The sequence below is a fragment of the Paenibacillus sp. SAFN-117 genome (assembly GCF_051966115.1).
Lineage (GTDB): Bacteria > Bacillota > Bacilli > Paenibacillales > NBRC-103111 > Paenibacillus_L > Paenibacillus_L residui.
Genome location: NZ_JBQCLK010000038.1, coordinates 1 through 57,476 on the forward strand (window position 1 = coordinate 1; position 57,476 = coordinate 57,476).

A 57,476-nucleotide genomic window follows, 5' to 3' on the forward strand; every position below is an offset into this window, starting at 1 on the left:
TTTCGTGGTTGAAAACATTGTACCATGAGGGATTCTAGTGACCTCTTTCTTTTTACACAATTATAAGGACATAACTTATCCCAATTTGCTAAAGCATCGTTGCCCCAAGGAATGGACAATGGATTTTTTTGATGCGATCCCCTCCCGTCCTTACGAAAATGTCATTGTCCGCGTTTAATGCCCAGTACTAGTGGTTCCAATGTTATGGAATAACACTTGTTTATTTGACGCCGACGATGGTCTTCGTCGTCCTGATGTCGATTATGAATACGTTCAAAATATTCCGTGAAACGTACCTGATCGCAGGAGATTATCCGCATGACAGCATCTATACGCTTCAGCATTTTATGAACAATATGTTCCTCGCGATGGATGTACAGAAGCTGTCTGCGGCTGCGACGCTTATGGCGATAGGTATCTATATCATCGTGACTATGCTTCTTCGGTTAGAGAAGCGGTATACACAATTTATGGAATGATACGGGAGGAAGAATGAAAAACAGGGGTTTCGTTCGGAACCTACCGGTCACGCTGGTGATGGCGTGTATCGGGCTCATGATGCTTTTTCCTATTGTGATTACTTTCACAAACTCGCTCATGACGGAGCATGAAATTCGCGGTAATTACGAACTGGTTGGTAAGATGCCGGTCACTACGCAAGGGGAGCCTGCACAATTCGTGAATCTGAAGCTCATCCCGGATTGGCTGTCCTTCGAGCAGTACGGGAACGTGCTGCTGGATACGCCGACGTATTTGTTCATGTTATGGAATTCCGTCGCGATGGTCGTGGCGATCATTGCGGGACAGACGGTTGTAAGAGCGCTGGCAGCGTACGCTTTTGCCAAGCTCCGGTTCAAGGGGAGAGAAGGCTGGTTTCGGGTTTACTTGGTGACGATGTTAATGCCTTTCCAGGTGACCTTGGTTCCGAATTATATTATTGCCGACAAGCTGGGATTGCTGAACATGGCTAGCGCGATTATTCTGCCGGGGATATTCGCGGCATTCGGTGTGTTCATGCTGAGACAATTTATGCTGTCGATTCCCTATGCGCTGGTTGAAGCGGCACAGCTCGATGGCGCCGGTCATTACCGCATTTTCTATCGGATTATGCTGCCTTTGATGAAGCCGGGGATTGCTGCGCTGATCGTCTTGCTCTTCGTTGATTATTGGAATATGGTCGAGCAGCCCTTAATTTTCTTGGAGGATGCGTTTAAGCAGCCATTATCGCTTATTTATCCAGAATTCATAAGGAAGCCCAAGGCATCGGCTTTGCCGCATCGCTAATCTATATGACGCCGATGGTTCTCCTGTTTTTATATGCGGAGTCTTATTTTATCGAAGGGATTCAGATGTCGGGGATCAAAGGGTAGCTCAGGAGAGGAGGGATAGGATGGCTGCAGGGTTTACAGAAGCGGTCGAAGCAAGAAAGAAACGAAAACTAGTGTGGCTCTCCGGTCTGTTCTTCAGCGTGCTCCTTTTCCTTACCCTCGCGAGCAATACATTGTTGACGTTAAATCTGCCGAAGGTGCGAACGGAACTAGCGAGGGAAGGAGCGTTAGTAACCACGTGGCGTGGCACGGCCAGGCTGATGCCTCGGCAGCATGTCGATTTATCGAACCGGGCGGAATGGTCCATTAAGGAGGTTCATGTGAAAGAGGGGGATCACGTGGCGAAGGGGCAGACGTTAATCACCTATGAGAATCCTGCTGCTGAGCGGGAAATCCTGGATATACAGGCAGGCCTTGCACAACAGCAGCTAACGTTAGTTGACTTGCAAGATGATTATATTGAAGCCGTACAAAATAACGACGAGATACAGGCACGCCGCTCGAAGCGGGAATTAGAAAGTGCGCGATTAGCCATTGGTGTTCAGGAGCGGAAATTGAGCGCGATGCAATCGGAGGCGCTTGATCGCAAACGCATCATCGCGCCTTTCGACGGTATCGTGACACAGATACGTGCGACGCCGGAGCTGCCGTCGGGGAGAGGCGGGCCGGATATCAGCGTAGCGAGTAGCCAGCAAGGCTATCAATTCGAGATTGTCATCCCGGATGCCATGGGTCGGAAATTGCGTACCGAAGAGAAGATGAACGTTCAGATCGAGCATGAGGGGGTAAGTGTCCCAGTTGAAGGAATCATTACCGATATTCGTCCGATGACAGGCATTGATGGAGGGACTCCCCCCAAGAGGGAGCGGGAGGGGCTGTATCTCAGACGGATTCGGGTCAACGGGTCGTTGTGAAGGTCCAACATCCGAATGTTCAAGCGAATGACCTCGTGAGCGTGGAATTGACACAATCGGAGAAGACCGATGGTGGCATGCTCGTATTGAACCAAGCGATTCATCGGGAAGGGAAGGACAGCTATGTGCTTGTTATCGATGAGCATTCAGGTCCGCTGGGCAATACCTTTATTGTTCGTAAGGCTCCCGTCCAATTAGGGGGGACGAATGGCCAAGAAACCCTGGTATTACAAGGGATATCCATGAAGGATCGCATCATTGTCGAGAGCAGTGAACCGCTAGCAGAAGGTCAACGCGTAAGGGTCTAATGCGCTTGGGCCGTATCGGTCGATCGCATAGAGAATGTAGAGGAGTGGTTAGGATGAAAAAAAGCGGTGTACTTAGCTTAATCGTTGTAATAACGATGACGTTGGCGGCATGTGCCGGCGGACAGGCCGGTGAGGCGAAGCGAGAAGGTCAGCAGGAACAAAACGGGAAGAAAATCGTTGTCTTTTCCGTATTGCAAGCGGATCCTATGTATTCTCTGGCAGAGAAAAAGTATGAAGAGCAGCATCCCGATGTGGATATTCAAATCAAGGAATACGGCGGAGGGGAGGGCTCCAATCAAGAAGGTGATCTCGAGAAATATGTGAAGACCACCAATACAGAGCTATTGTCCGGCAAAGGGGCCGATTTGATCGCCCTGGATGTGAGCGGTCTGCCGGTTGAGAAATACGTAGACAAGCAAGCGCTTGTGAACTTGAGCGAGTTGATGAAGCAGGACCCTGACTTTGATTCCAACTTGTATGAGATGAATATCCTGGACGGGGCCAAGATGAGAGGGGGGCTCTATTCGCTGCCACTGCGGTTCTTCCTGGACAGTCTTATGGGCGATGCTAAGGCAATTGAGCAATCCGGCGTGAAATTCGATGACAGCACGTGGACATGGGGGGAGTTCACAGAGGTGGGCAAACGTCTGGCGGCATCCGGCGGGCACACGTATTCGATGGGGAATACGCCGCCTGAGCGGATGTTGAACATTCTGTTCGTCGACAACTATACTCGCATTGTCCATGAAGAGAAGCGCCCTGCCAGCTTCGATACCAGTGCATTCGTTGGACTGATGGAGCAAGTGAAAACGATGTATGCGGAAAAGGTGGTTACGGATGCGGAAGTTAATGCAGGAGATTATTTTTTTGCACCCGCTTTGATCCTATCGCCTGAAGATTATTTCGAAGGGCCTGCGATGTTCTATGAGCAAGGGAAGATCTATCGCAAGCCGCTCGCGGCCGGGCAACAGGCAGGAGTCACCTTCTTGATGCATAAGAACTTAGGAATAAATAGGAATTCGAAAGTGCAGGCGGAAGCGTGGGATTTCTTGAAGTTCTTATTGTCCGAAGAAATGCAGACCATGCCTGGATTACAAGGGTTTTCTCTCAATAAAAAGGTAAACGAGAAGACGTTAAAGGATCTTGAAGACAAAGGCGCTATCGAGTCGCCCTTGGGATCCGTGATCCCGGTCCAGAAGGCAGACATCGACATGATCAAGCAGATGCTGGCCGATGCGACCACGCCGCAAAAGAATGAGTCGAAGATTCAACAAATCATTGAAGAGGAAGCGAAGGCTTATTTTAACGGTCAGAAATCGGCACAAGCGGTTGCGGAATTGGTCGCAAACCGTGTAACAACCTACTTAAATGAGTAGACGGCAATTCAAATTCCAAATTGAAATCCGAAAAGAAAGGAATAATTCAAAGTGAGAAAATGGATAGCTGTATGTTTGATAACCGCCGTTATAACAGCAAGTATTTCTGCTTGCAGTTTCCCAGGCAGCAAAGAGAAGGAGGCTGGGGAGAACAGGGCCGCATTGACTGCGGAGCATGAGCAACAGGAACAAGGTCAAGAGGAAAAGGATAATAACCATACGGAAAATGAGGCTGCTGAGCCAGGAATGACCAAAGTGTTCTCGAACAAGATGTCACTGAAGCTTCCACAGGGATTAGAGGTACAATCGAATGAGACATCGAACGCGAAGCTCGTCTATACGGATAGCCATAACAAAGTTAAGCTCGAGATGAAGCATGATCCGGAGCAAATGATGAGCGATGCTGGAATCGATGGGGCACGATTGAAGATGAGGGCAGTTATGGAACAAGACAGTGAAGGAGACAAGCTAGAGTGGTTGAAGGATGAGACGCAGCTCGTTCATGGGAAGCACATTGCGATCAATGAAGTCATTATTCCCTCCAAGAAGGGTGAAGGTACTTATCATTTCGTGGCTTGGGCAGAATTAGACGGCGCACTTCTTGAGATTGATTTTACTGCTCCAGCCAATGAGAAGGACGATTGGCAGAAGGCCGTTCAAGAGATGATTGAGTCGATTCAGATGTAGTATAAATGGACCGTTTAGCAGTTTGAGTAATTGACGCTTCAACAATCCTTACCCTCTTGAAGGTTTAAAAACATTGAAGGCAGCCGACCTTTTTTGATCAGCTGCCTTTTCTTAACTAACCCGTCCGATTCCCGTTTCATGGATTTTGCTTCTGCTCACCAATGGGCTTCGCCGCTTGTGACAGCAACCCGGCGGCGGTTACCGCGATAAGCACAATAAACAGGGCGCGAAGCAGGCCGACCGATTCGCCGATAAGCCCCAGAAAAGGCGGCCCGACCAGGGATGCGAGGTAACCGACCGTCGCTACTGCGCTTACTCTTGCCGCAACTCCGCGCGGATCGTCTCCGGCAGCGGATAACCCCACCGGAAAGCCAAATGCCGCGCCAAGTCCCCAAAGCACAATTCCGAGCGCAGCTACTGTGTAATTCTGCCCCAATATAACGATAAGCAGTCCCGCAATCGCTAGAAGCGCAGATGCCCGCAGAACGGCCACTCTGCCGAACCGGTCAAGCAGCATGTCGCCTGATGCCCGGCCAATCGTCATCGCGGCCACAAATAGGCCGAAAGCGAATGATCCCATGGCAGGCGTAGTCTTGTAGCCGTCCACCATAATAAGCGGCAGCCAGTCATTGGCGGAGCCCTCCGCAAAAGCCATTCCAAACACAATGATTCCGATCAGAACCGTACGCCGCTCTTTCCATACGGACATGCGTTCCCTGGCGCTCATTGGCGGAGCCATCGTATCGCCGGCAGTCTCCTTCCCGGTGCCCGCAGGTACGAGACGGTATAGAAATAGAATCGACAGAATGATAACTACCACGGCAATCGCCATGTGGACAGGGACCGATATACCGGCCTTAATGGCAGCCGATCCGGCCAATGCGCCAAGCAGCGTACCTACGCTGAAGGCGGCATGAAAACCGGTTAGGAGCGACTTATGAGCAGCTCTCTCCACGGCCGTTCCCTCAACGTTCATCGCCACATCGCATATTCCGTTCCCGAAGCCGAAGACGGCCAACCCGACAAACACGGTGATGCCGTTAGCCAGCCATGACCCGCCCAGACCTATGACTACAAGTCCAACGCAGCTGATCATCAAGCCCGCGACCATGACAAAGCGTCCGCCCTTATGAGCAATAAGATGACTGGCAACCAGTAGACCGATGATAGAGCCAACGGCCATTCCCAAAATAATCCAGCCCATCTGCGCCGTTGTTGCCCCTAGAGTATCCCGAATCGCCGGCGTACGCGAAACCCATGATGCTATGGTGAACCCGGGCAGTGCAAAAATGAAATAAATGGCGATACGCCATAAATGAATTTGACGACGGTCTAATGAATGGTTCATGTATTTCCTCCTAAACCGGCAGTCCTTAATCCGCTGCCAGCATACTTCCTACGGTTAATTGATGCAGTCCGTGAAAATAATCCTGCTTCCAGTCGCTAACAACAAGCTTCGGCAGATTCTCTTCCGGCACCAGCGAAGCGCCCCTGTTTCGGATTTGCACCAGATCAAGGTTAGTTAGCTCCGTGCTGCAGAAAATGATGATATGCGGATTGATAGTGGCTGTGAAGACGGCGACGAGACGACTTATAGCCTCCATAAGCTTCGAACGGCTCTGATTGCTGTCCTGTATGGCAGAAGCAGCATCAATCATCTGCATGAAGTTCTGCGTATCGGATAGCGGCACGTAGGAAACCTCACCTGAAAAAAAGGTTCCGCCTCTCACAACATGCCCATTTACAATAATACCGGCACCCGGTCCGTTCTTGCCCAAGTATAAGTACACAAGAGAGAGCGAGTCATCGCTGCCTATGGAGTCATAATAGCCGATAACCGTGGTATTCATGTCATTTTCAACCTGGACCCGAAGGGAAAACCGCTCTTCGTAAAAGGTCCTGAAGTTGAAATCTTTAAACCTCTCGTAATCTGGCATGTGGGACACGCGGCCGTTATTCACCGCGCCGGGGACGCCCAGCGTAAGAACACGCATGGAGGGGAACCGTGCCAGAAATATCTCGATTTGTTCGGTCAAGAGCTCCGGACCGGCTTGCAGCACACCGGGAAGCGTCTCCCGGCCGATGATGTCTCCCTCGTAGTTGAGTATTAAGTAGGAGGAGAAATCTTTCTCCAGGCATACGGCAAGACCCGTCATATAGTCGGGGTTCAACTTATAGGTTTTCGGCCGTCTGCCGCCGCTGGACAAGCCCAACCCCGTTAGCAGCACCTCTCCGGAATCATTCATTTCATCGAGAGTCTTACTAATAGTAGGAAAGCTGATGCCCGTGCTCTGAGCAAGCTCAACCTTGGTCGATTCCTTAACGCTGTAGAGTGTTGCACGAATCTGATGGCGAATCATTTCGCCCATCATTTTCGGATTAACAAAAGGCCGCTTGATGATCTTCACCACCATAACTTATTAAACTTCTTTAATAAGTACCCATTCTAGCACACATAGAGGAGCCGGACAATGCCTATTTCAACGGGGTTGGATAAGAGATCTAGATGCATCGAGATATCAAGGGGCGGCAGTGCCTTGGCGTTTATTTATGCAATCCCCTTTCTGAACTAACAGGCAGTTAAGCTTAATGATACAATAAGAGAATACTTACATGGTTTGGAAGTATTCGGTGAAATCCAAGCGGAAGCGGATAAGGATAGACCAATTAACTTACGAAACAACAATTGCCGGATGGCGGGTGGCCTATTAGTTGGGAAGCTCCAGGGCCTGTTTCCGAATTGGAGTGGCGTGGTCGAATTACCCTAGAGGCCATATGCAGATTATACGATTATGGAGTAATTTAAGCTGCTGAATACTCCATAATCGTCAACTAGCGGGAGACGATAATAATAATTACTGACAACTACCTTGAAAATCCGTCTATTTTACCGTCTGCAGGCATCGTTGCAAGCGGAGCGGCACGTCTAACTGTATTTTGTACAGGTAGATTCAAGCGAATGGGCGAAAATGATCAAACTAACTGGATAAACTACAGTTAAAATGGGCAACTTTGGGCGAAACGGCTGTTTTGGCGCAAACTAGCTGTAGGTTTTCCAGTTAGTTTCCATATTTCTTCTGAATATAGAAATCTAACTGTATGAAATCCATCTAGTTTTCAAATTTCACACTATTGAAGCAATTTAACTCTATTCTTCCTTGAAAATCCATCCATTTTCATCATAAAGGACCCAAGCCCAGTGGAGAATGCGGAAAGAGCTACGTCGATATTAAAACCGATTAGCTCTTTACTGAACTGCACTAGGTCAATAACTTGTCAATTAACCAAGGTTTAATCAAGGGCAGAACGGCTGCAGGCTGCATTGCTTTTGTATGGTCCATGTCCTCTCCCCTTAATATTTCTACGTCCCAGCCAAGCTGTTTTAATATCTTTTCATTTTTTTGCAATAAACCGATGATATCGACAGATACATTGCCAAAGTTCTCTCCATAAACAATCGTATCTTTTTCTCCGGCGAATGTAAGTCTGGGAATGCTCAGTTCATTTTGAATTTTCTTGTCGTCGAAATCCATTAAGCTTCTATACATTGTGAAAAATTGTTTGGTTTGATCTGGATCCATCTGCACCTGGATGTTATTCCAGTCGAATTCTCCAGGGGCATTTTCCTCCATTTGATATTCAGAGATGGGTTGATTGTCGGTTCGATTACCTAAGGCTTGCTCGTAAGTCTTTGTCGTTACGGCCATCATTTCTTTATACGGCCCTTCATACGGCGGGAATCCTCCCATAATTAAACTTTCCAATCGATTGGTTCGGATGGCCAGCTGTAATCCAACTAAAGCCAGCCAGGAGTAGCCATAATAGCTAAATTTCCCGACATTCATTTCATCGGCTATGTGCATTAAATCTTTTGAAATATTTTCCGGTGTCAGGTCATGTGGCTGTGGATGCTCTAAACGGTGACCTTCATAATCAAAATACAGAACTTGAAACTCATCAGAGAGCCCATCAACAAAGTTTTTGCCCAGCTCAGGATCTACGCCCCACCATTTTAAGTTTTCAGCTTCCTGACCATAAACGGACTTTTTCGCTATGGGCAGCATAATTACTTTACCGGAGGAATTTCCAGTTAAGCCAACCTCTAATTTGGAGCCATCATTTAAGGTTATCATTTTTTTCATCAGGATCCCTCCCAACTTGTTTATACTAATAACATACAACATTGATGCAATCTGTCGGTTTTTCATGTCGAGCCAACGATAGGATTAGGGATTTGAAGTTTGTATGTTAACGTAGCACTTGAAGGTTTCACTTTAATTTTTGAAGGGGGAGACTATGGAAAGTACATATACGCCTACTCAAGTGGCTAATGAATTGAACGTAAGCACTACCACATTAAGGAGATACGAGGAGCAGGGCTTAATTCCTGATGTACCGAGAACGGCAGGCAACCATAGATACTATACGCCCGTGCATTTTCAAGCTTTTGCTGCCATTCGATCTTTATTGGTTGGATATGATATACCGGTGGTCTATGATGCCATGAGGCAAATCAAGAATGGCGATATTACGAATGCACTTTGGATGGTAAATAATCAACTGCACCTTATTCAATTAGAGAAACAAAGAGTTGAAGAAATACTGGGTATGGTCAAGAAGGCTGATTTTAAGGAATATAGGAATGTTAAGTTGACGGATTCAATGACTATAGGAAAGGTAGCGGAAATGGCCGGAGTCAACACCTCCGCTATCAGGCATTGGGAAAGGAAGGATTGATTACCTCAACGCGGGACAAAGAAAATGGGTATAGAATGTTCACCCTATCAGAACTGCGTAAGATCTTGGTGATTAGCAGCTTAAGAAAAACCATTTATTATATTGAAAACTTGAAAGACCTTCTAAATGACCTGGAAACCAATCGTTTAACAAAAATAGATCAATCGTTCCAGTTTGCGCTCCAAAGATTAAACCATAAACTAAGGGCACAATTTAAGGGTGTAGCTGAACTAATGAAGTATATTGAATTGTACAGAGAGGACTTTTGATCCAGCACTGGAGACACGATTAAAGATGGGCCTCGGTTGTTTCCGTAAAGCCTAATGTTTGAATCAAGCGATATAGAAAGTAGAGAGCCCGCATCTGGAGTTTGATCGTTTTGTGCAGGTGAGCTTGGATACTTTCAGCAAGCTTCATCGCATGCTCGATGTTCTCTACATCTAAGAGTGCAATGGATTTTTTTAAGTTTACGGTTTCCTCGGAATAAACAGAGCTCTGCAGTACCTGAATCATCCTAATTTTAAAGAGATGCGCTTCATTGTAAAGACGGTATTCGTTATCAGGGTCTCGCTCAGTAGTGAACAGGCCGCTTTTCTCCCAGTAACGGATTGCCGATTTAGGTGCCCCTGTCCGTCTGGAAACCTCGTGGATGCTGAAATGTTGGTTAAAGTCGTAAGCTTGACTGACTTCAGAAAATGATTTCAACTCCCTTACCAGTTGATCTAATCTTGCTTTTTCCCGATGCAGCATGACCTCCCTATCCCTGACGATCCACAATGCATCGTCCAACTCATTTCGCCCAAGACAATGCATCACCTCGCTCGTTACTTCCATACCGAATGCGGCAGCCATGGCTTGAATACATGCCAGATAAGCTTCATGCCGTTCCGTATACATACGATATCCATTTGCGGATCGATCTGCAGGAGGTATTAACCCCTTCGCTTCGTAGTTCCGCAGGGTGCTGCCGCTTAACCCGTATTTTTCTGCCAGTTTTTTTGGTCGTAAGCCCATGTTATTCCACCTTCGTAACAAAATGCGCAAACATTAAAACCGTTGTAATGTTATTCTGGATTATTCATTGATTTCCTGCAAACTTATCCCCTAAACCTTCCAATTTGCTTTCATGTTGTATGATGGAGATAATCCAATTAAGGGGGAGTATGTATGACAGTAAAACCAGTATTCCGTTACGACATGACCATTGAGGAGATTGGCGGGGCAGGTAATCAGTATATCGAATCGGTATGGAAGACATTATACGATTCGATGCTTGATGAACTAACGATCGCTTTTCGTGAAATCGAGGATGCTGCCTATGGGCGCTATTTGGACCAGTTGATGCCTGCACTCTTCGATAGCCTTGAAGACGCCGGGTTCGAAGCAACGGAGCCCCTCAAGGAGAATGATTTCGTAATCGGGAAATGTCTGCTATTTCGCAACTCGCTTGAAAAATGGGGGACCGAGGAAAATAGGTCCAGAATTTTCTGGAACGTTATACGTAGTAAGAATAGTCAACAACCCATTGGAACTTTATTGACGGAAATCCCTCATTCTCATCTGAAGTTCGACATTCCTATGGCACCTGTACTATATTCACTGAAAGAGTGTGAGAGGGATCAAATCGTGCGAGGAATTCGACGGATCAAGGAATAAAAATAATCGTGAAGGAGATCATGCTTATGATAGGGCCAAATCCCAATGAAAAGTATCCGATACCGGGAAATCGCAACTTACAGTTTATTAAGAACACAATCACAAAGCCTAACATTATTGTAGGGGACTATTCCTATTACGATGCATTAGATGGAGAGCTGTTCGAAGATCAAGTATTGTACCATTATGAGGTCATCGGGACAAAATTGATCATCGGGAAGTTCTGTTCGATCGCTCCTGAAGTCAGATTTCTTATGGATGGCGGCAACCACAGGATGGATGGATCTACCTTTCCGTTTAATATTTTCGGACATGGGTGGGAGAAACACACCCCTTCTCTAAATCAATTGTCGATAAAAGGAGATACGGTTGTCGGTAATGACGTCTGGATCGGCAGACGCGCCACGATTATGCCGGGGGTGCGAATCGGTGACGGGTCTATCGTCAGTGCAGAAGCGGTGGTCGTGAAGGATGTTGAACCCTATACCGTTGTCGGTGGAAATCCGGCCAGGGAAATAAAACAACGTTTCTCGCAAGAAGTCATTCAAGAATTTTTGGAGATTAAATGGTGGGACTTCGATATCGAGCTCATCAATCAGTATATTGGCGCGATCGTAAGCGGAGATATAGAAACGCTAAAAAAAATTAAACAACGTCCTTAACAATGGCAAAGCAGAGAGTCGGTTGTTATAAGAATGTTTTTTGTCTTATTATGAGTTCGGCTATAAGCAGATTTAGAACCCAGCTTAACCAGACCGCTATCGTATAAGCAGTCCCATAGGAGAAATTCATTGCGTTATGAGCAATGGCTACAATGATATAAATCGTCATATTCGCAAAGCAGAGAAAGAAGCTTCGAGTGATCCACCGACTATGCAAGATGACTTGTCGTCTCTTGATATACCAATAACCAAGAATAGTAGTTCCAAGCCATAATGTATTTAAAATTAGAAACCCTATTGTACTGGGCCATCCCCCTGTGGCAAAGAACGAAACATAGACTCCGGGAATGAAATTTAAAAGGATGGACAAGACGTACAATCGGCCATTCCAGCGATGGAACCGGATAGATTTAACCCGTATTCTTCTAATCACTCCTAATGGTCCCGTAAGAAGAGAAAGAATAGCCAGCAATATATGAATACGAATCATGAATATCCATAGGGATGGATCTGCGAGAATCAGCTCTTTATTAGAAATAAATTTTTCGAAAGCAGGATCAATCATAAAGTTTTTTGAAAATGTATGAAGTACCCACATGATCGGGATGATTAGAATGGTTATTCCAATGGTTTTTTTCATTAGGCTTATTCCTCCGTTGAATGCTAGAGAAGCTTCATCTTAAGAAATACGATGTCCAATTAATTTGGATGAGGGAAGGACTCCGGCTTTGGCTGCACCGTGCATCTTATTTCCATCTATAGACACGGTAAATTTTAAAGTAAGACGCATGGGCTTGGTAACTTTCATGGACCACGTTAATTGATTCCCTACTAACACAGGTTTGTCCATAGGGACAATTTCTTCTCCTTGCTTTGCCGTTCCAGCTATTTGTCCATCTTCAGAAGTTATATCTAATTCAACGGAAAGCTTTCCAATAGGAGTGGAGATGGTAGTATCCCATTTCCCTTGAACATTAACATTCTTATCGGTTTGGAAAGAGGAAGGCTCCCTTGTCGCTTCAAGGGGAGTTTCTTGTTGACTTTCTTTCGGCTCATTACCTTCAGCTTTCCAAACCGTCCCCCTCCGTTCATATTCAAATAATTGTTCCACAGCGAGTGCTATACGGGGGCCTAATTCTCGTTCAACCAAGTAAAGGGCAACATCGAGCCCCGAAGTAACGCCGCCTCCCGTGACGAGATCGCCATCATCTACAATACGGGCGTTGACTGGAATAGCGTTAGCAGCACTCAAAACGCCCATTCCCATATGATGCGTAACGGCATGTCGGCCCTCTAATAAACCGTTCATTGCTAAAATGAGAGAGCCGCCACAAACTGTGGAAAGTAAGAGATCGGATCTCTTGATGGCTTCTTGTAGAAGATTACTTAGTTCAGTCTCAGAGGCTTTTTTTAATTTGACCGGGATGGAGTCGGGTCCATTATCATTAACAGGGCCGGAGGCTCCCGGAACAAGGATGATCCCTTTGCGGGATAAATCAAGTTTACTGCTTGCTCGAAGCTGTAACTGATTGACTCCGCTTGTTACCATTCGCGCCCCTTCAGCGGACACAAGGTCAACGGTTATTTCCTCGTTGGAGTACATGGCAGCAGCAGTAAATACTTCATAGGGTGCAAGAGCATCCAATAAATCAAATCCATCAAACAAAACAATTTGCACATTCATGATCTGTTCTCTCCTTTCATGCAGGCGAAACATTGCATTGCATTCGATTCGCAGCGGATATCCGACGATCGATTCATAATGAAACAATAACCTTTAATTGTCTCAAACGATGGTCCGAAACTATCACAAAACCATCACAATCCATTCATAAAACTATAACGTTGCTAATTCCCTATTGAAAAAATGATAAACTAAAAATGAACTTGGATGGATGGATAGTAAACGGTGAGTGTCATCGGAGGGAAAGGTGGGGGGAGTTCATGAAGGAATTACAGACGGTTCTAGTCGTCGATGATGACCAAAGCATTGCCGAACTATTGAGGGACTTCCTGGAGAATGACGGTTTTCGTGTGGAAACTTCTTATGATGCCGCTCAGGCATTAGCTGTACTTAAGCAGAGGACCATTCATTGCATCGTACTGGACATTATGATGCCTGGACAAAACGGTTTCGAGTTATGTAGGGAGATCCGCACGGAAAGCAACATACCTATTCTTTTCCTGAGTGCTCGCAGCGATGATGTAGACAAGATTCGCGGTCTGGCGATTGGAGGAGATGACTATATAGTTAAAACCGCTTCGCCGGGAGAGATTGTGGCCAGAGTGAAGGCTGTATTACGACGCTCCAGTTCTCCGATGGGATCCGATAGGAGGGTCTTGGACTATGGACGCCTTACTTTGGATTTATCTACGAGAGAAGTTTTCGTGGACGGGCAGAGCATCGCGCTTACACCGAAAGAATATGATCTGCTGAGATTGTTTGCCGAACATCCGCAATATGTTTTTTCATACGACCAATTACTAGACAAATTTTGGGATGGAGTGGGTGACAAGCATACCGTTCGAGTTCATATTAGTAGACTTCGTGAGAAAATGGAACCCGACCCGGTCCACCCACAATATATAGTCAACGTATGGGGTATAGGCTACCGCTTCAGAGGAGAATGAAATGAAGACAATTCGCATTCGTACGTTTACCATTCTCAGCTTGTTCTTGATCCTCCTGCTGCCATGGTTATTTTACGTAACCGCACACTTGATTGAAACAAAGACGCTCAGCTTCGACATGAATGATTCTCAAAAAAGAGACTTGGCCAAGACGATCCGTCTCATAGAAACGAATGTGGAAAACTGGGCCGACCCTGTTTGGCAGGACCAATTGAGAGGACAGTTGCAGGAAAGCGGCATGGGTGTGGCTATTTTATCCGAAACCAATCAGGAAATTGTTCAATTCACCCCGGAACGGAATCGTACATTGCTTCGAACGGAACAATTTTCGATCCTTCAGGACGGACGCGTACTCGGGAGGGTAATCATTTACCAGCCGAATTCAAGAGGGGTACAGATGATCGCGGCATTCGCAGGATTGCTGCTGGCCTTTATTATTGTCGGTTATGCGATGCGAAGGTTCATTCTCAAGCCTCTTGAGCAAATGAGCCTGGGGGTTCGGCAAATCGCGGAGGGGGATTTGGATGTCCGCCTGCCTTTGTTCCGGGTCACCGAAATTACTGAAGTCCGTGACGGATTTACACAGATGGTAGAGAGTCTCCAAGAATCCATTCAGAAACAAGTGGCATTGGAAGAAGAACGCCGATTTGTCATTACTGCGGTTGCCCATGATTTACGGACGCCCTTATTCGCTTTACGAGGTTATTTGGATGGTCTGGAGCAAGGCATTGCTCACTCCCCGGATAAAATCGCAAAGTATGTGGCGGTTTGTAAGGAAAAGTCGGCCCAATTGGACCGCCTGGTGGAGGAGCTTTTTACTTTCACTAAGACAGAATATTTGGAGGCGGAGCTCCAAGAGAGCACGGTTGATCTTCCCCTTGTATTACAGAAGTCTATAGACAGCCTGAATCCTCTGGCAAGGCAGAAGCACATTTCTATAATCGTGGAGCATTTTGGACAGGACTGCGTAGTCATGGGCGATTCGCACTTATTGGAGCGAGCCATGAACAACTTGTTGGATAATGCGGTCAGGCATACCCCTTGCCATGGCAAGATTTTTATCCAATGCTTAAGGGATGGCAGCCAAGTGACCTTTGCAATTCAGGATACAGGGGAGGGTTTCTCACCGGAGGAGCTTCAACGAGTTTTTGAACCCCTATATCGTGGCGAAGCATCGAGGAATCGTTCAACGGGAGGCGTCGGTTTAGGCTTGACCATTTCCCGGAAAATCATCAGGCGACACGGAGGCGACCTGGTCGTAGGCAACCATTCAGACGGCGGTGCACTCCTGCGAGGCTGGATACCGTTGGCTAATCTAATGGATAGAGTTTTCTAGGAGCTTGTCGCGGCGCGACAGCTCCTTTAGTAGATGTGTCGCAACAACTATTTCAAACAAGTATGGATTTCTTTGATGGTGGTCAATGCTTTCTTCTCTAAGTTCATTAGTTCTCTGACAATAGCAGCACATCGTTCTTTCTCTTTAATTTCACGGTCAGGCGGTTCCTCATACGGAAACATGTCTTTCAAGGTTTTATATCTAGATGAAATCTCGCTGTATGTATTTATGCCTTCATCAATTAGCCGGTCGTTAATGCAAACAAATTTCTCTTTGTTTCATCGACAGCTTGGATAGGGTTAGCCCAATGTAGAGAAATAAGACCGCCGGTCGAATTTGTGTATTCAGATGTTTTTCGAGAATTCACACAGTTGATACAAGGACAGAGGCTAAGACCTAATAAGTTCCAAGGTATAACATCCTCACTATGTGCGTATCCAGTATGCCATGAATGCGTGAAATAACCGATTTCATCATAAGCGTAAATAATTGATGTTTGGTTTCCGATATCAATGTTTTTGCGAAAACGGGCTGTTTGGAATTAATGGCCAATCTTGCTTTCTCCCATGCTTTCGGATATCTGGCAACCCGCTGCTATAACTTTAGCCGCTCTTAATGAACAGTGGGCCGCGATCAAATCAGCTGGTGTGGTGTTATAAAAATGTTGGATAGCTTGAGCTGAATATGATAATATGGTGTTATATTACGAATGGAGGGTTACGTGTGGTAGATTAATCCTGATTTGAGAAATCATTGCGAATAATTGTAATGGTTATTTCTCCTCTGTCTTGTGCAGAGTAATCGGGATGGTTTGCCTGCTTCGCGTGAGTCCGCCTTTTCGTAATGGTCACTCTGTTTAAGAGTGGTTATTTTTGCGTATTATAAAGGGATTTGCTTAACGGACGCATAGGCACTCTATATTTCGCTTACTTCTGCACAGACATCACAATGTCTGTGTTTTTTATTTTCTTCCGAAAAGGAGAGTGTTCTCTTAATGACAAGACAACAACCTAACGATGGTCGAGATCTAAGGCATGAGCTCCTAACCATAGCGAAGCAAAATGGTCTATAATTGAACGCCGATTATTTCGAGATAAACGAATCCGGCATGGATTTCCTTGTCGCATTTGCAAAGGATGAGCATGGCCAGGAGTGGGTTCTTCGCAAACCAAGACGTAAGGACGTATGGGAGCGGGCGGGGAATGAGCAGAAGGTGCTGAAAGTGGTTGGCAAACATCTTCCCGTGGATGTGCCCAACTGGCGTATCTTTACTCCCGGGCTTATTGCTTATCCTCTGCTTAGCGGGCATCCCATTGCGACGGTTGATCCGGCGGGGGGCGGTTATGTATGGAAGTTCCCTCAGGATTCATTAACCGATGTATTTTTTAATTCTTTAGCAAACACCTTAGCGGCATTGCATAACATCGATCATAGCGAAGCGACAAGGGCAGGTGTTCGTTACAAAACACCGACGGAAACACGAGAAGCTTTCGCCGCGAACATCGAGGAAGTACGGCAAAGCTTCAATATTCCCGCCAAGCTGTATGATCGATGGAAGGCATGGTTATCTACGGATACGTACTGGCCGGAGTATACAGTGCTTCATCATGGCGATCTGCATCCTCCTCATATTATCGTTGATGATAATCAACAAGTAACGGGCTTAATTGATTGGACGGAAGCCGAAATTGCAGACCCGGGCAAAGATTTTGTAATCCTTTATGCGCTTTTTGGTCATGAGGGGCTGCGGGATTTGCTTAGGCGTTATGAGAAAGCAGGGGGCAGTACTTGGCCGCGTATGTCTGAGCATATCGCCGAACAATGGGCCGCTTACCCGGCCCTAGTAGCCAAGTTCGCACTTACTACAGGGAAAGAAGCCGATATGGAAATGGCGAGAGGGATGATAGCCAATTGGAACGTTGATTAAATAAAGGTAGGATCGCATGTGAGAAGACTCAAGAATTAAGCAAAAAACCTTTGGGCTAACGGATAATAAGAGGCTGTCGATTAATGGTGTACAACCAAAGATTATACGAAAACCTACACGGTTTGGTTTTAACGGAACCTAGAGACCTTATTTGCTCCAGAAGGGCCTTTCGGTCATTTTAACGGAACCAGATGACCTTATTGCCAAGAAATGCTCGCGAAAGTAGGAGAATTCTAAGCAATAGGCGCAACTGTTTCCGTTAGTCTAAAAAAACGGCCTATTTTGACGAAATAGGGTCTCCCAGGTCCGTTACATTTTCGCTGTTGGACTTATTACTAGTACAACGTCCTGTTGGACACCTTTCCCACAATGGGGTCGACAGCCTCAATAAGTACACAATTACGAGGCTGCTGCGAGAAAAGTTGCGGCCTCGTTTTGTTAACGGACAAGTAACCTCTAATCAAGTACGGTGCAAAATTAACTGGTTTGCAATCCCGCTTTGGCCGATTCAAACTCGAACGGGGGTAATGATATGAATAATCGAATACATATCTTGGGCGCTTCGGGTTCAGGAACATCGACTCTTGGAAGCGAACTATCTTTACTTCTACCTTATGCTATTTTGGATAGCGATGATTATTTTTGGGCTAAAAAATTTTCCAAGCAGAGGGAGCAAAAAGATAGAATCCAGCTATTGAAAGAAGACCTTTCGAAGTATAATCAATGGATTCTTTCCGGGGCAGTGTGTGGTTGGGGGGATGATATCTGGTTATTTTTCTCTATATCCCTAAAGAAATAAGGCTTCACAGATTAAGAGAAAGGGAATTTCAAAGATATGGCGATGCCATATTACCAGGGGGAAGTAAGTTCGAGCAATCAAGGACTTTTTTAGAGTGGGCTTCGCTATATGATGAAGCTGGCTTGGAGGTTAGAAGCAAAGCTTTGCACGAGCGGTGGATGTCTGATTTGTCTTGTCCGTTATTGAGGATTGAGGGAGATTATTCGGTTAAAGAAAGAGTCGATATTGTGTTAGATTATCTCGAATCAAATGGTTGCCTCAACTAACGAAAGTTCAGTAATTCATATATAGGAGCCATCCCGTAAAGGTGGATAGGTTGAACTGCTGAGGGTTGCGTGTGTGACGAATGCTTCACTGCGTAATGGATAACATAGTTGACATAGTTCCAGTTATGTGATTAAATGGAAAAAATTAATACCAGATAAAGCATTGATGGATAACGGTTAAACACCGTAGTAAGAAAGTGGAACGAGTGCCTTCAGAGAGCCGGTGGCGGGTGGGAACCGGTGCAGTCTCCTTTCTGAATTACAATCCGGAGTTGGAAAAGTGAAAATCCTGAGTAACTTTTCCCGGCATAATCCTTATGTCGTTATGATTAAATGAGTGAAAGAAGTTAAGAAGCTTCTTTAATTAGGGTGGTACCGCGAGACAACCTCTCGTCCCTTTTCGGGATGAAGGGTTGTTTTTTTATTTTCAAAAAAAGATTAGGGGGAACTCGAATGGACATTCTGAAGCAGCTTTCCGGGGAACAAAAACGAGAGGTTGAAAGGCAATTGAGTATCGTCCGCAGAGGTGCAGCTGAGATCATACCAGAGGATGCCCTAACACACAAGATTGCTGCTTCAGTAGTATCGGGAAAACCACTTAAGGTAAAGCTCGGTCTGGATCCCTCAGCACCGGATATTCATTTAGGCCATACCGTAGTATTGCGAAAGTTAAGGCAATTTCAAGACTTAGGACACGAAGTACAACTGGTCATAGGCGATTTTACGGGACGAATCGGCGACCCGACCGGAAAATCCGAGACGAGAAAACAATTGACCGAGGATGATGTAAAACGAAATGCTGCAACCTACGAAAAGCAGCTGTATAAAATACTTGACCCGCAGAGGACGAAGTTTCATTTTAATTCGGCATGGCTTGAAAAATTGAATTTCCAAGATGTATTGCAGATAGCTGCAAAAGTGACTGTTGCAAGAATGTTAGAGCGCGATGATTTTGCTCAGCGTTATTCTAATAACCAGCCCATTCACATACATGAGTTTTTTTACCCGCTAATGCAAGGGTATGATTCAGTATCGCTTGAATGCGATATTGAACTCGGCGGTACTGATCAAACCTTTAACATTTTGATGGGGAGATCGCTGCAAAGTGCTTTTGGTTTTCAGGACGGCCAGGCAGCCATCCTGATGCCATTATTAGAGGGACTGGATGGTACCCAGAAAATGAGCAAAAGTCTTGGTAACTATATCGGGATTGACGAATCCCCGAACGAAATGTTTGGTAAGACGATGTCGATCCCGGACGAGTTAATGATTAAATATTACGAGCTTACTACAAGCATTACAAATGAGGAGTTTCATGAGTTTAAGCAAGGCCTGAAAGAAGGAGATATTCATCCTCGCGATGCAAAAATTCGATTAGCTGGAGAATTAGTTCGTATGTATCATTGGAAAGCAAGCCGCAGAACAGGCGAAACAGCATTTTATCACTGTTTTCCAGAAGCGTGCTATTCCCGAAAATATTGAAGAATTTCAAATGAGCAACGATCTGCTTGAAGAAGGAAAAATTTCAATCAGTAAACTTCTATTGACACTCGGATTTGTTTCGTCAAATAGCGAAGCGAGGCGCAGTGTTATTCAAGGGGCGATAAAGATAAACGGAGAGAGGCTTCTAGACCCTAACGCACGAATAAAGATTAAAAGCGGCGACATTATTCAATCTGGCAGAAGGAAGTTCGCTAAAATTGTTATTGGCTGACGTCTGTTAGAGTACGGGTAAGCCTTTTTGATGCTAGTAGGGTAGGAAGTTCCGCAAATGATGGTCTAATCTTATTGGATGGGAGGAAGGTTGATGAAGTTTGTTCCCAGGAGAGATCGATGGCTGTCCGTCGTGATCTGGCTGAGTATTGCTGCCTTGGTTGTTGCAGGGTTGTCCCCTCTTTTCGTAGATGGGGCAGGGGTTATAGGCGGCACGATTATTCTGTTAGTTTGCTTTGTTTTCGCCATTTCTATGGTCTGGTTATGGTGCGGCACCTACTATGTGATAACCAAATCTGAATTATTCATTCGAAGCGGACCGTTTACCAAATCCATCGCCTTCGATAGCATCACCAAGGTGAAGCCGGTTAGATCTTGGGTATCCAGTGCAGCCACCTCCAGCCACAGAGTTGAAATTGAATACGGCAAATATGACGTTGTCCACGTTTCCCCGCTTGATCAAGAAGCTTTTATCGAGGAATTGAGGACCCGTTGCTCCCGTGTGCAGATAGAGATGCTCCCTTTAAGGAGAACCGTACCATAAATGACGTGAAAAATTGGTGATAGGGAAGGGCTTAGAACCTGAAAGGAGTGGTGGAGGAAGTATTTTAGAGAAGAGATAAACCGTGCGTTATAGTAAGTGAATGTGGTAATATTTGGTTTAAATACCATCCCAATTCATAACTAGAGGGGGTCTCAGATATGAACAACAAAAAGAAAGTTATGGTCATTTTTGGTACAAGGCCAGAAGCAACGAAAATGTGTCCAGTAGTCCAAGAGCTAAAAAATCATCCGGAATGGTTCGAAACCAAGGTTGTAGTAACGGGGCAGCACCGGGAGCAGCTATACCAAGCACTTTCCCATTTTGGGATACAACCAGATGTAGATTTATCTTTGATGAGAGAAAATCAGACATTATCTTATTTCACATCTGCTGCTATTTCCGGGCTTGATCAGATTATTTTGGATGATAGGCCGGATATGATATTAATTCATGGCGATACTCAAACTGCATTATGTGGAGGGCTGGCTGCTTTTTATCATAAAATACCGGTTGGGCATGTGGAAGCAGGCTTGCGTTCCCATAACAAGTATTCGCCATGGCCGGAAGAAGTTAATCGAAGGATAGTTGATGTTGTATCCGATTTGCTATTTGCACCGACAACAATAGGCAAGGAAAACTTAATGAAAGAAGGCTACAGTAGTGATCATATCTATGTTACAGGTCAGACCGCCGTCGATGCAGCCATAATAACCAATAGTGCAGAATACAAGTTCAATGAAACAAGGTTAAATAGCCTGGTCCGGCACGAAGGAAGAATCATTACCATGACGGCCCACCGCAGAGAAAATTATGGAATGCCAATGGAACAAATGTTTAATGCCATACGTCGTGTTGTAGATGAAAAGCCAGATGTCTCCGTCATATACCCGGTTCATTTAAGTCCTACTGTTCGTGAGGCAGCATATAAAAAGCTTTCTGGTCATGACAGAATTCATTTGCTTGACCCTATTGAATATCCGGATATGATTAACCTCTTATCTCGTTCCTATCTTATATTAAGTGATTCTGGTGGTCTTCAAGAGGAGACGCCGGTGTTTAATAAACCACTTGTTCTAATGCGTGATACAACGGAACGGCCAGAAGCGGTTACGGCTAATGCGGTTTATCTTGCCGGAACGGAGGAATCTTCGATTTACGATATAACCACTAGACTGCTTACAGATACCCAATTATATGACGGGATGGCAAATGCCAGAAATCCATTTGGAGACGGACAAGCCTCAAGACGCATTGTCAAAATTCTTGCACACCACTTTGGGTTTATTTCAAATCTTCCAAGCGAGTTTGAAGGATAATAAAGCTTGGGAAAATGAGGGTAATTTCGATATGCCGAAGTTACGGAATGGATGAAGAGGCTTCGTAGAATTTGCCTCACGGGGAGCAGGCGTCAGAATCTGCCGCTAAGAGTGCTCATGATGATCAGCGAGCTTGCGCGGGTTGCATCCCTCTAGGCTCCATAAATGCAAAAACCTCCACCGTAACGGAACAGAGCGACCTTATCTCTATGAACAAGAGCCAAATTAAAAAGTAACGGAACTCAGCGCTGCTATTTGAGTAATTTGAGGTGAGAAACAAGTAGTTTGCATTAATAACGCAATTGAGTTCCGTTGGAATTTATTCCCATCCATTTTGGTTCACATAACGCCTCCTAGTTCCGTTAGCCCCATCCAACCCCTCGGATGTTCGGATCCACCGCGTCAATCAAAATGGTGTAGCATATCGGAATCAGCGCGCCGCCTCCAATACCTTGTATGGCTCGATAAATGCTGAGCTCTGTGATGGAGTCGGCTGTACCGCACAGTGCAGAGCCGATAATGAACATCAAAATGCCGAAAATGAAGAAACGTTTGCGACCGTACATATCGGACAATTTGCCGAAGATCGGCATCCCCGCCATTTCTGCGATCATATAGGCAGATATAACCCACACAAATTGATGCATCCCGCCAAGATCTCCTACGATGGTTCCCATCGATGTAGCCAATATCTTATTGTCCATCGATGCCATAAGAATCGAAAGCAAAAGCCCCGTTATGATCCATCCAGTTTTATTTGTTCTTAATACCACATCTAACACCCAGGCATATATGACAGCATTATGTCAGTCATAAAGAAAAAAATTACAATTAATATAGGCTCAATCTCAAAATCAGTACTTGATTTTCTACCTGCGGAATAACTAACTGGTCATCTGCCCGGCTCCCGTCCGGTTTCAATCTCGCTAACGAATCTGGGTAACGTTATTGATTTAAAAATGATGCCGTTTCAAATATAACGAAACTCACAATCGTTATTTGGGCGAAATCCTGCTCCATAGCCTTCTTTTTTGGTCAATAGCGATATGGAGTTTCGTAAGAAAATGGAAAAGAGCCGTTTTGCCCAAATAACGTTTCCAGGTTTCGTAACAAAATGCATTTTGTTTATCCCATACTCCGCCGCACACGTTGGAGTGAAATGTTACCCCGCCACATCCTGCTTCATAAAGAGCAGGGCATGATCGGATGGCCCAGCATCAAAACCAATATGTTCAACCCAATCCTTTGCCCGTATAGTTATTATGGAGCCACGGATTTCTTTCAAGCACTGATTATGGTTTTGAGCCCTAATATATTTAGGTGTTCTGAAATTGAGATAACGGCAGTCATGATTAAAAGGTGATTTCACGCGAATGATGTGAAGGAACAGACTGATATAATGACAAATGTAACTATTGATGAAAAATGGAATTGGCGATAATTGAGGCAAGAAATAAGAAGGGTGTGTGAAATAGATGACGGTTGCTTCGTTACAAGGGGTTGTCGTAAGGTATGGAACCCATGTTGCGTTGGACTATATTGATCTGGATATCCAGGAAGGGGAAATTGTTGGCTTGCTAGGTCCCAACGGTGCGGGTAAAACTACACTAATTCAAACTTTGTCCGGCTTAAAGACTGCTGAACGGGGGACGGTGGCGCTCTTCGGACAGTCAAAGCATCCATTCTCGAATCAAAATAAGGAGAAACTTGGGTTAGTTACGCAGGAAATAACGGTGTTTGACGAACTGACGGCGAAGGAGAATTTGCAGTTTTTTGCCGGGATCTACGGTCTAAAAGGAGAAGAGAAGAAAAAACGAGTGGAAGAAGCACTGGAATTTGTCGGCTTAGGAGATAAGGGGAATAAGACACCATATAAATTTTCCGGGGGCATGAAGCGCAGGTTGAATATTGCCTGTGCGTTAACACATCGTCCCCAATTCCTCATTATGGATGAACCGACGGTTGGAATTGATCCGCAGTCAAGAAATCATATTCTCGAAGCGGTAAGGAAATTAAGAAAGGATGGCACGACTATCTTATATACAACCCACTATGTGGAGGAAGTACAGGCCATTGCTTCCAGAGTGGTTATCATGGATCAAGGCCAAATCATTAAAGAAGGTACTGTAGACGAGCTGGTTCAAACCGTGCAGCATGAAGAAAAGGTAACGATCGAAGTCACGGAGCCCGATCGTGTCTCGATGACTAGAATAGAAAATATTGCCGGAGTGAGAAAGGTTGAAGCAGCAGGAAGAAAAGTAACGGTAATATCTGCGGTTGGTTCTGGCAATTTAGATAGAATAGTATCGGTTGTGAAAGAGCAGGCGGGACTGATTGGGATCCACGCGGAGAAGCCCAATCTTGAAGATGTCTTCTTAACGCTTACAGGAAAACAACTAAGAGATGAGGGGAAAGAATGATGAGAGTTCTTTCAACGGTCAGATTTACTGCTCTTAGAATGGTAAGAAACTATATCGTATTATTACTGCTGCTTGTGGTTCCTATTATTCTCATTACTCTTTTCTCCTTTATCCTTTCAGGAATGGTAACAGAATCGGGAGTGCCCTATATTAATGAAAATGCCATGACGTTGGTGCTTTGTTTTCAACTTTTTGGCGGTTCGATTGTCATGTATCTGATCCACAATGATCTATTCGCGGCAAATAGGACGAGGATGTATACGTTGCCATTTAATCAATCGATGTATGCTTTTTCGATTATGATGTGCGGAGTTGTTTTCTCTGTATTCCTTGGCATTATACTGATGCTGTATACACAATTTGTCTTGGGAGTGGAATGGGGAAATTGGCCGTGGATTATCTATAACATTTGCTTGCTGGCTGTTTTATCGATCATTGTTTCCTTAATTTTTGCCTTCACCGTTAAAAATAATAAATTGGCCGAACGATTAGTTGATGCGTACGGTGTTGGACTGATCCTATTGGCCGGATTATTTTTCCCTATGCCTGACAATGCTTTCTTTGACTTCATGGGTTCTTACGGGAATCCGCTGGTCATAGCTCTCATGTCTATCGGTGAGATGAATGAATCTAATCCGAGTGAAGCATGGTTCTTAGCTAACATTTTATTAGCAGTGATATGCGTTTTGTTTATTGTGATGCTTGTTGTTGGGAGGAGGAAATTGGCGTGACGATTTTTCGCTTCGCCATCAAAAGAAGCTTTGGTAATAAGACGAATGTTGTCTTCCTTTTGCCCCTTCCCATTGTCTGTATATTTTTCCCTGAAGGAGAAGATTGGCCGCATCTTCCATATGGATACCAGTATTTTGGCATTGTCATTCTGTTTGCTGGTATTCGTCTGACATCGATTCTGCTGGAAGATCGCGCGAAAGGAGTCGTCAAGCGCTTGGCTGTCGCTCCCATTAGTTATGCACAATATTTGGGTCAAAATCTTCTGGGGTTTTCCGTCCTATTAGTCATGCAATGTGTGATCATCGTTATGGGCGGTGTCCTTGTTGGCCATGAATTGTACCAGCCGTTATGGCTGCTGGTATTATATACTTCCTTCAGTTTTACCGCTATAGCGATCGCATTGGCATGGATTTCGTTTTGCCGCAGCAAGGACACAGCATTTCTTGTATATATGTCGCTCATTTTTTTGTTGGTCATACTGGGAGGATTGATGATTCCGTTAGATATCTTTCCTGCACTGTTAAAAAAGATTGCGATATTATTTCCAACTTTTTGGCTCGCGGAAGGGCTGAATTGGGTTGTATTCGGAGTAAACATCCTCGATTTTCTTCTGATTAATGCTGTATTATGGCTGTATACCCTAATCTTCTTGATTATTGGAAGCATACGGAAAATTCATTGACGTTGCTGAGGTGAAGGATGAAGACGATATTGGAGCCCATGCTGTTTGTGAAGGGATGGCGCTTTCTTCAAGCAGGCGTGCTCTTTCATTTATGGATATTAGAGGGATCTAGGGTAAGTTCTTTTATCATGATTCTCCTTTTACTCGTGATGGTCAGTCTGAGATGGCGCTATCGCATGCCAGTGTGGTCTGTAGGCTTGGATGTGATGATATGTTTTTTGTACTTTCCGATTACGGATATTAGCTATTATGGATTGGTGCTGCCGATTTTTGAGTTGGCCTTTAGAGGGAAATGGTATTTTTCGTTCCTGCTTTTTGCTAGCTTATTCTTTACTCCATCTGCTTCGAGTTTTTTATTTTGGTACTATTTCCAGGGGTTCTTTTTCGGCACTTTCTCATGGATCGCATTGAAAAATCAGCAAAAATATATACTGGAAGCGGATGAGCAACGTCAGGCTCGGTACGAGCTAGAACGAATTAAGCTTGATTTATTAGAGGCAAACAAGAAAGCTTCTCATCACGCAGAATTATTGGAAAGGTATCGTATATCCAGAGAACTTCATGATCATTTGGGTCATGATTTAACCGGCGCTTCTCTTGCCTTACAAGCTTACGAGTATGTGAAGAACCCCGAAGAGGCGAATCAACTGCTGCAAGAAGTGAGAAACCGGTTAGAACGAAGCACGATCCATTTAAGGGATACCGTTCATAATATGACCCCAACGATGTTAATCGGTGTTGATAGCTTTGAGAACATTGTGGATCAATTCCAACAGGTGGATATCGAATTTCATAAATCCGGTGATATGCTGCGAGTTCCTGCGCACATCTGGGGATGGTTAGAAGCATGCTTAAAGGAGGCTTTAACGAATGTGGCCAGACATAGCAATGCCACGAAAGTCGAAATTGATTTACAGGCAACGGATTCGATTGTGCGCTTGTTGATTGGAGATAATGGCACAGTTCAAACCAACAATTCGACAGGTAGCGGGCTAAGGGGATTGCAAATGCGAGCCCGCTCATTGGGGGGAAGCTTATCCGTTAGTCGAGACAACGGATTCTTGCTGGTTGGTGTCATCCCGTTAGACAAGGAGGGTTAGCAGGATGAGGCTTCTGATCGTAGATGATGATCCGCTGGTGTGCCGGAGTTTGCAGTTGCTGCTTGTCAAGGAAGAAGACTTTGAAGTGGTGAACACCGCAGGAAATGGACAAGCGGCGATAGAAATATGTCAACTGGAACAGCCGGATGTGATACTGATGGACATCCAAATGCCGGTGATGGATGGAATTGAATGCTTGAAGAGGATCAAGCAACAGTGGCCTTCTATCCAGATCATGATGTTGACCACGTTTCGGGATGAGCATAATATTCGAATGGCCTTGAAAGCAGGGGCGGAAGGATACTTGCTGAAATCGACATCGATTGAAAACATGGCACAGCAAATAAGAGCGTTAAAAGCCGGATCGACGATACTAGATGCCGATGTTCTAAAAGCCATCGTAGAATCGGACGGAATAAAACTTGCAGGGTTAACGGATCGTGAAAGGGACATTGTGGAATTAGTTGCTCAAGGCCTGTCGAATAAAGAAATAGCTGATCAGCTTTTTCTGAGTGCCGGTACTGTTCGAAATATGCTGTCTATCATATTAGATAAATTAGAACTTCGCGATCGGACGCAATTGGCCATTTATTATTGGCAACGCTGATGTGATGATGGATGGCCGGTTGGTTTGATCAGAATTTCCTGTCCTGATATGGGAGTCCCGCGCCGTCTTCGCAGTAGGTTTTTAGACTAAATAGGAACATTGCCCAATTATAGTTGCAGGACCGATAGAAATTTGTTACTTCCTTCCAGTTTTGGGATTCTCGATTTGAAGCAGCTCAAGGACGACGGTCATCATCTCCTCCAACGGAATCCGTTCATCGACAAAATGCTGCAGATTATATCCGTTAAAAATCGCCATGCAAGCTGTAGACAATGTTCTAGCATCCAAAGGGCTCTTCGCAATGCCTTCATCCTTCATGACCTGGATAAAACGAGCGAGAAATTGCCTCCACTCCTCCATTTGCGTGATGAGCCGGTCCTTAACCATGGGAAGGTCGTTGGAGTTCATGCATCCTTGGATCAAGAGCAGCGAGGCCCCTTGCTCGTACGCCTCGTTCACCAAGCGAAGCGAATAATTCAGGAAATTTTCAAGCAAATTCCGCTCCTTGTGCTCCAGGGCCGATTTAAGATCGTCAAAGTAAAAATCGATACCGTCTTTTATGATTTTAAGCAGAAACTCCTCTTTGCTGTTGAAATGAGCATAGAAGCCCCCTTTGGAGTACCCGGCATGCTTTACAATTTGATCTATGCTTGTATTGGAGTAGCCTTTTCGAGAAAACAACTCCACGCCGGACTTCATTAGCTTTTGGATTGTTTGCTGCGATTGCTCCAGATTTCCCATCCCAAAATCCCCTTTTTATAATTCTAACGTCCTATTGATTATAACATATCCGCTTTAATATAATGTTTCAGTATATACCGACTAGTTGGTATCAATAGTGCAAATTGCGAACAAGCAGATCGAAGCGTGTTCCGGTCTCTTGCTTTGCCAAATTGGAGGGAATTTATGAGCCAGGCGCCCAATCATGGGATGAGACCACAAGCGGAGAGAAGGATATTGAAAAATAAACCCGTCATGATCATTGCCTTCCTTCTTGTGATCGGTTTGATTTTGCTGCTTTTATTCTCATCGAGCTCGGGCGGGGATAAGCAGGCATCCGAGGTGATCCGGAAGTTTGAGAATGCCATTGCCGCAGAAGATACCGAGGCGCTGAAGAAGCTGCTCTCCGTCGATGACGAGGCTATGGAAATGACGGATGAACGCTTGCGCCAATTGATTCAATACGCCAAGGAAGAGCGCGATTATTACGAAGCTACGCTTCAAATCATGATGGGTCAGCAAGCGCTGCTGGAAGAAGCGGAGTATGTCAATACCGGTTTGCTGGATAAGATGTCGCCTGACCAACTATTGAATTCCGGAGAGCTGTATTTAAAGAAAAAGAAGGGGTTTTGGTCCGATTCTTACACCATCGGTGTCCGCCCTCAGTATTTAAACATCACGCTGGAAAACGATAACGGCACGATCACGGTCGACGGCAAAGAAACCCACGAAGTAAGCAAGGGCAATCATTCGGTCAAGCTTGGGCCGCTCTTTCCGGGGGAGTACCAGGTTGATTTCAAAACCAAGTTCGATTACGTCGGCAAAGAGATTACCGAAAGCGAACCGGTCAGTCTGCTCGGAATGGAATCGGAAACCGATTACTCGAAAATGGTGACCGGAGATCAGGTGAGGATTAACAGCCGATTGGGAGAGGTGCAGGCCTATGTCAATGACCAGCCGACTCCTTTTATCCAGCGAAGCTACATGGATGATTCCTCCGGCGATTATTTCTATCCCGCATTCAGCGACGGATCGCAGAAGATTTACGGCGTTGCCAAGTTCCCTTGGGGAGAATCCAAGAGCGAACCCGTCGTGATTGATGATTTGTCCGACAATTATGATATTACGCCGCCTTTGCAGGAGCAGACGCGGAAGGAAGTGCTTGATTTTGTAACGTTGTTCTTGGAGACACGTGCAGAAGCTTACGGTTCGAAAGACATTAGCGAACTGGAGAAGTTATATCCCAACTTCGAAGGCGATTTGTTGCAGATGGTCGAGGCGGATAGGGAGGATATGTACTACCCCTGGGGGTCGGACAATACCTTGCAGTCGGTAAAGCTTCAGGAATTCCGTTTCACGGGTTCGGAAGATCCGGCCGATCATGTAGCAGTTTTTTATGATCGCGAGAAGAAGCACTTTTTTGTCCAGGTTACAGGGATTCACGCATTTTATGCTTTGACGATATCGGACGGAGACGTTGATGACATAGACAATGATGAATTGTTGAATTTAAACCTTGTCTACACCGATGGAAAGTGGACGGTATCCAAGATATTCTAGTCATAAGGAGCTGAAAAATAAGCGTCACCGATTTAACAGCGACCGCTACTTTCCAAGAAACGATCAACTGATTTTAGCTTGATATTAGCTGCCTAACAATAGAGGCAGCTTTTTTCATTCTATAATCAATAATCCAGTAGACCTAATTTTTTTAATATGTTAGGATTGCAACAAATATAGAATGAGGAATTGGCAAATATGGAAAATAACGTGAAGAAATGCCGATGATATTTGACATCCATGTGGCGGAAAAGAAGCTGAAGGTAAGCTTTGGCCTGCCAGATATGAATCCATGGCATGAGGTGGATATGGATGCGCCAGTCGGACTGCAAGAGATTGTATGCAAATATAATAATGTGAATATAGAGAATCCAGAACAATTTTGGCGAGGGATGGATTGAATAAAGGAGGGGAAATGCCTATGGAAGAATGGGTAACACACTTCCATTTTTCCGAACGTGGACGATTAAATTTATTCTAATACTGGGGAGTAGCCAGCGAAGAGAGGCCGCCTCTTGAGCAAGCTTTAGGGGCGGCCTTTTTATTTTCTCACACGTACATATTCTAAAAAGCTAGAAAATTGGCTCAGATCCCCATTTTATTAACTGCAAAAGGATATCATCACTGAAATTACCAGCTTTTAAATAGAGAATAACTATCATATAATAGTAAGTATGTTAATCTATCAATAATAGTGTTACACTATAATCAAGATTTTCATTGATCCGGAGAAGGTGTGAACTCAGTTCGTACCCTGTCTTGCTATGGGCTGAGCGGAGGAGGTTCCATCTTTTCTTCAAATACTAGCGTGTTAGGGACGGTAAAAATGAGTGACAGACAAAACGAAACAGACGTTATCTTGATTGGCGCCGGAATCATGAGTGCAACTTTGGGGACAATATTGAAAGAATTGGTTCCCGATTGGAAAATCACTGTGTTGGAAAAGCTGGCAAGCGCGGGAGAGGAAAGCTCTAACGAATTGAATAATGCGGGAACGGGGCATGCTGCTCTGTGCGAGCTTAACTACACAACGGAAATACCGGACGGATCCATAGATATTAGCAAAGCGATTAAGGTTAACGAGCAGTTTCAGGTTTCCATGCAGTTCTGGTCATATCTTGTCAACAGCAATCTGATTCGCAACCCGCAGGACTTTATCATGCCGCTGCCTCATATGAGTTTAGTTCAGGGGGAACAGAATGTAGCGTTTCTGAAAAAACGTTTCGAGGCGATGTCGAACAACCCTCTGTTCCAAGGGATGGAATTCTCCGATGACCCGAACAAGTTGATGGAATGGATTCCCCTCATCATGCAGGACCGGACATTGAACGAACCTATAGCGGCAACAAGAATCGATTCCGGTACGGACGTCAACTTTGGCGCTTTAACGCGTATGCTGTTCGACCATTTGAAACGTAAAGACGTTGACATTAAATTCAAACATAAGGTTGGCGGCATTAAACGTACCAGCGACGGCTTGTGGGAATTGAAAGTACGGAATCTCGACAGCGGCAGCGTGGAACGCCATACGGCCAAATTCGTCTTTATCGGCGGCGGGGGAGGAAGCCTGCCCCTACTGCAAAAGTCCGGTATTCCCGAGGGAAAACATATTGGAGGTTTCCCGGTAAGCGGACTATTTATGGTGTGCACTAATCCGGAGGTTGTCGCCCAGCACCATGCCAAGGTGTACGGCAAGGCCAAGGTTGGAGCGCCTCCAATGTCGGTTCCGCATCTGGACACAAGATTTATCGATAACAAGAAATCGCTGCTCTTTGGACCGTTTGCCGGTTTCTCACCCAAGTTCTTAAAAACCGGCTCCATGTTTGATTTGTTAGGTTCTGTCAAACCGAATAATGTAATAACGATGTTGGCGGCGGGTGCCAAAAACATGGCCTTGACCAAATACCTGATTCAGCAGGTTATGTTATCGAAAGAGCAGCGCATGGAAGAACTGCGGGAGTTTATCCCGAATGCCAAGAGTGAAGATTGGGATCTGTTGGTGGCTGGCCAACGTGTGCAGGTGATCAAAGATACGGCTGCCGGTAAAGGAACGCTTCAGTTTGGTACGGAGGTGGTTAGTGCCTCTGACGGATCGATAGCCGCATTGCTGGGCGCTTCTCCCGGTGCTTCTACCGCCGTTTCCGTCATGCTTGAGGTCATCGAAAAATGCTTCCCGCAGCATCTGAAAGAGTGGGAGCCGAAAATCAAGGAAATGATTCCTTCTTATGGCGTGTCATTATTGAAAAATCCGGGGTTGATCGATGAAATTCACACTTATACAGCACAGGCGCTCGGATTAAAGAAGGAACTTCAGCCCGCCCACTAGAGGAAATAAACAAATATAAATGCGTTAAGAGGCCTTCGTCCCGACTTCTGGGGATGGAGGCCTTTTTGGCTTTGTCGGCAGGCTTTGCGCTTTTCATTTTCGCTGCCAGGTCCTTTATCGTGGGGAACCGTATCATAAGTGACGGCGAAAAATAGTGAGTCTATGGTGCGTGCTTATGTTTCAATAACATTGATATATAGAAAGCCTCTTTTTCAACAATTAGCTCTGTACTCACTACACTGTAATTGATTCCTCTCATTGTTATTCCATTTACCAATTTAGTAAGATGAAGAAAGTCTCCAATTTCTGAAACGTAAATATCCGTCGTTGAGTCGTCGGGGAATATGCACATTACTCTCATGGGATTCATTCCTTTCTGACATGGAGTTACCCCGCACAAATGCGAGGATTAGTTGAATAGATATATATTTATTGCAAGTTCCTCCTGGCTTAATCCACGTAATTTTCGAAAGTGCAGAATGCCCTGCCACCCATCTCAAAAATCACTCATAGCATCCACCTAATCAAACCATAGACCAGCCAGTTGATTGCTCCAAGAGACTATAGGGATTATTTTCAATAAATATATTCTAAAGGGATTATTTCGATATAATAAGACTGTCCCCTTTTCAGCTCGATGGTCGATTTTTTTAAATATGTGCAACCCGTGAGCAGGGAAAGAAGCGAATCTACGCTCGCGGAAATAGTGGATAGGCTCCGAAGCAGAAGTGTAAGTGAGCAAAAAAGGATATTGAATGTCATAGACGCTATGCTGGATGATGTGAGAAGTAAACAGAATAAAGAATAAGCCTGGTAAAGACATGTGGCTGTATGGCGGAGCGAGTCTTATTACAACTTTTATCCGTTTAGGGCTGGTTGATGAATTTAGATTATCTGTTCATCCTGTTGTTTTGGGAGAAGGAAAACCGTTATTTATTGATTTAAACCAGAGGTTGAATTTAAAATTGGTTGATACAAGAACTTTCTCCTCTGGCGTTGTGCGGCTAATCTATCATTTGAATGGCAATTAGCAAGATAGAAAGGGATGATTGCCATAGCCATCCAGTCAGGTGTTTCCTTATGAACATCGTCCTAGAGCTTATGGAAGAATTACGAGGTTTAAATATAACTCGTTTTGAAGAGCTGAGTAAGGGCTTTTCGACCGCGCAAAAATATGTACTCTATTCAAAGGATGACGCATCGCAGTATCTCTTGAAAATATACGGTATGGATAAAGCAGAGAGATGCAAAATAAAATTTGATTTGTTAAAACGGCATTTCGATAATGCCGTTTCCTGTCAAAGGCCGATCCAATTCGGGATCCATGACGAGCTCCAAGTATGCTACATAGTATTGTCGTATGTTCAAGGCGAGAGCGGGGACAAGTCCATACCCAGCAAGAGTGTGGAAGAGCAATATACTCTAGGAGTGTTAGCGGGGAAGGAATTGAAGACAATTCATCGGGTAACCCCGGCGAAGCCTTACGATTGGTATCATAAGCGAACCCAGAAGTATCGGAATAAAGTTGATGAATGTAAGAGACGTGGGCTAACCTTTATAGGCAGGATTTTATTGAACAGTACATTCAAGAGAACATTCATTGGTTAAAAGACAGCCCGGTTACGTTTCAACATGATGATTTTCACCCTCAGAATATGATTGTTAAATCGGATGGAACGATTGCGATTATAGATTTCGACTCCTATGATTGGGGCGACCCATTCGAAGAATTTTTCAAGTTGCCCAAATATACAATTTATTTAAGCGTGTCCTTTGCGAAAGGCCAAGTGGATGGATATTTCGATCATAAAATACCCGAAACCTTTTGGCGGAAATATAATTTGTTCGTCGCCTTAAACCAGCATGCGAGCCAGCTTGGCGGCGTAATCTCAAATAATTTGGCTTATGTTCAAGAAAGAACCCGATCCATTATAGAAACACATGATTTCCATAATAATGGCGCTCCGGACTGGTACACTCGTTGTCCCGTTTGAAGCATTCCCCTGACCTATGGAGGAGCTATTTTGAAAACGGTTTTGAGATGAAACGGGTGGGCTACGCAAGAAATTTTACATAATACTTGAAGGGGAATGAAAATATGGCATTGGTGCGATTGGCTGCATTAGACGATGTTGATGAACTTGTTCAGATGCGTTGGGACTTCTCGGAAGAGGAGGCCAGTAGTTCGGTCGGTTTTGAGGAGTTTCACCGGATTTGCAGTGAATTTTTGGTTAAAGCATTGGAAAGCGGAGATTGGTACATTTGGATCGCGGAAGTTGAGAATAAGATAGTTTCACATATGTATCTGCAATTAATCCATAAAGTGCCGAGACCGGGCAAATCCCCAGACCCTTATTTCGGTTACGTTACCAATGTCTATACCCGTCCTGCTTTTAGAAGTCAAGGGATCGGAACCGAGATTCATACCGCCATGGAAAAATGGTCTAAAGAAAATAAAGTCGAATTTCTTATTGTATGGCCAAGCAGCAACAGTACTCAGTTTTATTCAAGAAATGGCTTTTCTCTATGCGAAGAAGCTATGGAAAAGCACTGGTGAAAAATTTTATTACTATCCTGGGTTCAATATGCTAGCATCTGGGCAATCCCTATAAGCAGCGACAACGTAGGGACGCCATTGGTCGAAAAGAATTTGCCTCCTCGAAAAGGGGCTTGTTCCTAGGAAGCAAATATATGTCCGAAACATTTAGTCGAACCGGGTTTAAAATCTTCAGAAATGAAAGTGCTTACACGGCCTGCTCAGGGATGGATCATATTGGAAAAGGAGTTGTTTGCGTGTCGAAACTGTTTTTTGACCCGATGAAGCACCCCGAATGGATTCAGCCACAGACTGTAGAGTGGTACGCAAATTTAGCGATAGAAACCGGGGGATACCAATACCCATGGAAGTCGGAATTCGATGAGCCGGGAGCCGAGATTATTTTTGCAGACAAAATTGCGACCTATATCAATGAAGATACACGAATGCTGGACGTTGGCTGCGGCCATGGTGAATTCACGTCGACGTTTGCCCATTAAGCAAAAGAGGTCGTAGGCATTGATGTCATTGAGGGCTATATTGCATCGGCCAACAACAAGAAGACCGGAGAATCCGTTAAATTTTTTGTTGTGGATGCGGACAAACAGCTGCCTTTTCCCGACAGTTTCTTTGATGTTGTCTATACGAAAAAAGGGCCATGGCTATTTCACGAGGGAAGCCAGGAGGGCCGTAGGGTTATCAAGTCTGGGGGCATAGTGCTGGCATTGTATCATTGTGGGACAGATGGGGGACTTAGAAACCTCTTCCCCGGACTGTACACTCCTTTCCCGGAAAATTACCTGGTTGAAGTTAAAGTGAAGTTCGAACGCCAGCTTTCCGAAAGCGGCCTAGAGGAAGCCGAATTAGTGATCTTTGAAGAGGTGGAATACCTTTCGAGGCCCGAGGATGTACTGCACAAAAAGTGTTTTGGTCAAAGTGAAGCATTGAAGAAAATGGTCTGGCGGGAATGCCTAAACGATGTGGAGGAAATATTCCGCCAGAATGCTACGCCAAGAGGTTTAAAAGTCGTCAACTATCATGCTTTGATGGTTGGGAGAGCGAAATAACGGAGGTATTTCTTTCATGGGTTCAAATTCAAGTGTAGTCGTCGTACCCTATGACCCCGATTGGGTTCAGTTATTTGAAAAGTTGCGGGAGTTTGTTCTCCCGGTTGTGAGCGACCTCATCGTCACGATAGAACATGTCGGGAGTACATCTGTTCCGGGATTAGCAGCGAAACCGATTGTCGATATGGATATGATCGTGCCTTCTCAAGCGGATGTGCATATAGCCATTCAAAGGCTTTCAACTCTTGGTTACGTTCATGAAGGCGATTTGGGGATCGCCGGGCGGGAGGCTTTCATCCCTCCTGATCACTTGCCCCGGCATCATTTGTATGTATGCACTCAAGAAAACGACGAATATAAACGTCATATCCTCTTTCGCGATTATTTGAGGACCCATCCTGACGATTCCGAAAAGTACGGTGAGCTAAAGCTGGGGCTTGCCCAACGATTCCGTAATGACCGTAAGGCATATACAAATGCCAAGAGCGAATTTGTGGAACAGATTTTGCAAAGAGCCGGATGGAATAGCTAAAGACTTCTAGGCCGCCGATTACGTCGAGGGCCTTGTATGCATGATATGAAAGCCGGATAATATCGTAGCCATTGGCGTGGTCCATCTGCCATTGAGGATTTAATTCTGATGTTCAGTGAGTCCTTGGCAGGTTGATCGAGTGTATGAAAACTGATGAGTATTATTTAATATTATAAAATATTACTTAGTATTACTAATTGCTTGGCGGACGACTTGAACTATCCGGAGACCAAAGTTTGTGGGGGATTTAATAAGGCTTCGTTAGAAGCTTTTTTTATTGAATCGAAATTTCTTTAACAACGTATTATGTCACAGAAATATCGAATTCCAGAATTAAAAAATATTAAGGATCAAGTGTAGTACATATAGAATGATGGAATGGGAGGAACCGGCTTTGATTGAGATGCGTGAGAAGGAAGATTTGAAATACTCCAACGCTATACCGACATGGGCGAAGATTGTTAATGCTGCCTTCCTGGGGTTGTTTTTTTTGGTCGGATTTGCAGCATATGGCTTAGGAATCCTATTTCTCTTCGGGCAACATTGGTTTGTAGCGGCCGTTTGCTTAGCCTTTGGCGGGTTCATGACTTGGGCGGTTCGGCTGGTTCGCAATTCCAATAAGATGTATACGGAAATTGTCCTCAAATGCGAGCTGCAAGAGGATGGTTATTATACTTATCTGAAGAAAATAAAAACAGGGGAAGAATGGGAGCATCTAGTTACTTTTGATCAAATACAGGAAGTGTTGATCGGCAGGACAATTCGTTACCAATCCAGAGGGTCGAATAGGCTGGGTTATCACGTGGTTGGGGCCAAGATTATTATGAAATGGACTAACGAACAAGGCCATACCGATTATTCCCTGTTTGGCTTGGAAGATCCCGAGAAGCTGGAAGAATGGGTTCAACGGTTCAAACAGAAGGGGATTCCCGTCTATAGTACGGGGGCAAATGTCAGTATAGTTCAGGTAGATGATTACCAGACCGGATACGATGAATTGCCTAAAGTGCCCTATGATAGCGATACAAGCTCGCCGAGAATCGGCAGCCATCGGTTTAATAGCTTAAAGCTATGGCTTAGTTCGGAGATGAGGGCGAGAAAGCGGAGCAAGGAATTGATGCGTGACAAGAAGGTGTTTAATTTAATTCTGCTGGCAATGCTGATCGGCAATTTGCTGATCGCGATTCGATGGATGCCCTCTTGGCCGTTGGATGATGGCATGTTCAGTGAAGACTCCCCTGCTTATTGGGTAGGCGGGTTCAACTTTGTACTTCTTTTGGTTGTCGGGGCATATTGGCGTGAACAGGTGAAATGGTATCGTTCGTTAAGGGATGTGGGGCTTCTCTTAATGGCACAGTTGACTGGCTGGGTATATTTAAAGTTATTTCAAACCGCTCCGGACGGGATGCTGGAAGCGATTGTCGTTGGTGGTTTTATACTTGCATGCTACAACGGAATTCTCTTTATCATCTTTCGGATTTTGCGAAGGTTTTGGTAGAGGCGCTTATATAAAACTTGCCATAAGTGTACAGAAATAGCTATTACATTGGTCTTCTCGGAGTCATCGGGAGACATTACCTACTAACGAGCATTATATTCATTGGTCCCACCCGGAAGCCGTTCTAGGAAAACTATTAGAGATGCTTAACTAAGGGCATTCGTTGTAACGTTACTTAAGCAAAAAGTCGCCCGGAATTGGCGGGTTGCGGGCCATATATTTCCCATAGTAGCCCTTCGAATCCCTTGTCTTTGCGTCAAAGACAAGGGATTTCCTTTATTACACCCCCCTCTAACCAATAAAATAGGCAAAAAGTCACTTGTTGGCGGAGCGCTCTTCTGTTAATTTTGATATTATCAATTTGTTATTATCAGATGAATACCAAGGAGAGCCGGAGGGGATACTCATGAAGAAAACTTGGGGCGGTTGGAACTTATACGAAATAGCTTGGCTGGGCCTGTTCTCCGGGATTGCTATCGTACTGACGGTAATTATGAAGGATACTTTGTTCGGATTCACGGTCTTCCTTACGGGAGTATTGTGCGTGGTCCTTGCGGCCAAAGGCAACCTGATGACCTATGTATGTTTTCGGTATGTATAATACATTTGGTTACGCATATTTGGCTTACGTCAACGGATTGTTCGGGGAGGTTATGCTGAATCTGCTCTTCTTCGTCCCCATGAATGCGATCGGCTTCATCATGTGGAAGAAGCATCGCCATGGCGGCAAGCTGGCCATGAGGCAGATGGATCAGAGAGGTTTGTTCCTCGTAGCGGCCGTTTGCGCATTAGGCAGCCTGTCGCTCGGTTTCGGACTGTCGTTCATTCCGTCGCAGAATTCGCCCTATATCGATGCCCTTACGACGTTGTTATCGATTGTGGCGACGGTTTTGATGGTCAGAAGGTTTAAGGAGCAGTGGCTGGTCTATATTGTCCTGAATATTTTCACGGTGCTGCTGTGGGTGATTAGAACTCTGGACGGAAGCCCGGACGGCGTATTGATGATCATCATGTGGAGCGCGTATCTGGTCAATGCGGTCTACGGTTACTACACCTGGAACAGAGGGGCTAAGGAGGTACTGCTATGAAAAAGTTGGGATTGACTTTGGGAAAGTTTGCGCCGCTGCATAAAGGACCAGTTCATGATAGAAACGGCCCTGCAAGAGGTGGACGAATTGATCGTTGTCATCTATGAAACGGACGTGATGACGATTCCGCTGCATATTCGGGCGAGCTGGATTCGCAAGCTGTATCCGGCGGTCAGGGTTATCGAAGCCTGGGACGGTCCGGACGGATATTCCAATGACCGGGAGCATGAAATCCGGCAAGAGCAGTACATTCTCGGTTTGCTGAAGGGTGAGCGGGTGACGCATTTTTACTCCAGTGAATTTTATGGAAAGCATATGAGCCTTGCTTTGGACGCAATGGATAGGCGGGTAGATGAAGACCGCAATCGGGTTCCGATCTCGGCGACGATGATTCGGTCCGATCCTTATAAGTACCGGGAATATATCAGCGATGTTGTGTACCGAGACTTAATTGCGAAAGTCGTATTCATGGGTGCGATGTCGACCGGTAAATCGACGATAACGGAAGCTTTGGCACGGCGGTACCGGACAACATTCGCAAGCGAGTACGGACGGGATTACTGGACCGAGCACCAAGTGGACCGAAGAATTCGGCTGGAGGCTTTCGATGAGATCGCAGTCGGGCATATCGAGAGGGAAGAGAAGGCGCTGCTTGAAGCAAACCGGTATCTGTTCGTCGACACGAACGCGATTACCACTTACATGTTTGCAATGGACTATCATGGCCGGGCGCCGGAGTTGTTAACCCGAATGGCACTGGAAAATGCGCAGAGATACGATTTGTTTTTCCTATGCGACGACGATATTCCTTATGAGGATACGTGGGATCGCAGCGGGGACCAGAAACGGCATATTTTCCATAAACAGATTATCGCCGATTTGAAGGAGCGCCGAATTCCCTTCATTACGTTGAGGGGGAGCCTGGAGGAACGGATGCGGAAGGCAGATGAAGTATTGGCACGGTTCAAGCCATACGACAATCATTTCGGAGAACGTTAATAGCTGAAAACGGAGGATGAGGCTGATGGATATTCTGGATCGCGACGGCAACGGATTGACGGAACGGGAATTTCTGGAACGGTATCGGGCGGGGGATTACGAGCGTCCCTCGGTGGCGGTGGACATGGTCATGTTCACCGTTACGGAGGCCGAGGAGAACAATTACCGCAAGCTCCCGGAGAAGGAGCTGAGGGTTCTGCTTATTCAGCGGGGAGCGCATCCTTTCTTGGGCAAATGGGCGCTTCCGGGCGGCTTCGTCCGGTCCAACGAGACGACGGAACAGGCTGCGGCGAGGGAATTGTACGAGGAAACCGGCGTAGATAACGTATATCTGGAGCAGTTATATACGTTCAGTGATGTCGGACGGGATCCCCGGACTTGGGTCATGAGCTGCAGCTATATGTCGCTAATCAACAGCGGCCAAGTGCAGTTGAAGGCGGGGGATGACGCTGTCGGCGCGGCCTGGTTCAAGGTGTCCTATCGGCTTCTGCGCGAGCGCAAGGAGCTGATCGAGGGCGGATATGTCAAAGCGCTGCAGTACGAGCTCAGGTTGAGCTCCGATCACGGGGAGCTGACTGCCGTAGTGGAACGTACGGTGACGGCAACGGAAACCTCGACCGCAACGTCTTACACCATCGTCTCCAACGATGGGTTGGCTTTCGACCATGCGAAGATTATTGCTTATGCCATCGAGCGGTTGCGGGGCAAGGTGAATTATACGGATATTGCGCTTCACCTGATGCCGAAGCTGTTTACGTTAACGGAGCTGCAGCAGGTATATGAGGTAATTTTGGATAAGGAGCTGCTGAAAGCCGCCTTCCGGCGCAAAGTGGCCGATCTCGTAACGGAAACGGATCACTATACCGAGAATGCGGGCCACCGTCCATCCCGCTTGTACCGAAGAAGACTGGAGGAATTATAATGATATACAATATCGAGGATTTACGAAATGCTTATCTTGCAGGGCAAAAATTTAAGTTTCTGTTGTTCTGGGGCCATACGCCGTCGAGAGACGGAAGCATAGATAAAAGCTGCTTAAGCCAATGGTGGATGAGCCCGTTCGTCGTGGAGGGAACAGAGTACTCCTGTGCCGAGCAGTACATGATGGCGGAGAAGGCACGGCTATTCCGGGATGACGAGATGTTGGCCGCCATCCTGCAGGCCAAGCATCCGAAGGAGATGAAAGCCTTCGGGCGTGCGGTAAGAAACTTCGACAAGGCCGTCTGGGACAGCCAATGCTACGCGATAGTCAAGCAGGGCTGCTTGGCGAAGTTTTCGCAGAATCCCCAGCTTGGCAATTTTCTAAGATCGACGCAAAACCGCATTTTGGTAGAGGCCAGTCCGCGAGACCGTATCTGGGGAATAGGGATGGGGCCATCCAACCCGGACGCGGAGAATCCAATGAAATGGCGGGGGCGTAACCTGCTGGGCTTCGCACTGACCGAAGCGCGCGACGAGTTATTTTCGAAAGAAGGGGAATGACATGGATCGAAAGAAAATGGCTCAGGAGCCTTGCGGATCCAGCAGCAGGGCTTCTATTAATATGATGGGTGCCGGTTGGATTTTGCCGCGGCGCAGAGCTATTCGGAGGTAACAGCCATCTGATCGCTCCCGAATGATTGACAAGACAATAATCAGATGATACTTTATCAAAACATTCTTTTGCACTTGATATCACTGAAAAAGGGGGAGAAACAATGTCCGGCCAAAATCATTATGTAGTCAAAGTAGTTCCTTACAGCACTGAATGGCCTCAGCAATTTGAGAAAGAGAAGGACCGGTTGCTTGAAATATTGGCCCCTCACACCGCTACCCTTGAACATATCGGCAGTACTTCTATACCCCATCAAGACGCAAAACCAATCATCGATATGTTTGCGGCCGTGGACACTTTGCTTAAAGAAACGGTCTATGAGGACTTGCTTAACCATTTGGGTTACCGCTATATTGAAACAGGCATGACCGGGCGTCATTTATTTGTAAGAGAGCTCGCAGGGACTCGTACGCATCATTTGCATATCCTGCCGATCGAAGGATTTTATGAAAGAAATGAACTGCTATTTCGCGACTACCTCCGGGCTCATCCTGATTTAGTCCAGGAGTACGGTGAGCTTAAACGTGTATTGGCTGAACAGTATCATTCAGATTCTGAGGGCTATACACGAGCAAAAACTGCCTTTATCCAACGTGTTGTTGACCTGGCACGAACAGAACGAGGACTTCCTCTTCAAGATGTATGGGACTAATTGTAATGAACAGACGTGCCTTTCCTATCCACTTTTAATCGAATGGGAGGTAGTGTTGTCGGTTTAAAAGCGGATGAACGAAATAAAAATCGCACCTCCTCCAAACCTAGTCAAAGCGTCGACGATTATCTTGCCATGATTCCGCATATAGAGCAAGATTTGCAGGATAGCCCGGACTTGCTTGCCTTTTATCAATCGCTCACACCGGGGTATCGCAAGGACTGGGCCCGATATGTGTATAGTGCGGTACAGGAGGAAACAAAAGTAAAGCGGCGTGCAGAAATGAAGGCGGTTCTGGCTGCCGGGTATAAGAGTATGGATCTCTATCGAAGAAGATAATCGAAGAAGATATCCCGGCGAGGCTGACATTCTCCTCAGCCCAGATTCGCCAATGCTGGCGTTCAAGAATCCTCCTTAACAATGAGTCCGAACAATGATGCAAATAGGTAGGCTTGTTCACGGGTAATGATACAGCCTTGCAAATCTTCCACCCCCACGCCTAACCCATTGAACTGACAATCGCTTAAGTCGATTCCGTTCAGCTTGGTACCCGACAATTGAGCCTGGTCCAGGTTGGAACGATAGAATTCAATTTTATGTAATTTAGAGTAGCTAAGATCGGTATGACACAAAGAACTATCCTGAATGATCACTTGCTTGGTATTGCAAAATCGGAAGGAGGCGTAATCGGCTATACATTGATCAAAGAGGACATTCCGCAATGTCGAACCGGTTAAATGAATGCCGATCAATTTGCATTCTTGGAATACGGTTCGATGAATGATGGCTTCGCTGAAATCAACATTGGATAGATCGCACTTTTCAAAGATGACATCGGTCAGTTCCACGCCTGTCAAGGCGCATTCTGTAAAGGTGACTTGTTTGAAGATGATTTTATCGAAGGTCACTTTGTGATCTGTCAGCTGCTCTATTACGCAGTTTTGTATGATTCCCATCTCTACAAAATCATTCAATTGGATATCATCCGGTGTCAGTTCAGATAGTTCATTCGGAATAATCGGCGGTTCGATTTTCATTGCTTTTTTCCCGCGGCTCATTGGAGTGTTTTCCCCCTTCAAAAAAGGAACATTAGTTCCTATTATAGGCGAACAAGATGGGACGTGCAAACGAGGTTTAATGTTTAGAAAGAATCGGCACTGGTATCCTCGATTTTCCAAGCATGATATGATAGTGGCGGTACAGTACAAGTTAGTCGGATTCGACACCAGGCTATTTCAGAGTGTTTGGAAGCTCAGAATAACGCGTTATGAGAAATGCTGTGAAGTTATAGGATAGACCTGATAATAAGCAGAGAAAATGGGGGATTCAAATGACACTACATGATCTGTTTAATGAAAAACCGACAAAATTATGGCGTGAAAGAATGATTGAAGATGAGGATGAAGATGACTTCTATACGAAAGAGAGCTTATTAAGCTGTGATAAAGTTCTGGACGATTACTTAAACCAATTAGTATCGCTGCAAGAGAATAGGAATCCGGAGAAGATCATGAAGGCCGTAGAAGAAACTATACTTGCCCTAAATGATGTGAATGATGAGCATGATTATTTTATTGAGACAAGTGAACGGGAAGAATTGGCCGAATTTATTGATAAGGCGGCCAGGCTAGCCGGATTAGAGATTGAGGAAGGCCATGATATTACGCTGGAATGGAGAGAATGGTAATTCTTATTTAACCTGAATTTTAACTCGAAGAGTCATAGTACTTCTCAATTACACTACATCGATAGAATTCACATGAGGTTACATCCAAGTACCGGTCAAAGTCCCAGAATTAGAACAAGAAGGCCTCCAAAACCACTCTAAAGGTGGGATTGAAGGCTTTTGTTGTTCCATGAAATTCTGACTGGAGCGGGGACTGAAAATGATATATAGAAAAATAATACCGGGCAATGGGATATTTTCGAGTCGGCCATCGTGTTGTATGTAGGAGGCGAAAAGATGGAAAACAATTCTTTATTGCGTACGGATAAAGAATTGGCCGAACTCTATCAACGGCATGCGGATCTAGTTTACAGGCTGTGCTACATCTATTTGAAAAATCCCGTTGATGCAGAAGACGCTGTTCAATCTGTATTTCTAAAACTGATCAAAACACAAATCGTATTCAATGACCATGAGCATGAAAAAGCGTGGTTGACGGTAGTTACCCGAAATTACTGTAAAGACATTCTGAAAAATTGGTGGAAGACCCGTCGTATCGCTTTAGATGCTTTACCGGAGGTTCCAGCTTGGAATGGCGATGTGCCGTCGGGGCAGGTGCTGGCCAGACTGCTTTCACTTCCGGAGAAATACAAAACCGTATTATATCTTTATTATTTTGAGGAGTACTCCGTTAAAGAAATCTCGGAGATGTTGGGCCGCAAAGAGAGCACGGTCCAGACGCAGCTGTCCAGAGGCAGGCAGCGCCTTAAAATTAACCTGGGAGGGAATTTCCTTGAGGAATAGAAGTCATATTCATCAGCTCTTCGAAGCTCTTGCGCCAAAAACGGAGCAAAAAGAAAAGATGCTTCAAAACATTTTAGTGCAAAGCCGGAATGAAAAGATAAGGCACAGAGGATTTGCTCCCGTGAAACGCTTAAGATCCGCCGTGCTGGCTGCGGTGCTGATGGCTGGGTTAACGACAACCGCTTTTGCAGCGGCGTATATGGGATTAGATGAAGCCTTCCTAAAATTTCTTAATCCGGTAAATCATGAGCAGGCACAATATTTGTCAAACGGCGCTTATGTAGTTGACAAGCAAGTGACCAACGAGAATGGGACGCTTACCATTAAGCAAGTGATCGGCGACAGTAATCTGACCTATATTTTAATGGATTTTTCTGCGCCAGAGGGTACGGTATTAGACGCAGCGCGGTATCGCTTTTTGGATAACGACATAACGACAAGGCAGAACTTTCAAAGCGTAGGATTTAAAGCCCTCGATGATGGCAACCGAAGTGACAACAAAATTAGCTTGGTTATGAGTGTCATGACGAGAAATAGCATAGCCGGCCAAAAAGTTCACTTACGGCTCAAAGATTTACAAGCAGCCGATCCGCTTCCGGGGATTTTCGAAACGATCATACCGGGGACTTGGGAAACTGAATTTAAATTGGATTTCAAGGACTACTCCACCCTTTATCCGGTCAATCAAAACATTACCATGTACGGATATGAGGCCGTGTTAAAATCGATCTCGGTCTCACCCATTTCGATTACTTTAAAAGTGGATAGCAGCTACTTGGAAGAAATTAACGAAGCTGCCGGCGAATTAAAGGAAATTGGAGACAATAAACATTTAGATAACTTTCCCATCACGATAAACTATGCAGACGGCACCTCAGAAACGACGGCTATTTTTTCCGGATTATATTTGTCGGAACATATAAGTGAGCAAATCCTTATGATCAAAACTTTTGAAAATGTAATCAATGATAAGGAAATTGCTTCGATCGTATTTTTCGATAAAGAGATTCCGATACAAACGGGCCGGTAATGCTTGAAGGTGATGGCACTAGGCGAACCGGCAACCGCAATAACAGAGCAATCGAGAAGAAATCAAGAAGGGCCAATTATGTGACTTCTAAGACCTTTGGTCTTAGAGGTTTTTTTATATAGAAAAAACCAGGTAACGAGCCGTCCCTTCTCCGTCCCTCATTATAAAACAGCACAAAACGGAAAATATGTGGATAAATATTCCTCATTTTTGTTCAAAAATGGAATAAAACAGAATATAATTGAATTATACTAGGTAAAAAGATGAGGAAAAGGGAGCGAAAGGGTATGGTGCAGGAAGAGTCAAGCATGTTTGCCGAAGAGCGCAGGGAGAAAATTCTTGCTTTATTGAATCAGGAGAAGCGGGTATTTGCCAAGGACTTGGCAGAGAGGTTCCAGGTCTCCATTGATTCCATTAGACGGGATCTGTCCATTATGGAGGAGCAGGGCTTGCTTAAGAAGACTCACGGTGGCGCAATACCACCTGCGAAGGTTCGGCAGTCCCCTCCGCCTCCGGACCAACGTTACGGTGACGGAACGCCGCAAGGCAACGCAATTGCTAAAATAGCGGCATCCTATATTCGTGAGAACGATACTGTATTTATCGGCAGTGGCTCTTTATCGTATGTATTGCTGAAGTACTTGCCTGATCAAATGCCCCTTACGATTGTTACTAACAGTATGCGGGTAGCCGATGTGCTAAAGGAACGGGATTGGGTCGACACTTATTTAATCGGTGGCCGAGTCAAGCCGTCCGGTAATATTACGGATGTTCTTGCTAACGAATTTGTTCGTCAATTTAAGTTTGACATCAGCTTCATCACGGGGGGCGGGATCTCAGAAGAAGGAGTATTTGTAGCTACCCCGGAAGTAGGGGCATTCGGGAGAGCGGTCGCTCAGGTATCCCGCCGTCGCATTGGAATAGCCACGCATCATTCCCTCGGAAACGATGGATTCGCGAAGGCCGGACGAATCGAGGATTTAGACTTGTTAATTACAGACCAGGACGCTGATCCGGAAGCTATTGAACGCATTGAGGCGCTTGGCGTTAAAGTGATCGTAGCCCAGTTGTAGTGCAAAGGGAGCGCCATTTTTTTCGAAATTTGTTCCCATAATTTGCTCAAATGGAAATGAGAAAGCCACTTCATTGTAGGAGTGGCTTTATTTTTACGTGGAGAAAAGGCAACTGAAATAACAGAGCAATCGAAAAGAAATCATAGGCTGCTCAATAAGCAAAAATCAACATCAAAGCGATACAACAGGCCTATGAGGGTAGACGTAGAAGGAGAAAAATATTCCCGAGAAGATCATGAAGGTGTTGTAAGAACAGGGCAGGGCGAGTTCACTTATTTTTGATAGTACAACCCAACTACCCCGTTCTCGTATGTTTTACTGCTGCTTAAGTTCATGGAGAATTGTTTATTGGCAAGAGCGAATAGTTTCTCGCCTTGGGAAACGACCACAGGATGAACGAGCACCCATAGATCATCAAAGAGATCATTTTGAATGAATAACTGCCACGTCTTTACTCCGCTCTCCACAGAGATTTTTCCCGCAGTGTTCTTTAGATTCATGATTTCGCGAGCGAGAGATTTATCGTCCTTGGCTATGATTTGCTGAGAATTCCTCCATACCAGATTCACTTCCGAGCGGGAAATGACCACTTTAGGGATATCGTTTATGCGCTTGGCTATCGCTTGTTCGAGGGGGGTTTTGGAAAATTCCTCTGCGTTTTGCCAATGCTGCGCCAATGAGGAATAGGAGTTACTTCCTACGATAATCGTTTCCACCGTATTGTAGTATTCGTAGTAATCTTCGAAAATTTCCTCACTTAATGTCATCCACTTATCCTCGTTTGAGACGATGCCGTCCAACGACATTTGCATAGTCATAAGAATTCTGCCCATTTCTTAGCCTCCCCGATATAATCTTGAATTTTACAATTTGCCTGCCTGCGGATTATCTAGATATTACCACGCAGCATTGTTGAACATTTCTTCTCGATTGCTCAATGCTCATTTTAGGCATTTGACTGGAAGTATGGTTAAGAAATATGAGAGGTGTGCAGGCATTGCATGAATAAAGACAGATCAATGGTTCCGCCGTGACGTTGCTGCTATTGCACGGTTATATCGCCGGAAGTAGTGCTGATATCTACTTCATACGTTCCTTTTCCCGATTTTCCGGAAATTTGGCCACGACTTTGTTTGGAGTCATTCTGTATAGGGATAGAAACAATGTATTTCCCGCTCCCGGTCTTGGCACGAAGATTAAGATCCGGTTCGCTGGTGTTTAGCTTCAATTGAATATTGCCGCTTGTGGTCGACACATGGACATCACTGTGGAATTGGGCAAAATCAAGAGAAACATTGCCGCTCTTGGTATTCACTTCAATGTGATTATTCTCGAATTGGGTGGCCGTCACGCGGCCGGAAGAACTGTTGACGAAGATTTTTCCCTCATATCCCGAAGGAATCCGCACCAGAAGCTTGGGCTTTCGTCCGATACGGGCTAGGGGGCTCTCGACTCTTATATTTATTTCATCCGCATCTTGAACGGAGGAAATACCGGATTTGACCGCAAGACCCCATTTTTTGTCGTACCTTATTTCCATGTCGTCGATTTCCGCACTCTCCAGTTCTATAGCGATACTTCCGCTATCAATATGGATAGCAGATGAATCATTAAGCGGAATGCTTTGAATATCTTGTTCATTAGCGCCCTGATTACAGCCCGATAGGACAAATATAAATAAAAATGTCATAAAAGGTATGAGTAACTTTTTCAATCGAAATCACCTTTCTTTAATATAGAATTGAGTTTCCAGTCAGGACCGCCTGAAGCTCTTATGAGCATTATAAAAGATGACGTTACGGAACTATCAATCCCATAGATTCGGATTACCTCTTGAAAGTGACGCAGCGTCATTTTGTATAATGAAGCCGACGATGAAGCTCCTCCTGATTCTATTCGTGAAATCCGCCAAATCGGGAAGCCGGGAGGAGAAGAGATCAATTACAAGGGGATATAGTTATGAAATCAGGCGATATCATTATTTATGCATGTGTCATAATAGGGGCAGGGATCGGACTTATGCTCGGCCAAGCCTTGCCCGGAGTTCTGGTCGGACTGGGACTGGGTTATTTAATTAAATATGCTGTATCCAGGGACAAGGAAAACTAGGATGTCCATCGCAGGAGGTGCCCGTGCTTGATTCATATCAAAGAGGTTGCGAAACAGACGAAGATTACAGTCAGGACACTTCGATACTATGACCAGATCGGATTGCTGGCGCCCTCATCCAAGACGGAAGGGGGACATCGTCTATATACGGAAGAAGATTTAAAGAAACTCCAGTACATCCAGTTTTTAAAAGAATTGGGCTACGGCTTGCAAAACATTAAAGAGATGTTGGCCGACCCTGACTGGAACTGGTCGATTAGCTTGGAAAAACAGTTAGTCTATATCATGGAAGAACAAGCAAGATTGCAGAAAATAGAGTCATCCCTTCGTGAACTGATTAACGGTATAGCAGCGGAAGACGGGAATGAAAGTCTGGCCATCCGGAAATTAATCCAGCTATGGAATCGCAATAAAAAAGGACGTCGAGCATTCAAGGAGAGCATGTTTAACGATAGGGAAGTGGAAAGTTGGGCAAAGCTCCCCAAAATGAACGGTGATGACCCCGATTCCATGGAGTGGATTGCTCTGTTAGGCCAGATCAAACGGTATATGTTGAAAGACGATCCCTCCTCGCCAAGGGTACAGAACATCATCCGGCGGATGCTGGAAAAACAGGTAGAAGATTTCGCAGGAGAAGAGCAATTTATCAATAAGCTATGGGAGTTGAGAAAATCGCCGGAGCAATCGGAAGAGCTCGGTCTCTACCCAATAGATCAGGAAGTTCTCGAATATATGGAGCGAGCCTATGATATATACGCTGCTTCCCTGCAAGATTCCGCCCGGAGTAAGGAGGAAACTCGTGAATCTTGAAATGCTGCTTATGATAGGGGGACTAGCCCTGTTAGACACACTCAGTCCGGCAACTCTAGGGGTAACGGTCTATTTGATGTTAACGGAGAAAGAGCGGTTAAGTTCACGCTTAATGATCTATTTGGCCACAGTCGCAGCTTTTTATTTTTTAGTGGGCATTGCCTTTATGTTGGGCATGGATGCCTTACTGGGTGCCTTCTCCTCCATCTTGCAGAACCGTATCGTAAGCTGGGTTATGCTGATTATCGGGGGGATTCTATTTATAGCAAGCTTCTACTATCCCAAGAGTAAAAGCTCGGATTTGCCGAGGCCGAAGTCTGCAAGGATATCCTCCATGATTGCGCTTGGGTTCGCCACATCGTTGGTTGAAGTGGGCACGGCGTTTCCTTATTTTGCTGCCATTGGTCTTATGTCGACCTCAAATTTGGCGGTCTATCAGTGGCTCCCGATTTTAGCCGCTTATAATTTGATTATGGTGCTGCCGCCGTTCATCGTGTTTGTACTGCATTTATTATTGGGGCGCGCCATGCACAGACCGTTGGAGAAGCTCCGTCTTAGGCTTGCACGGCATTCGGGATCGGCGGTTTCGTGGATTATGTGCATCGTCGGGCTGATCCTGATATTCAATAGCCTGGATTACCTGTAGGAAAATCGCTATAGCCATCCTTTCTCCTCGGCAATATTGACGGCCTGCTGCCTCGATTCGGCTTCAAGCTTCTGAATGGCGGAGGATAAATAGTTCCTTACGGTTCCTTTCGTCAGGAACAGCTTCTTGCTGATCTCGCTTGTCGTCATTCCTTCCTTGGTCAGTCGCAGCATTTCGATTTCCCTTTCGCTCAGCGGGTTTTCCTCTTTCATGAAGAGAGCCGCGGCCAAATCGGTGCTGATCACCCGTTCTCCTTTCATGACCCGGCGGATCGCTTCGATAAGATAATCAATCGGCTCGTCCTTTAGTAAGTAACCGTCCACTTGGGCATCGATAGCTTTCTGCAAATAGCCTGGCCGGGCGAAAGTGGTGACAATCATGATCTTGCAGGGCAGGTGCGCCTCTCTTATTTGCTCGGCTACATCTAGACCGCTTGCGTAAGGCATTTCAATGTCCAGTACGCAAACATCGGGTTTAAGCCGCTGAACCGCTTCCCAGGCCTGCCTCCCATCGGGCACTTCGGCCAATACCTCAATGTCCGACTCAAATTTCAACAACGAGGCGAAGGCGCCGCGCAGCATTTGCTGGTCTTCTGCAATAACGACTCGAATCATGATGCCGGGTTCCCCTTTCTATGATGATGAAGCGGAAGCTTCAAGGAAATCGTCGTTCCTCCGTGAGGCGAGTTGCTCACCATGACGGTTCCATGAAGAGCCTGCATCCGCTCCTTCATTGATTGAATTCCGTTCCCCAGTTTCCCTTCCACTAGACCGACCCCGTCATCCGTTATATTTACGCAGTAAATATGGCCCACGGTTGCCAACGTTACAGAACATCGCTTGGCTTGGCTGTGCTTGACAATATTCGTCATCGCTTCCCTGACAGAGAGGGCTATCATCGTTTCTTCCACACTGGATAACAGCGGAGGCTTCCCTTGCTCCGCAATTTCAAGCTCAATCCCCGCTGTATGGAGCAGCTTCCCGGAATGTTCCAACTCACTGGCCAGAGAGATGAATTTCATTTCGGAAACAAGCTCTCTCACCTGTCTCAGGGCGATTCTCGATGTAGCCAGAATATCCTTCAGCTCTTCCTTGGCCTGCCGGGGATCCTTATCCACCCATTTGGCGGCCAGCTCGCTTTTCAATTTAATCATGGTTAGAGTTTGTCCGAGAGTATCATGAAGATCTCTCGCTATGCGCTGCCTTTCCTCCTGTTGGACATATTTCTCAAGCTGTTGGTTTGCTATATCCAGCCTGCCCTGCAGGTTTTTTGTCTTTCGGATGATATAAACGATGATCGGAAAGATCATTTGAATAATCATGATCGGAAGCAGGATTGAACTCCACAGTGAGGCAAGGCCATCATTTTCCTTCAAAGGAACAATGGTAAACATAAGAGCTATCGCCGCGATTCCAATGGCAATATGCCACTTAGACTTCGACTTTCCAAGCATGTCGGCGAAGATAAACCCGAACAGCAGGATGCGGGGACCGATATACATTCCGATCAGAGTTAGAGTGGCAATGCCGGCCAGAACCGCAGCCAGAAGATACCGGTCCCGAAACCAGAGCCCGATATAGAATGAAGCGAGGAAGGCCGTCAGAAGAATGAGGCTTCCCGAGAGACTCGGAGCGGAATCCGAACTCAAGACGATATAAAACAAAAATACGATCGAGACCACATCTATTATCAAATAACTCTTGATTTGATCTCTCGGATAGAGCTTACTGATCATCAACAGCCTCCAGTTGCGTTATCTGGGCTCGAAGATTCCTGCCGCATGTTTGCGGACCGTCTCCATAGGCCCGAGCCTGAAGACGCGAAGCCATACGGATGCAAACCATATCTGGAACAGGGAAATGCCGAACCAGATCGCAATAATTGTCAGGGAATTCAGCTTGCCGCCAAGGGCCAAGCCCCAGCCATAGAAAAGAATGGAAGAGATTATATTTTGCATGACATAACAGCTTAAAGACATTTTTCCGGCATTTTCAAGACGGCGCCACAGCCCATCCCATTTCCTATATTGTACCATCTTCGCTATGGCTGCTATATATCCAATTGAAAGCAAGGGGGCAAATAAATAGCGGACAGGCAAATCAAATGCGCCTCCCGGGACAAAAATCAGCAGGTTCAAGGGCAAGCCGATATACAGTCCTATTTTTAGCAGCTTGCCGCGCAGTTTTCGGCCGTTCTCATCCTGGGAGAAGACCCCCGATCGCATGAAGCGGACACCGAGCAGAAATAAGAATAGATTCATGGGAATGACGAAGATGGTTTCCAGTCTTAGCACAAGAAAATTGGACAGCCGGTACTGGATTTGCTCTACCCAGGTGCCGTCTTTGTACAGGGCGGTCACTTCGACAAAACTGCCCAAGGACATATTGGCATCTACCAGGCCAATCAGCAGTATCCCCAGGATGCAGACAGCGTGGATGCTTCCGATCACCTTCATCGTTATGGAGATCAGACGGTCGCCGCCTTTGACGATGAAGGCTGCAATCATGGCCGTCAAGCCGTAGCTCATCAAGATGTCATACTCTATCACCAGGATGAAATGAAGCAAGCCTTCCATGAATAATAACAAGGATACCCAGAGGTAGACTCCCGGCCAGGCTTTCCCTTTGCGCATCGCCTGCCGATATTTTAGTTCCAGTCCCACTCCAAACATGATCGTCAACAAGCCCAGCAGCTTGCCGTTCACAAGGAATAACACGATCATCCGGATCAGATCGTCGGCTCCCCACCAACCCGAATGATCGAACGTTGTCAGATAAGCCAGATCTCCCAAATGTGCGAATATCCAGATGTTCGTCCCCAAGGTTCCCAGAATGGCAAACCCTCGCAGGATGTCCAGCAGGCGGATTCTTTCTCCACGTTGTTCCATATCCTTCACTCTTTCTCTTTGAATTAGCGTAATTTTATTGTAGCTAGGATAAGAGAGAGGGAACATTCACACCTGTAAAGAGTTAAATATGACACGTGTCATGTTCAAGGCTTGAAAGGAGATTAGGTATAAATGCAGAATTAGTTTATTAGGCCGATGGCAATAGCAAAAATTCGTAGAGATTGATGCAGTACAGACCAATATTGTGGATAAGGATGGAAATCTGCGATTCAACTGGAAGGGGGCATTTCGTCGCATTAAATGGCGGTCCTCACTTCAAGTTCACAGAAGCGATCTACTTTGAAAATCCGTCTATTTTCATTTACTGCTGGTGCCGTGTAAACGGAATGGCGCGTCTAACTGGATTTCATACAGTTAGTTTGCATCTCTGGCGCGAAAGACGGAAACTAAGTGGAAATACTACAGCTAGTTTGTACAAAAAAGGCGATTTTGGCAAAAAGCCCGGATTCTAAATGTAGTTTTTCCATTTACTTTAATCACTTTCCACCATTAGCTTGAATTTACCTGCATAAAATACAGTTAGATCATCTTCATCCTCAAAGTAATTGATTTTCTATTTGTGTAACACATATATTGGAGATTCAGGAAGGTCACGATTTAACGCTGGAATGGAGGGAGTGGTGACTCATCGTTATCCGCATTTAACTGCTTAAGAAGATTAGAGTGAAGAAGAAGGAGTTTCAAGGGAACATGTAAGGGTTAAAGGGAAACAGCACGATTCACCAGCAAAGGAAGAAGGCAGTTAAATAAAATTGCAAATGGACGGAAGGGGAACGTGGTCTACGCGCATGGCAAACAATCATGAAAGAACGAGTACTAATGCAGGATCACTCAAGACAATCATCAGACAACTCGTAGAGCATAGGTGGTTTCAGCTGACTATAATAGGCATCATCGTATTGAACGGCCTTATTATCATTACGGAGACGTATTATACCGGAAATCGTCTATCGATGATCTTGGATAAAATCATTGTTTGGATTTTTGTGATCGAAATGCTGCTTAAACTCATAGGTCTTGGTATCAAGCGGTATTTTTCCGACAGGTGGAACCTGTTTGATTTTACTATTGTCGCAGGAAGCCTGATATTTTACTCGACGCCTTTCGTAAGTGTGTTGAGGCTTATCAGGGTATTGCGTTTGATAAGAATGATTCCGGCGATTCCCGCAATGCGCAAAATTATAGACTCCTTAATCAAATCGATACCGGCTCTAACAGGCATTCTGGGGCTGACCTTGTTGATTTTTTCGATTTACGCCATTATAGGAACGACTTTTTTTAGAGATGTGCTTCCCTACGAGTTTTTTGGCAGTTTTCATACATCCCTGTTCACCTTGATGCAAGTTGTGACCTTCGAATCGTGGGCAAGTCAGGTGGCCAGGCCGGTTATTAATGAGATTCCGTGGGCCTGGACTTATTTTATTTCATTTATCATTATCGGCGCCTTGGTCATATTAAACCTTGTCGTTGCCGTTATATTGAGCTATTTGAGTCAAGAGGACGATGTCATTCGCAAGGAACAGATAGACCGGTTGTATACAGAAAATCAGGAGTTAAAGAGAGACATTCAAGAAATTAAACGATTGCTTATGGAAAGGAATAAACTTTGAGATTCCCGATGGCATAGGTTGATTTCAAATCGTACAAATGGAACATGTCGTTCCCGTTCGTTTTTTTTAAATATTATAATGTCCACGATTATTATTCACTGTTACAGCGTAAATTAAGATATCAAATGTCAAAAGGAAAAGGAAGATTCAATGACAGTGAACACAACAGGTTGGAACTTCGATAATAGTTACGCTCGTTTGCCGGAAAGGTTGTTCTCTAGGCAAAAACCGACTCCTGTACATTCGCCGGAGCTGGTCATTTTCAATGAGCCGTTGGCGGCATCTCTTGGTTTGAATGCCGAGGCATTGCGAAGCGAAGAGGGTGCCGAGGTATTTGCCGGTAACAGGATTCCCGAGGGCGCGGAGCCTCTTGCGCAAGCTTACGCCGGGCATCAATTCGGGCATTTCACCATGCTGGGGGACGGACGGGCTCTGCTGCTTGGCGAGCAAATAACGCCTTCCGGAGAACGGTTCGATATTCAGCTCAAAGGTTCAGGTATGACGCCATACTCCCGTGGGGGAGACGGCCGTGCGGCATTGGGGCCGATGCTGCGTGAATGCATCATCAGCGAAGCCATGCATGCGCTGGGCATTCCGACCACCCGCAGTTTGGCAGTGGTCACAACTGGTGAGACGATTCTGCGTGAAACGGAGCTGCCGGGTGCTGTACTGGCCCGCGTGGCTGCCAGTCATATTCGCGTCGGCACTTTTCAATACGTGTCGAGATGGGGCACCGTCCAAGATCTCCAAGCCCTTGCGGATTATACTTTGCAGAGGCATTTTCCGGTTGGCGATGCTGTTCCGAATCGCTATTTATTTCTGCTGCAGGAAGTGATTAAGCGGCAAGCAGAGCTGATTGCCCAATGGCAGCTCGTTGGTTTTATTCATGGGGTGATGAACACGGATAACATGGCCCTCAGCGGAGAAACGATAGATTATGGGCCTTGTGCCTTCATGGATACCTATGACCCTGCAACGGTGTTCAGCTCTATTGATACTCAGGGCCGATATGCCTATGGCAATCAACCGTATATAGCGGCTTGGAATCTGGCCAGATTTGCCGAAGCTTTGCTGCCTCTGCTGCATGAGGACGAGGATGAAGCGGTGAAATTGGCTCAGGATGAGATATCGGCTTTTACCGGACAGTTTCGCCGGAACTGGCTCGCAGGAATGAGGGCGAAGCTGGGCCTCTTTAACGAAGAGCCGGAGGATCAAGCCCTGATTGAAGACCTTCTTGGCATGATGCAGAAGAATGGCGCGGATTACACGAATACCTTCCGTGCCTTAACTTTCGGTAAGCTGGAGGATACGGGCCTTTCCTGCAGCGCGGATTTTGATCCATGGCATGAGCGGTGGCAGGCGAGACTGGGCCGGCAGCAGGAATCCGAGGACTCCTCGCGCCAGCTGATGCGAAGCAGCAATCCCGCGGTCATTCCCCGCAACCACCGGGTGGAAGAGGCGTTGGAAGCGGCGGTGGAGGAAGGAGACTACAGCGTGATGGAGCGTCTGCTCGATGTTCTGTCGGACCCCTATAAGCACTCCCCCGAACAGGCTGAGTATGCAGCGCCGCCTGCGCCGTCCCCCCATCCTTACCGCACTTTTTGCGGTACCTGAAAGCTTGTTATAAAGCGGTTATATTACAATAACGGGCGCCCATTCCAGGGCGCCCGAAATTTTATACGTGGGGCTATTAGAGCAGCGAAGTAGTTACTGCGGAAGCGGAAGTGTAGGTCCTTTTTTTGGGCTAAACACGCGCGACGCATGGTTATAAAAGCAATTGTGCAGGTAAATTGAGCGTCTTTCGTTCTATTCTGGAAAAACGGCCGGATTCAAAGATCCTTTGCTTGTCTTGGGGTCATGCGTCTTATTCTGTTAAATGCTCCTCTTATTATGGCTGTTCGGAATGACGAACGATATCGAGGTCCCCTTATTCGGCCGGCTGACTATCATCAGCCCTTCGCCGTACAATTGAATCAATCGTCTATTGGTATTGGAGATCCCGATTCCACTCTTCCCCTTCATAGACGGATTGAGCAGTTCATTGATCTTGTCCTGCTCCATCCCTTTGCCGTTATCCTTAACTTCAATAAGGGTACCGTCGTCTTGGCGGGCAATCCGGACATGGACCGTACCGCCTTGATTTCGGCTCAGGATGCCGTGTCTGACGGCATTCTCGACTAACGGCTGAATGGAAAGGGGCGGCAGAAGCAAGCTGATGTCATGCTCCAGCTCCCAGACGACGGACAGTCTATCCCCGAACCGTTCTTTCTCAATATATAAATAGGCTTCGACCAGCTCCAGTTCATGGGAAAGCTCAACCAATTCGCCCGTATTAAGATAATCGAAGCTAATCCGTAAGAAGGACGCGAATGCATCGCCCAGCCTGCGCATCTTCTCTGCATCAATGTCGCTTAACGCCATGAGCGAATTGAGCGTGTTGAACAGAAAATGAGGGTGGATCTGCGCCTGCAGATAGGCAGCCTCCATGCGCAGACGCTCGTTGATCG

The 57,476-nt window shown here is 45.6% G+C and carries 54 protein-coding genes, 10 pseudogenes and 1 other annotated feature (1 of these 65 running past the window's edge); of the genes and pseudogenes, 49 read left to right on the forward strand and 15 right to left on the reverse strand.

Annotation, left to right across the window (positions count from 1 at the left end; all coding sequences use genetic code 11):
* Positions 1-197 precede the first annotated feature (197 nt).
* The 6 genes and pseudogenes from ACTHRH_RS21010 to ACTHRH_RS21035 form a co-directional block, all read left to right on the forward strand.
* Positions 198-479: pseudogene (locus ACTHRH_RS21010) on the forward strand (sugar ABC transporter permease); the annotation flags it as partial.
* A gap of 13 nt (positions 480-492) precedes the next feature.
* A pseudogene (locus tag ACTHRH_RS21015) lies at positions 493-1,370 on the forward strand (carbohydrate ABC transporter permease).
* Between the two features lie 131 nt (positions 1,371-1,501).
* Positions 1,502-2,242, forward strand: coding sequence for an efflux RND transporter periplasmic adaptor subunit (locus ACTHRH_RS21020; RefSeq protein WP_440417518.1), 741 nt, complete (start codon positions 1,502-1,504; stop codon positions 2,240-2,242).
* Positions 2,239-2,550 carry a hypothetical protein gene (locus tag ACTHRH_RS21025; RefSeq protein ID WP_440417520.1) on the forward strand — a complete coding sequence of 104 codons (312 nt, stop codon included), beginning with the start codon at positions 2,239-2,241 and terminating at the stop codon, positions 2,548-2,550. Before ACTHRH_RS21020 ends, ACTHRH_RS21025 begins: the two co-directional genes overlap by 4 nt.
* Before the next feature lie 53 nt (positions 2,551-2,603).
* Entirely contained in the window at positions 2,604-3,926 is a 1,323-nt protein-coding gene (locus ACTHRH_RS21030; RefSeq protein WP_440417522.1) for an ABC transporter substrate-binding protein, read from the forward strand.
* Between the two features lie 51 nt (positions 3,927-3,977).
* On the forward strand, positions 3,978-4,613 hold the full coding sequence (locus ACTHRH_RS21035; protein WP_440417524.1) for a hypothetical protein: 636 nt from the start codon (positions 3,978-3,980) through the stop codon (positions 4,611-4,613).
* A 136-nt stretch (positions 4,614-4,749) separates the two neighbouring features.
* Here ACTHRH_RS21035 and ACTHRH_RS21040 read toward each other — a convergent pair whose 3' ends face one another.
* The 3 genes from ACTHRH_RS21040 to ACTHRH_RS21050 all read right to left on the reverse strand — a co-directional run bounded on the left by ACTHRH_RS21040 (position 4,750) and on the right by ACTHRH_RS21050 (position 8,755).
* On the reverse strand, positions 4,750-5,961 hold the full coding sequence (locus ACTHRH_RS21040; RefSeq protein ID WP_440417526.1) for an MFS transporter: 1,212 nt from the start codon (positions 5,959-5,961) through the stop codon (positions 4,750-4,752).
* A gap of 25 nt (positions 5,962-5,986) precedes the next feature.
* Positions 5,987-7,027, reverse strand: a complete 1,041-nt coding sequence (locus ACTHRH_RS21045; protein WP_379289683.1) for an ROK family protein — start codon at positions 7,025-7,027, stop codon at positions 5,987-5,989.
* 846 nt (positions 7,028-7,873) lie between these two features.
* Positions 7,874-8,755: an alpha/beta fold hydrolase gene (locus ACTHRH_RS21050; RefSeq protein WP_440417528.1), complete on the reverse strand. Its 882-nt coding sequence runs from the start codon at positions 8,753-8,755 to the stop codon at positions 7,874-7,876.
* Positions 8,756-8,909: 154 nt separating this feature from the next.
* Here ACTHRH_RS21050 and ACTHRH_RS21055 point away from each other — a divergent pair.
* Positions 8,910-9,619 (forward strand): annotated as a pseudogene (locus ACTHRH_RS21055) (MerR family DNA-binding transcriptional regulator).
* A gap of 19 nt (positions 9,620-9,638) precedes the next feature.
* Here ACTHRH_RS21055 and ACTHRH_RS21060 read toward each other — a convergent pair.
* Positions 9,639-10,364: a MerR family transcriptional regulator gene (locus tag ACTHRH_RS21060; protein WP_379289677.1), complete on the reverse strand. Its 726-nt coding sequence runs from the start codon at positions 10,362-10,364 to the stop codon at positions 9,639-9,641.
* A 153-nt stretch (positions 10,365-10,517) separates the two neighbouring features.
* Here ACTHRH_RS21060 and ACTHRH_RS21065 point away from each other — a divergent pair, with 153 nt between their 5' ends.
* Both ACTHRH_RS21065 and vat(I) read left to right on the forward strand, forming a co-directional pair.
* Entirely contained in the window at positions 10,518-11,006 is a 489-nt protein-coding gene (locus tag ACTHRH_RS21065; RefSeq protein WP_379289675.1) for a DUF6022 family protein, read from the forward strand.
* Positions 11,007-11,026: 20 nt separating this feature from the next.
* Positions 11,027-11,668, forward strand: a complete 642-nt coding sequence (vat(I), locus tag ACTHRH_RS21070) for a streptogramin A O-acetyltransferase Vat(I) (protein WP_379289694.1) — start codon at positions 11,027-11,029, stop codon at positions 11,666-11,668.
* 25 nt (positions 11,669-11,693) lie between these two features.
* Here vat(I) and ACTHRH_RS21075 read toward each other — a convergent pair whose 3' ends face one another.
* Both ACTHRH_RS21075 and ACTHRH_RS21080 read right to left on the reverse strand, forming a co-directional pair.
* Positions 11,694-12,308: a DUF2306 domain-containing protein gene (locus tag ACTHRH_RS21075; RefSeq protein ID WP_379289673.1), complete on the reverse strand. Its 615-nt coding sequence runs from the start codon at positions 12,306-12,308 to the stop codon at positions 11,694-11,696.
* 39 nt (positions 12,309-12,347) lie between these two features.
* The gene (locus tag ACTHRH_RS21080) at positions 12,348-13,352 is read right to left on the reverse strand and encodes a DJ-1/PfpI family protein (protein ID WP_379289671.1); all 1,005 of its coding nucleotides are present in this window, start codon (positions 13,350-13,352) and stop codon (positions 12,348-12,350) included.
* A 260-nt stretch (positions 13,353-13,612) separates the two neighbouring features.
* Here ACTHRH_RS21080 and ACTHRH_RS21085 point away from each other — a divergent pair, with 260 nt between their 5' ends.
* From ACTHRH_RS21085 to wecB, 7 genes and pseudogenes are all read left to right on the forward strand, one after another.
* On the forward strand, positions 13,613-14,299 hold the full coding sequence (locus ACTHRH_RS21085; RefSeq protein WP_379289669.1) for a response regulator transcription factor: 687 nt from the start codon (positions 13,613-13,615) through the stop codon (positions 14,297-14,299).
* 1 nt (position 14,300) lies between these two features.
* Positions 14,301-15,635, forward strand: a complete 1,335-nt coding sequence (locus tag ACTHRH_RS21090; protein WP_379289667.1) for a sensor histidine kinase — start codon at positions 14,301-14,303, stop codon at positions 15,633-15,635.
* A 994-nt stretch (positions 15,636-16,629) separates the two neighbouring features.
* Positions 16,630-17,562, forward strand: a pseudogene (locus tag ACTHRH_RS21095) (macrolide 2'-phosphotransferase).
* A gap of 532 nt (positions 17,563-18,094) precedes the next feature.
* Positions 18,095-18,627: pseudogene (locus ACTHRH_RS21100) on the forward strand (hypothetical protein).
* Between the two features lie 167 nt (positions 18,628-18,794).
* Positions 18,795-19,028: a binding site (T-box leader), on the forward strand.
* 52 nt (positions 19,029-19,080) lie between these two features.
* Positions 19,081-20,341: pseudogene (tyrS, locus tag ACTHRH_RS21105) on the forward strand (tyrosine--tRNA ligase).
* A 93-nt stretch (positions 20,342-20,434) separates the two neighbouring features.
* A complete protein-coding gene (locus ACTHRH_RS21110) occupies positions 20,435-20,884 on the forward strand; it encodes a PH domain-containing protein (protein WP_440417533.1) in 450 nt (149 codons plus the stop codon).
* 158 nt (positions 20,885-21,042) lie between these two features.
* Entirely contained in the window at positions 21,043-22,200 is a 1,158-nt protein-coding gene (gene wecB, locus ACTHRH_RS21115; RefSeq protein ID WP_440417535.1) for a non-hydrolyzing UDP-N-acetylglucosamine 2-epimerase, read from the forward strand.
* Between the two features lie 377 nt (positions 22,201-22,577).
* On the opposite strand, the pseudogene ACTHRH_RS21120 reads toward wecB, so the two are convergent.
* A pseudogene (locus ACTHRH_RS21120) lies at positions 22,578-22,973 on the reverse strand (MFS transporter); the annotation flags it as partial.
* A 702-nt stretch (positions 22,974-23,675) separates the two neighbouring features.
* Here ACTHRH_RS21120 and ACTHRH_RS21125 point away from each other — a divergent pair.
* Genes ACTHRH_RS21125 through ACTHRH_RS21145 form a run of 5 tightly spaced genes read left to right on the forward strand, consistent with a single transcriptional unit; the run spans position 23,676 to position 27,741 of the window.
* Positions 23,676-24,620: an ABC transporter ATP-binding protein gene (locus ACTHRH_RS21125; protein WP_379290920.1), complete on the forward strand. Its 945-nt coding sequence runs from the start codon at positions 23,676-23,678 to the stop codon at positions 24,618-24,620.
* Positions 24,617-25,351: a multidrug ABC transporter permease gene (locus ACTHRH_RS21130; protein WP_440417537.1), complete on the forward strand. Its 735-nt coding sequence runs from the start codon at positions 24,617-24,619 to the stop codon at positions 25,349-25,351. Before ACTHRH_RS21125 ends, ACTHRH_RS21130 begins: the two co-directional genes overlap by 4 nt.
* Entirely contained in the window at positions 25,348-26,034 is a 687-nt protein-coding gene (locus ACTHRH_RS21135) for an ABC transporter permease (protein ID WP_440417539.1), read from the forward strand. The genes ACTHRH_RS21130 and ACTHRH_RS21135 overlap by 4 nt, the downstream gene beginning before the upstream one ends.
* Positions 26,035-26,072: 38 nt before the next feature.
* Positions 26,073-27,134 (forward strand): sensor histidine kinase, encoded by a 1,062-nt coding sequence (locus tag ACTHRH_RS21140; RefSeq protein WP_440417579.1) that lies wholly within the window; start codon positions 26,073-26,075, stop codon positions 27,132-27,134.
* 4 nt (positions 27,135-27,138) lie between these two features.
* Positions 27,139-27,741, forward strand: a complete 603-nt coding sequence (locus ACTHRH_RS21145; RefSeq protein WP_440417541.1) for a response regulator — start codon at positions 27,139-27,141, stop codon at positions 27,739-27,741.
* Positions 27,742-27,876: 135 nt separating this feature from the next.
* Here ACTHRH_RS21145 and ACTHRH_RS21150 read toward each other — a convergent pair whose 3' ends face one another.
* Positions 27,877-28,482 (reverse strand): TetR/AcrR family transcriptional regulator, encoded by a 606-nt coding sequence (locus ACTHRH_RS21150; protein WP_144937589.1) that lies wholly within the window; start codon positions 28,480-28,482, stop codon positions 27,877-27,879.
* A gap of 216 nt (positions 28,483-28,698) precedes the next feature.
* Between ACTHRH_RS21150 and ACTHRH_RS21155 the strand changes: the two genes are divergently transcribed.
* The 19 genes and pseudogenes from ACTHRH_RS21155 (at position 28,699) to ACTHRH_RS21245 (ending at position 42,652) form a co-directional block, all read left to right on the forward strand.
* Positions 28,699-30,021 carry a TcaA 3rd/4th domain-containing protein gene (locus ACTHRH_RS21155; RefSeq protein ID WP_440417543.1) on the forward strand — a complete coding sequence of 441 codons (1,323 nt, stop codon included), beginning with the start codon at positions 28,699-28,701 and terminating at the stop codon, positions 30,019-30,021.
* 224 nt (positions 30,022-30,245) lie between these two features.
* A complete protein-coding gene (locus ACTHRH_RS21160; protein ID WP_379290909.1) occupies positions 30,246-30,422 on the forward strand; it encodes a hypothetical protein in 177 nt (58 codons plus the stop codon).
* A gap of 407 nt (positions 30,423-30,829) precedes the next feature.
* On the forward strand, positions 30,830-32,347 hold the full coding sequence (locus ACTHRH_RS21165) for a malate:quinone oxidoreductase (RefSeq protein WP_440417581.1): 1,518 nt from the start codon (positions 30,830-30,832) through the stop codon (positions 32,345-32,347).
* A gap of 785 nt (positions 32,348-33,132) precedes the next feature.
* Positions 33,133-33,378 (forward strand): annotated as a pseudogene (locus ACTHRH_RS21170) (dihydrofolate reductase family protein); the annotation flags it as partial.
* Positions 33,379-33,448: 70 nt separating this feature from the next.
* The gene (locus tag ACTHRH_RS21175) at positions 33,449-33,955 is read left to right on the forward strand and encodes a phosphotransferase (protein ID WP_440417583.1); all 507 of its coding nucleotides are present in this window, start codon (positions 33,449-33,451) and stop codon (positions 33,953-33,955) included.
* Entirely contained in the window at positions 33,943-34,341 is a 399-nt protein-coding gene (locus ACTHRH_RS21180) for an aminoglycoside phosphotransferase family protein (protein ID WP_440417585.1), read from the forward strand. The genes ACTHRH_RS21175 and ACTHRH_RS21180 overlap by 13 nt, the downstream gene beginning before the upstream one ends.
* A 104-nt stretch (positions 34,342-34,445) precedes the next feature.
* On the forward strand, positions 34,446-34,904 hold the full coding sequence (locus ACTHRH_RS21185; RefSeq protein WP_440417546.1) for a GNAT family N-acetyltransferase: 459 nt from the start codon (positions 34,446-34,448) through the stop codon (positions 34,902-34,904).
* Between the two features lie 236 nt (positions 34,905-35,140).
* Positions 35,141-35,383 (forward strand): hypothetical protein, encoded by a 243-nt coding sequence (locus ACTHRH_RS21190; protein ID WP_440417548.1) that lies wholly within the window; start codon positions 35,141-35,143, stop codon positions 35,381-35,383.
* Positions 35,384-35,398: 15 nt separating this feature from the next.
* Positions 35,399-35,593 (forward strand): annotated as a pseudogene (locus ACTHRH_RS21195) (methyltransferase domain-containing protein); the annotation flags it as partial.
* A gap of 6 nt (positions 35,594-35,599) precedes the next feature.
* Positions 35,600-35,950 (forward strand): hypothetical protein, encoded by a 351-nt coding sequence (locus ACTHRH_RS21200; RefSeq protein WP_440417550.1) that lies wholly within the window; start codon positions 35,600-35,602, stop codon positions 35,948-35,950.
* A gap of 16 nt (positions 35,951-35,966) precedes the next feature.
* Positions 35,967-36,482 (forward strand): GrpB family protein, encoded by a 516-nt coding sequence (locus tag ACTHRH_RS21205; protein ID WP_440417552.1) that lies wholly within the window; start codon positions 35,967-35,969, stop codon positions 36,480-36,482.
* Between the two features lie 394 nt (positions 36,483-36,876).
* Positions 36,877-37,980: a hypothetical protein gene (locus ACTHRH_RS21210; protein WP_379288764.1), complete on the forward strand. Its 1,104-nt coding sequence runs from the start codon at positions 36,877-36,879 to the stop codon at positions 37,978-37,980.
* Positions 37,981-38,386: 406 nt separating this feature from the next.
* Positions 38,387-38,581, forward strand: coding sequence for a hypothetical protein (locus tag ACTHRH_RS21215; protein ID WP_440417554.1), 195 nt, complete (start codon positions 38,387-38,389; stop codon positions 38,579-38,581).
* The gene (pnuC, locus tag ACTHRH_RS21220) at positions 38,574-39,068 is read left to right on the forward strand and encodes a nicotinamide riboside transporter PnuC (protein ID WP_440417556.1); all 495 of its coding nucleotides are present in this window, start codon (positions 38,574-38,576) and stop codon (positions 39,066-39,068) included. Before ACTHRH_RS21215 ends, pnuC begins: the two co-directional genes overlap by 8 nt.
* Positions 39,065-40,067: pseudogene (locus ACTHRH_RS21225) on the forward strand (AAA family ATPase). The gene pnuC and the pseudogene ACTHRH_RS21225 overlap by 4 nt, the downstream one beginning before the upstream one ends.
* Positions 40,068-40,092: 25 nt before the next feature.
* Positions 40,093-40,989 carry an NUDIX hydrolase gene (locus ACTHRH_RS21230; protein ID WP_144941956.1) on the forward strand — a complete coding sequence of 299 codons (897 nt, stop codon included), beginning with the start codon at positions 40,093-40,095 and terminating at the stop codon, positions 40,987-40,989.
* Positions 40,989-41,549: an NADAR family protein gene (locus ACTHRH_RS21235; protein ID WP_144941954.1), complete on the forward strand. Its 561-nt coding sequence runs from the start codon at positions 40,989-40,991 to the stop codon at positions 41,547-41,549. The genes ACTHRH_RS21230 and ACTHRH_RS21235 overlap by 1 nt, the downstream gene beginning before the upstream one ends.
* 215 nt (positions 41,550-41,764) lie before the next feature.
* Positions 41,765-42,313 carry a GrpB family protein gene (locus tag ACTHRH_RS21240; protein ID WP_440417558.1) on the forward strand — a complete coding sequence of 183 codons (549 nt, stop codon included), beginning with the start codon at positions 41,765-41,767 and terminating at the stop codon, positions 42,311-42,313.
* A 135-nt stretch (positions 42,314-42,448) separates the two neighbouring features.
* Positions 42,449-42,652, forward strand: a complete 204-nt coding sequence (locus ACTHRH_RS21245) for a YdeI/OmpD-associated family protein (protein ID WP_440417560.1) — start codon at positions 42,449-42,451, stop codon at positions 42,650-42,652.
* Between the two features lie 62 nt (positions 42,653-42,714).
* Here the strand turns inward: ACTHRH_RS21245 and ACTHRH_RS21250 are convergent, their stop codons facing one another.
* The gene (locus ACTHRH_RS21250) at positions 42,715-43,371 is read right to left on the reverse strand and encodes a pentapeptide repeat-containing protein (RefSeq protein WP_440417562.1); all 657 of its coding nucleotides are present in this window, start codon (positions 43,369-43,371) and stop codon (positions 42,715-42,717) included.
* A 272-nt stretch (positions 43,372-43,643) separates the two neighbouring features.
* Here ACTHRH_RS21250 and ACTHRH_RS21255 point away from each other — a divergent pair, with 272 nt between their 5' ends.
* The 4 genes from ACTHRH_RS21255 to ACTHRH_RS21270 all read left to right on the forward strand — a co-directional run bounded on the left by ACTHRH_RS21255 (position 43,644) and on the right by ACTHRH_RS21270 (position 46,886).
* A complete protein-coding gene (locus tag ACTHRH_RS21255) occupies positions 43,644-44,000 on the forward strand; it encodes a hypothetical protein (protein ID WP_144942003.1) in 357 nt (118 codons plus the stop codon).
* A 276-nt stretch (positions 44,001-44,276) separates the two neighbouring features.
* Complete coding sequence (locus tag ACTHRH_RS21260; protein ID WP_144942005.1) at positions 44,277-44,783, forward strand: RNA polymerase sigma factor; 507 nt, start codon at positions 44,277-44,279, stop codon at positions 44,781-44,783.
* A complete protein-coding gene (locus ACTHRH_RS21265; protein ID WP_379288745.1) occupies positions 44,773-45,813 on the forward strand; it encodes a DUF4179 domain-containing protein in 1,041 nt (346 codons plus the stop codon). Before ACTHRH_RS21260 ends, ACTHRH_RS21265 begins: the two co-directional genes overlap by 11 nt.
* A 308-nt stretch (positions 45,814-46,121) precedes the next feature.
* Positions 46,122-46,886, forward strand: a complete 765-nt coding sequence (locus tag ACTHRH_RS21270; protein WP_379288768.1) for a DeoR/GlpR family DNA-binding transcription regulator — start codon at positions 46,122-46,124, stop codon at positions 46,884-46,886.
* A gap of 272 nt (positions 46,887-47,158) precedes the next feature.
* Here the strand turns inward: ACTHRH_RS21270 and ACTHRH_RS21275 are convergent, their stop codons facing one another.
* On the reverse strand, positions 47,159-47,719 hold the full coding sequence (locus ACTHRH_RS21275; protein WP_440417565.1) for a dihydrofolate reductase family protein: 561 nt from the start codon (positions 47,717-47,719) through the stop codon (positions 47,159-47,161).
* Positions 47,720-47,928: 209 nt separating this feature from the next.
* On the reverse strand, positions 47,929-48,600 hold the full coding sequence (locus ACTHRH_RS21280; protein WP_144942011.1) for a DUF4097 family beta strand repeat-containing protein: 672 nt from the start codon (positions 48,598-48,600) through the stop codon (positions 47,929-47,931).
* A gap of 245 nt (positions 48,601-48,845) precedes the next feature.
* Here ACTHRH_RS21280 and ACTHRH_RS21285 point away from each other — a divergent pair, with 245 nt between their 5' ends.
* From ACTHRH_RS21285 to ACTHRH_RS21295, 3 genes are read left to right on the forward strand one after another with little or no spacing between them, the layout of a single operon-like run.
* Complete coding sequence (locus ACTHRH_RS21285) at positions 48,846-48,995, forward strand: hypothetical protein (protein ID WP_186328534.1); 150 nt, start codon at positions 48,846-48,848, stop codon at positions 48,993-48,995.
* A gap of 27 nt (positions 48,996-49,022) precedes the next feature.
* Entirely contained in the window at positions 49,023-49,805 is a 783-nt protein-coding gene (locus ACTHRH_RS21290) for a MerR family transcriptional regulator (RefSeq protein ID WP_379288742.1), read from the forward strand.
* Complete coding sequence (locus tag ACTHRH_RS21295) at positions 49,795-50,451, forward strand: GAP family protein (RefSeq protein WP_379288740.1); 657 nt, start codon at positions 49,795-49,797, stop codon at positions 50,449-50,451. The genes ACTHRH_RS21290 and ACTHRH_RS21295 overlap by 11 nt, the downstream gene beginning before the upstream one ends.
* An 8-nt stretch (positions 50,452-50,459) precedes the next feature.
* Here the strand turns inward: ACTHRH_RS21295 and ACTHRH_RS21300 are convergent, their stop codons facing one another.
* From ACTHRH_RS21300 to ACTHRH_RS21310, 3 genes are read right to left on the reverse strand one after another with little or no spacing between them, the layout of a single operon-like run.
* On the reverse strand, positions 50,460-51,065 hold the full coding sequence (locus ACTHRH_RS21300) for a response regulator transcription factor (RefSeq protein WP_379288738.1): 606 nt from the start codon (positions 51,063-51,065) through the stop codon (positions 50,460-50,462).
* Positions 51,062-52,186 (reverse strand): sensor histidine kinase, encoded by a 1,125-nt coding sequence (locus tag ACTHRH_RS21305; RefSeq protein WP_379288736.1) that lies wholly within the window; start codon positions 52,184-52,186, stop codon positions 51,062-51,064. Before ACTHRH_RS21305 ends, ACTHRH_RS21300 begins: the two co-directional genes overlap by 4 nt.
* A gap of 18 nt (positions 52,187-52,204) precedes the next feature.
* Complete coding sequence (locus tag ACTHRH_RS21310; protein ID WP_144942013.1) at positions 52,205-53,338, reverse strand: DUF418 domain-containing protein; 1,134 nt, start codon at positions 53,336-53,338, stop codon at positions 52,205-52,207.
* Between the two features lie 809 nt (positions 53,339-54,147).
* Here ACTHRH_RS21310 and ACTHRH_RS21315 point away from each other — a divergent pair.
* A complete protein-coding gene (locus ACTHRH_RS21315) occupies positions 54,148-54,969 on the forward strand; it encodes an ion transporter (protein WP_379288734.1) in 822 nt (273 codons plus the stop codon).
* A gap of 150 nt (positions 54,970-55,119) precedes the next feature.
* A complete protein-coding gene (locus ACTHRH_RS21320) occupies positions 55,120-56,583 on the forward strand; it encodes a protein adenylyltransferase SelO (RefSeq protein WP_379288732.1) in 1,464 nt (487 codons plus the stop codon).
* Between the two features lie 258 nt (positions 56,584-56,841).
* Here ACTHRH_RS21320 and ACTHRH_RS21325 read toward each other — a convergent pair whose 3' ends face one another.
* On the reverse strand, positions 56,842-57,476 hold the final stretch of the coding sequence (locus ACTHRH_RS21325) for an ATP-binding protein (RefSeq protein WP_440417569.1). Its footprint extends 868 nt past the window's final position; the window shows 635 of its 1,503 coding nt (coding positions 869-1,503); the start codon falls outside the window, past its right edge; the stop codon is at positions 56,842-56,844.

What these genes read in the sequence shown, in the direction of transcription:
- ACTHRH_RS21030 (WP_440417522.1), top strand. Translation starts at nt 2,604, where the DNA reads ATGAAAAAAAGCGGTGTACTTAGCTTAATCGTTGTAATAACGATGACG.
- ACTHRH_RS21040 (WP_440417526.1), bottom strand. Translation starts at nt 5,961, where the DNA reads ATGAACCATTCATTAGACCGTCGTCAAATTCATTTATGGCGTATCGCC.
- ACTHRH_RS21045 (WP_379289683.1), bottom strand. Translation starts at nt 7,027, where the DNA reads ATGGTGGTGAAGATCATCAAGCGGCCTTTTGTTAATCCGAAAATGATG.
- ACTHRH_RS21050 (WP_440417528.1), bottom strand. Translation starts at nt 8,755, where the DNA reads ATGAAAAAAATGATAACCTTAAATGATGGCTCCAAATTAGAGGTTGGC.
- ACTHRH_RS21060 (WP_379289677.1), bottom strand. Translation starts at nt 10,364, where the DNA reads ATGGGCTTACGACCAAAAAAACTGGCAGAAAAATACGGGTTAAGCGGC.
- ACTHRH_RS21065 (WP_379289675.1), top strand. Translation starts at nt 10,518, where the DNA reads ATGACAGTAAAACCAGTATTCCGTTACGACATGACCATTGAGGAGATT.
- ACTHRH_RS21075 (WP_379289673.1), bottom strand. Translation starts at nt 12,308, where the DNA reads ATGAAAAAAACCATTGGAATAACCATTCTAATCATCCCGATCATGTGG.
- ACTHRH_RS21080 (WP_379289671.1), bottom strand. Translation starts at nt 13,352, where the DNA reads ATGAATGTGCAAATTGTTTTGTTTGATGGATTTGATTTATTGGATGCT.
- ACTHRH_RS21085 (WP_379289669.1), top strand. Translation starts at nt 13,613, where the DNA reads ATGAAGGAATTACAGACGGTTCTAGTCGTCGATGATGACCAAAGCATT.
- ACTHRH_RS21090 (WP_379289667.1), top strand. Translation starts at nt 14,301, where the DNA reads ATGAAGACAATTCGCATTCGTACGTTTACCATTCTCAGCTTGTTCTTG.
- ACTHRH_RS21110 (WP_440417533.1), top strand. Translation starts at nt 20,435, where the DNA reads ATGAAGTTTGTTCCCAGGAGAGATCGATGGCTGTCCGTCGTGATCTGG.
- wecB (WP_440417535.1), top strand. Translation starts at nt 21,043, where the DNA reads ATGAACAACAAAAAGAAAGTTATGGTCATTTTTGGTACAAGGCCAGAA.
- ACTHRH_RS21125 (WP_379290920.1), top strand. Translation starts at nt 23,676, where the DNA reads ATGACGGTTGCTTCGTTACAAGGGGTTGTCGTAAGGTATGGAACCCAT.
- ACTHRH_RS21130 (WP_440417537.1), top strand. Translation starts at nt 24,617, where the DNA reads ATGATGAGAGTTCTTTCAACGGTCAGATTTACTGCTCTTAGAATGGTA.
- ACTHRH_RS21140 (WP_440417579.1), top strand. Translation starts at nt 26,073, where the DNA reads ATGCTGTTTGTGAAGGGATGGCGCTTTCTTCAAGCAGGCGTGCTCTTT.
- ACTHRH_RS21145 (WP_440417541.1), top strand. Translation starts at nt 27,139, where the DNA reads ATGAGGCTTCTGATCGTAGATGATGATCCGCTGGTGTGCCGGAGTTTG.
- ACTHRH_RS21150 (WP_144937589.1), bottom strand. Translation starts at nt 28,482, where the DNA reads ATGGGAAATCTGGAGCAATCGCAGCAAACAATCCAAAAGCTAATGAAG.
- ACTHRH_RS21160 (WP_379290909.1), top strand. Translation starts at nt 30,246, where the DNA reads ATGATATTTGACATCCATGTGGCGGAAAAGAAGCTGAAGGTAAGCTTT.
- ACTHRH_RS21175 (WP_440417583.1), top strand. Translation starts at nt 33,449, where the DNA reads ATGGAAGAATTACGAGGTTTAAATATAACTCGTTTTGAAGAGCTGAGT.
- ACTHRH_RS21185 (WP_440417546.1), top strand. Translation starts at nt 34,446, where the DNA reads ATGGCATTGGTGCGATTGGCTGCATTAGACGATGTTGATGAACTTGTT.
- ACTHRH_RS21205 (WP_440417552.1), top strand. Translation starts at nt 35,967, where the DNA reads ATGGGTTCAAATTCAAGTGTAGTCGTCGTACCCTATGACCCCGATTGG.
- ACTHRH_RS21215 (WP_440417554.1), top strand. Translation starts at nt 38,387, where the DNA reads ATGAAGAAAACTTGGGGCGGTTGGAACTTATACGAAATAGCTTGGCTG.
- pnuC (WP_440417556.1), top strand. Translation starts at nt 38,574, where the DNA reads ATGTATAATACATTTGGTTACGCATATTTGGCTTACGTCAACGGATTG.
- ACTHRH_RS21230 (WP_144941956.1), top strand. Translation starts at nt 40,093, where the DNA reads ATGGATATTCTGGATCGCGACGGCAACGGATTGACGGAACGGGAATTT.
- ACTHRH_RS21235 (WP_144941954.1), top strand. Translation starts at nt 40,989, where the DNA reads ATGATATACAATATCGAGGATTTACGAAATGCTTATCTTGCAGGGCAA.
- ACTHRH_RS21240 (WP_440417558.1), top strand. Translation starts at nt 41,765, where the DNA reads ATGTCCGGCCAAAATCATTATGTAGTCAAAGTAGTTCCTTACAGCACT.
- ACTHRH_RS21245 (WP_440417560.1), top strand. Translation starts at nt 42,449, where the DNA reads ATGATTCCGCATATAGAGCAAGATTTGCAGGATAGCCCGGACTTGCTT.
- ACTHRH_RS21250 (WP_440417562.1), bottom strand. Translation starts at nt 43,371, where the DNA reads ATGAGCCGCGGGAAAAAAGCAATGAAAATCGAACCGCCGATTATTCCG.
- ACTHRH_RS21255 (WP_144942003.1), top strand. Translation starts at nt 43,644, where the DNA reads ATGACACTACATGATCTGTTTAATGAAAAACCGACAAAATTATGGCGT.
- ACTHRH_RS21260 (WP_144942005.1), top strand. Translation starts at nt 44,277, where the DNA reads ATGGAAAACAATTCTTTATTGCGTACGGATAAAGAATTGGCCGAACTC.
- ACTHRH_RS21270 (WP_379288768.1), top strand. Translation starts at nt 46,122, where the DNA reads ATGTTTGCCGAAGAGCGCAGGGAGAAAATTCTTGCTTTATTGAATCAG.
- ACTHRH_RS21275 (WP_440417565.1), bottom strand. Translation starts at nt 47,719, where the DNA reads ATGGGCAGAATTCTTATGACTATGCAAATGTCGTTGGACGGCATCGTC.
- ACTHRH_RS21285 (WP_186328534.1), top strand. Translation starts at nt 48,846, where the DNA reads ATGAAATCAGGCGATATCATTATTTATGCATGTGTCATAATAGGGGCA.
- ACTHRH_RS21300 (WP_379288738.1), bottom strand. Translation starts at nt 51,065, where the DNA reads ATGATTCGAGTCGTTATTGCAGAAGACCAGCAAATGCTGCGCGGCGCC.
- ACTHRH_RS21305 (WP_379288736.1), bottom strand. Translation starts at nt 52,186, where the DNA reads ATGATCAGTAAGCTCTATCCGAGAGATCAAATCAAGAGTTATTTGATA.
- ACTHRH_RS21310 (WP_144942013.1), bottom strand. Translation starts at nt 53,338, where the DNA reads ATGGAACAACGTGGAGAAAGAATCCGCCTGCTGGACATCCTGCGAGGG.
- ACTHRH_RS21315 (WP_379288734.1), top strand. Translation starts at nt 54,148, where the DNA reads ATGGCAAACAATCATGAAAGAACGAGTACTAATGCAGGATCACTCAAG.
- ACTHRH_RS21320 (WP_379288732.1), top strand. Translation starts at nt 55,120, where the DNA reads ATGACAGTGAACACAACAGGTTGGAACTTCGATAATAGTTACGCTCGT.